Below are 41,971 nucleotides of genomic sequence, written 5' to 3'. Positions count from 1 at the left end.
ACACGGCCGTGAAACGCCCCAGCGCCAATGGTACTCCGTCTCAAGACGCGGGAGAGTAGGTCGCTGCCAGGTCTGCAAAACGCAACAAATATCTTCTCAAGCAAACTCTTCGGCCCAGCCGATACAAAGGGCCGCTCAAAGCGGCCTTTTTGCATTGCGTAACATGAAAACATAAGGCAAACGCAACGTGCGTCCCTTAAAGGAGACAAATCGCCTTCGGCAATTTGCTCCGGCAATATACATCACAGCTTCCCTGTGATGCAGTCGCGATAAATCCAATAGGGATTTACGCTGGTCGCGATAAATCCCATAGGGATTTACGCTGGTCGCGATAAATCCCATAGGGATTTACGCTGGTAACGCGGGGTGGAGCAGCCCGGTAGCTCGTCAGGCTCATAACCTGAAGGCCGCAGGTTCAAATCCTGCCCCCGCAACCATCTTCACAAAAACCCCGTAGCTTAAGCTGCGGGGTTTTCCTTTTGCGAAATACCTCAAATAACATCCAAACCTATATAAGTTCGCATCGTTCACAATTGGCGCTCTTTTTTCTGCGACTCATTCAGCCTTTCTGCGTTGCGATAGCCCCTGATTTGACCATGATGCGTAAACCGTCCAGCTCATAAGAAAGCCAACGTGACCGCCGATCCCTTGCAGATTCTCAAGACCGTCTATGGCTACGATACGTTTCGTGGACAGCAGGCCGAAATCATCCGGCATGTGATGGCAGGCAACAATGCATTTGTATTGATGCCAACAGGGGGCGGGAAGTCGCTTTGTTACCAGATTCCGGCGCTCGCCCGTCAGGGAATGGGGCTGGTTGTTTCGCCCCTGATCGCGCTGATGGTCGATCAGGTCGCCGCCTTGCGTCAGGCAGGTGTGCGCGCAGAAGCTCTCAACTCCGATCTTTCCCCAGAAGAGCGGCGGGCACTCTGGCAGGATATGCGGGCTGGCAAGGTCGATATTCTCTATGCTGCGCCGGAGACCCTTCTTAAGCCGGATGTTCTGAATGCGCTTCAACCTATCAGCCTGTCGCTGATCGCGATCGACGAAGCCCATTGTCTATCGCAGTGGGGGCACGATTTCCGTCCCCCGTACCGCCAGCTAGACACGTTGATCGAGCGCTTTCCGGATACGCCACGCATGGCGCTGACGGCGACTGCGGACGAGCCAACCCGCGCCGAAATTCTGGGTCATCTCGGGATCAACGGAAGCGACGCCTTCATAGCCGGATTCGATCGGCCAAATATCCGCTATGCGATCATGGAAAAGGATAATCCACGTACACAGCTGAAGCGCTTCCTGACGGGTCGCGAGGACGAAAGCGGCATCGTCTATTGCCTTTCCAAACGCAAGGTCGATGAGACGGCAGCCTGGCTGCGCGAGGAGGGGCGTGATGCGCTGCCCTATCACGCCGGCATGGACAAGGCCGCCCGCGAGGCGAACCAGACCCACTTCCAGCATGGTGAAGCGGTCATCATGGTTGCAACCGTGGCTTTCGGTATGGGCATCGACAAACCGGATGTGCGCTTCGTCGTGCATATCGATCTGCCCAGCAGCATCGAAGCCTATTATCAGGAAACCGGCCGTGCCGGCCGTGATGGTCTGCCGTCCGACGTGCTTATGCTTTACGGTTATGAAGACATCGCATTGCGCAACCGCTTTATCGAAGAGTCGGATGCGGGCGACCAGCGCAAAAACATGGAGCGCCGGAAGCTCGATGCGTTGCTTGGCCTCGCGGAAACCGCCGGTTGCCGTCGGCGGGTGCTTTTGTCTTATTTCGGCGACCATTGCGAGCCCTGCGGCAATTGCGACACCTGTGCGGAACCGCCGGACCTGTTTGATGGTGCCATTGCCGCGCAAAAGTTGCTGTCCTGCATTTACCGCACGGGAGAACGTTTCGGCCAGGCCTATGTCATCCGCGTATTGCTGGGCATGGAAGATGAACGGATATCGAGCTTTGGTCACGATCGGATCACGACCTACGGCATCGGCAAAGAGCACGACAATCGCACCTGGCGGGCCATCCTGCGCCAGATGGTTGCGCTGCGCCTGATCGAGGTTGATCTGGCCGGTCACGGGGGATTGTCCATTTCCGAAGAAGGGAGGCGGTTCCTGCGCGAAAAGCCGTCCCTGATGTTGAGGATACCGTCCGCTCCCCGTTCGGCGCGACAACAGGCGACTCGCAAGCCCGCCGCCACTGTTTTACCGGAGGCCGATCGCAGCCTCTTTGAGGCGCTGCGTGCGAAGCGCATGGAAATTGCCCGCGCACAGAACGTTCCGCCCTATGTGATTTTTCACGACAAGACACTCATTGAGCTTGCGGCAGCAAGACCGGCTTCTGTGGGAGAAATGGCGCGGATACCCGGAGTGGGAGACACAAAGCTGGAACGATACGGCCCTGCTTTTCTGGCGGCTATCATGGAACATGCCGCCAGCGAGTGACCATTTGAATCCGGCAAAGAGTCCCGCCAGGAAATTTCGGCAGGGCCTGAAACCTCAACCTGTCGTGTCCTTGAACAGAACATTCTGGTCGATGAGATAACGGGAAAACAGGGGCAGGCTCGCTCCCCCGATAGCCCGGGCCTGGCTGCCGACTGCTCCCTCAATGATTTCCGGCAGCGTAACACCCTGAAGATCGTGATGTTTGAGGGCAAGACGGGTGGCGGAGACTATTCTTGCTCTGACCCAATCCGGAAAACCGCCGTCGATGATGACGCTGGAAAAATCGATGATGGAGGCTGCAGCGATGACGGCTTGCGCAAGGGCCGCGGCCGTTTTTCCAATCCAGTTTTCCAGCGGCTCTCCGAAATCGATCCATTCATCCGGCGAGAACCACAGGGGACGTGGATCGATGCCGCGTTCGCGCAACATGTTTTCCAGAACGAAGATGGAGGCGATTTTCAGAAGCTGGACCGTGTTGCCGTCCTGCCCCTGGACCGGCAAGGGGCCGATTGCACCGGCGGTGCCCGTCTTTCCGGAAAACAGTGCGGAGTTTAAAACGACACCGCCACCGATGAAGGATCCGATGAAGATATAGAGAAAATCGGGGTAGTTCTGGCCTGCACCAAAAACCAGTTCTGCACCGCAGGCACTGGTCGCATCGTTCTGCAGGAAAACCGGATAGCTGACGCCATCCGCAATTTCGGAACGGATATCGACGTCGCGCCAGCGCTCCATCTCATTCTGCGGCGCGCCCACCTCCTGCGCCCAGTTCCACAATTCGAACGGCGCGGCAATGCCGACACCGGCAATTTTTTGCCGTTCGGCCGGAGAGAGCTTGGATTCGAGTTCCGTGATACCCTCGATGACGAATGGCAAAATCCATTCCGGCATAGGATAGGGGTAAGTTCTGCGGAGCTTCAGCTTGATCCGGCCGACGAAATCCATCAGCACCAGATCGACGCTGCGACGGCCGATTTTTACGCCAAACGAGAAGACGGCATCGGGATTGAGGCGCATCGGCGTCGAAGGCTGCCCGACTTTGCCGCGCAGTCTTTCGCCACGAATAAGAAGACCGTCACTTTCGAGCGAGCGCATGATGACCGAGACAGTCTGCGCCGAGAGACCGCAAAGCCTGGATATTTCGGCTTTCGACAAGCCGCCGTGGCGGCGAACCAGCGACAGCACAAGCCGCTCGTTATAAGCACGCACCCCAATCTGGTTGGCGCCGCCGCTCATATCCATGTTGGTGGACGGCGCGGGCGGCGCCGTCTCGACAGATTGTCTCATAGTTTCATCCTCCCGCCCGCCATATCCGCCGCGACCGATACATGCAGGCTTTATGGCAATCTTGCTATCGCAACGTTAAACGACGCGGCGATATTCCTCCCTGCCGCTTGTTAGAATGCCATACGGAATTAATAATTCAATCGGATTTATTTATTGACAGCCGTTTCCTTTGGTGGTTCCATCTGTGTCAACGGTCGCTGTTCTCGGAGGAGACGAGATCGTCGGGTAACCGTCACGGTACTCAAACATTCAATGGGAGGATTACAATGAAGACGACTGTTTCCGCTCTTCTGGGCGCGCTTGCGCTCGGCGTTTCTTTCGCGTCCGTCGCGTCCGCCGCCGATACTTCGGTTTGTCTTATTACCAAAACCGACACCAATCCCTTTTTCGTCAAGATGAAGGAAGGCGCTACCGCCAAGGCTAAAGAACTTGGCGTGACGCTGAAGTCCTATGCCGGCAAGATCGATGGCGATTCCGAAAGCCAGGTGGCCGCGATCGAGACATGCATTGCCGATGGCTCCAAGGGTATCCTGATTACCGCATCGGACACCAAGGGCATCGTTCCGGCCGTGCAGAAGGCGCGCGATGCCGGTCTTCTGGTCATCGCCCTCGATACACCTCTCGAACCCGTTGATGCCGCTGACTCCACTTTCGCTACCGACAATCTTCTGGCCGGCGAGCTGATCGGCAAATGGGCTGCCGGCACCCTCGGCGACAAGGCCAAGGACGCGAAAATCGCCTTCCTCAACCTCACGCCTTCCCAGCCAACCGTTGATGTTTTGCGCAACCAGGGCTTCATGAAGGGCTTCGGCATCGACGTGAAGGACATCAACAAGATTGGTGATGAAGACGACAAGCGTATCGTTGGTCATGATGTTACCAACGGTAACGAAGAAGGCGGCCGCTCTGCGATGGAAAATCTGCTGCAGAAGGATCCGACCATCAACGTCGTTCACACCATCAACGAACCTGCAGCTGCCGGTGCTTACGAAGCGCTGAAAGCCGTCGGACGCGAAAAGGATGTTCTGATCGTTTCCGTCGATGGCGGTTGCCCTGGTGTCAAGAACGTTGCGGAAGGCGTGATCGGCGCGACGTCTCAGCAATACCCGCTGCTGATGGCGGCACTCGGCGTGGAAGCCGTCAAGAAGTTTGCCGACACCGGTGAAAAGCCGAAGCCGACGGCAGGCAAGAACTTCTTCGACACCGGCGTAACGCTGGTAACCGACAAGCCGGTCAAGGGTCTCGATTCGATCGACACCAAGGAAGGCCTGAAGAAGTGCTGGGGCTGATACTACACCGTTGAAATCGGCGGGGGGCAATTTGCCCCCGCCCTTGAACCGGAATGGTTAAAAAGAACGATCTGGGTGATCGGACAGGAACAAACGAGCGCGCCCGGCGTCCGTGGACGTAACTGAGGCACGCTTCTCAACAGTTTGAATCTACGCATTGTCCCCTCTGGAAAATAATCCCGGGTTCGGGGCTGATGCGATGGAGCGATCGGGAGGAAAATCCATGAGCGATCAGCCAGTGCGGGCTCAACCGCATAATGAATTTGAAAAAGCGCTGTCGGGAAGTTCGACCCAGGTCGCTGCTTTCGATACGCACAACAAGAGTTTGCTTGAAAAATTCCAGCACTTTCTGCATTCCAGCCCGGCGGCCGTACCGCTGATCGTTCTGGTGTTGTCGCTGGCTGTCTTCGGCATGACCCTGGGCGGCAAGTTTTTCTCGGCCTTTTCGCTGACCCTTATCCTTCAGCAGGTGGCAATCGTCGGCATCGTCGGCGCGGCACAGTCGCTGGTCATTCTGACTGCGGGTATCGATCTTTCGGTCGGTGCGATCATGGTCCTGTCCTCCGTCGTCATGGGACAGTTTACGTTCCGCTATGGTTTGCCTGCCGAACTCTCGATTATCTGCGGTCTCGCAGTCGGCGCATTTTGTGGCTTTATCAATGGCGTGCTGGTTTCGCGCATGCGGCTGCCGCCCTTCATCGTTACACTGGGCATGTGGCAGATCGTGTTGGCCACCAATTTCCTCTATTCGGCCAACGAAACGATCCGCTCACAGGATATCGTCCAACAGGCGCCCATTCTCCAGTTTTTCGGCAACAATATCCGCATCGGCAGCGCCGTCTTCACCTATGGCGTCATTGCGATGGTTCTGCTGGTTGCCCTGCTCTGGTATGTGCTGAACCGCACCGCCTGGGGTCGACATCTCTATGCAGTGGGTGATGATCCTGACGCAGCCGAACTTGCCGGCGTTAACGTCAAGCGCATGCTGACGACCGTCTACACACTTTCCGGGCTTATCTGCGCCTTCGCGGGCTGGGCTCTCATCGGCCGCATCGGCTCGGTATCGCCGACCGCCGGTCAGTTCGCCAACATCGAATCCATCACCGCAGTGGTCATCGGCGGCATATCGCTGTTTGGCGGACGCGGCTCGATCATGGGCATGATCTTCGGCGCGCTGATCGTCGGTGTCTTCTCTCTCGGCCTGCGACTTATCGGAACAGACCCACAATGGACCTATCTGTTGATCGGCGTCCTTATCATCTTGGCTGTCGCAATCGACCAGTGGATCAGAAAGGTAGCAGGCTGATGGCAAAAGAACCTATCCTCACAGCACGCAATCTCGTTAAACGCTACGGTCGTGTGACTGCGCTCGACAATGCCGATTTTGACCTTTATCCGGGCGAAATCCTCGCCGTCATCGGTGATAACGGTGCTGGAAAATCCTCTCTCATCAAGGCGATTTCCGGTGCGGTGACACCTGATGAAGGGGAGATCAGGCTGGAAGGCAAGCCGGTACAGTTCCGCTCGCCGATCGAGGCGCGCAAGGCTGGTATCGAAACCGTTTATCAGAACCTTGCGCTGTCTCCCGCATTGTCCATAGCCGACAATATGTTTCTCGGCCGTGAAATCCGCAAACCCGGTATTCAGGGAAGCCTGTTCAGGGCACTGGACCGTCCGGCGATGGAAAAGTTTGCCCGTGAGAAACTCTCTGAACTCGGCCTGATGACGATCCAGAACATCAATCAGGCGGTGGAAACCCTCTCCGGCGGCCAGCGCCAGGGTGTTGCGGTGGCGCGTGCAGCCGCCTTCGGCTCCAAGGTCGTCATCCTTGACGAACCGACGGCGGCGCTCGGCGTCAAGGAAAGCCGCCGCGTTCTCGAGCTTATTCTGGATGTGCGCGCGCGAGGGCTACCGATCGTTCTCATCTCGCACAACATGCCGCATGTTTTCGAGGTTGCTGACCGGATTCATATTCATCGGCTGGGCAAGCGTTTGTGCGTCATCAATCCGAAGGACTATACCATGTCCGACGCCGTCGCCTTCATGACGGGCGCCAAGGAAGCGCCAAAGGAAACGCTGGCCGCATGACGTTGAAGCTTGAAACGATCGTCGAAGACGTTCTTCGGCGGGCAGAGGATAAATCTCGTTTTATCATTGCCATTGCCGGTCCCCCTGGGGCCGGCAAATCCACGCTGGCGGATGCCCTGTGCGGTGCCCTCGTGGCGCGCGGCGAGGCTGCGGCTGTCCTGCCCATGGACGGCTTCCATATGGATAACGGTATTCTCGAAGAACGGGGGCTCTTGCCGCGAAAAGGCGCACCGGAGACCTTCGACGTGCGCGGCTTTCTTGATATCGTCTCCGCAGTTCGTCAGGGCGGGCAGGAAGTTCTTGTCCCGGTTTTTGACCGCTCCCGCGAAATAGCCATTGCCTCCGCTCGCGCCATGGCGCCAGAAACACGCTTCATCCTTGCCGAAGGCAACTATCTGCTGTTGAACGAGGCGCCGTGGACGAAGCTTTCCGGCAGCTTCGATCTTACCGTCTTCGTAGGCCCATCCGTTGCGGTGCTCGAGGAACGCTTGCGGGATAGATGGCAGGGCTATGGTCTCGATGCGACCGAGATTCACGCCAAACTGTTCGAAAATGATCTTCCCAACGGAAAGCGGGTGATTGAGAACTCCCGCCCCGCCGATATTCGCATCGATATCTGGGAATAACCCGCCGCTTCCGTCCGTAGGCGGCATCGAGCATTCACCGTTAAGCCTTTGTTGACCATGTGTTGAATCTTTTTGATCCACAGGGTGGGGCTTTCGCATGTCTAATTATTGACGAAAAAAATTCCTCATATACTATATGTGGTGTTCAAGGTTCTTTCGATTCGCAAGCGTCGGGAGCTAAGACGGGAATTCGGTGCGCAACACCATTATGGTGAAGCAATGCCGAAACTGCCCCCGCAACTGTAAGCGGTGAGCGTCGTTCCGATTTGAGCCACTGGCGCTAAAAGCTCCGGGAAGGTGGGAATGGATGTTTTGACCCGCAAGTCAGGAGACCTGCCTTGAGCGAAAACGTCCACCGGCGGGGTGTCCGGAAGGAAGGTGTATGACGCAAATGAATTGCGTGCGCCCTTTTCTGCCCCCTCCAGAACAAGCTTCGGGGTGAAGTCATGCCAGTGCATTTTTATAAGTTTCTACGCTCGTCGGCGTAGACAGCGATCTTGCGCCGACTGAGCCGCGCGCCTCGCCAGAATGACAGAACCATCGCCACCCGCTTGCGATTGCAGGCGGGCAATGTTGAGCCGTGCGTAAAAGCGGCTTCGAAAGAGGAAACAATGACCGTCACCGTTTACAGCAAACCCGCCTGCGTCCAGTGCACTGCCACCTATCGTGCGCTTGACCGCATCGGTGTCAGCTACGAGATCGTCGATATCTCCGAAGATGCGGATGCCCTCGATCGCGTTCGCGGCCTTGGTTACATGCAGGTTCCCGTGGTCGTTGCCGGCGAGCGCCATTGGGCGGGTTTCCGTCCGGACATGATTGGCTCGATCAGCTGAGGAGGCGATGCGATGGGGCTGATCGTCTATTATTCCAGCCGGTCTGAGAACACTCATCGCTTCCTTCAGAAACTGGGGCGACGATTGCTTCGCCTGCCGCTCGGCGCCGAGGAAGACGTTCCTCACGTGTCGGAGCCCTATGTTCTCGTCACCCCCACCTATGGGGGCGGCGGCATGAAAGGAGCGGTACCGAAACCGGTTATCCGGTTTTTGAACGAGCCCTCAAACCGAAATCTCATTCGCGGCGTCATCGCGGCGGGAAATACGAATTTTGGCGCAGCTTTCGCATCCGCCGGAGATATCGTGTCGCGTAAATGCGCGGTGCCGTTTCTCTACCGCTTCGAGCTTCTCGGCACGGAGGAAGATGTCGCCAACGTCAATCATGGATTGGAACGATTTTGGACACGCTGACCTCGAGCGCGGTGCGCAACACGGATGCCAAACAACAAGTAACCGCCGCGCAGAAACACCTGGACGCGGGACTGGACTATCACGCGCTGAACGCGATGCTGAACCTCTACGATGAAAATGGGAAGATCCAGCTCGACAAGGACCGCCTTGCGGCACGGCAATATTTCCTTCAGCACGTCAACCAGAACACGGTGTTTTTCCATAATCTCAGGGAAAAGCTCGATTATCTCGTGACCGAGGGATATTACGAACAGGAGGTGCTGGACCAGTATTCCTTCAATTTCGTCCGTGACCTCTACGACGAGGCCTATGCCAGAAAGTTCCGTTTTCCGACATTTCTCGGCGCCTTCAAATATTATACGTCCTATACGCTGAAGACCTTCGACGGAAAGCGTTACCTGGAGCGTTATGAGGACCGCGTCTGTATGGTGGCGCTGGCTCTGGCGCGTGGCGACGAGCAGCTTGCCCGCGATCTGATGGATGAAATCATTTCCGGCCGCTTCCAGCCGGCAACCCCGACCTTTCTCAACGCGGGCAAGAAAAGCCGCGGTGAACTGGTTTCTTGTTTTCTGCTGCGTGTGGAAGACAATATGGAAAGCATCGGCCGGTCCATCAATTCAGCATTGCAGCTTTCCAAGCGTGGCGGTGGCGTAGCACTGTCCCTGACCAATATTCGCGAAGCCGGCGCGCCGATCAAACAGATCGAAAACCAGTCCTCCGGCGTCATTCCTGTCATGAAGCTGCTGGAAGATTCGTTCTCCTACGCCAACCAGCTTGGCGCGCGCCAGGGCGCTGGCGCGGTCTATCTGCATGCCCATCACCCCGACATCATGCGTTTCCTCGATACCAAGCGCGAAAACGCCGACGAAAAAATCCGGATCAAAACCCTTTCGCTCGGCGTGGTGATCCCTGATATCACCTTCGAACTCGCGAGAAACAACGAGGATATGTACCTGTTCTCGCCGTATGATGTTGAGCGGGTCTATGGCGTGCCGTTCACCGAGATTTCCGTCAGCGAAAAATATCAGGAAATGGTCGCCGACAGTCGCATCCGCAAGAAGAAGATCAAGGCACGCGAGTTCTTCCAAGTCATCGCAGAAATTCAGTTCGAAAGCGGTTATCCATATATCATGTTCGAGGATACGGTTAACCGCGCCAATCCGATCGCCGGCCGTATCAGCATGAGCAATCTCTGCTCGGAAATCCTACAGGTCAGCGAGGCGAGCGAGTTCAACGACGATCTCTCTTACAGCCATATGGGCAAGGATATTTCCTGCAATCTCGGCTCGCTCAACATTGCTTCAGCAATGGATTCGGCTGATTTCGGCAAGACGATCGAAACCTCCATCCGGGCGCTGACGGCCGTTTCGGACATGAGCCACATCTCGTCTGTCCCTTCCGTGGAAAAGGGCAATGATGCGAGCCACGCCATCGGGCTTGGTCAGATGAACCTGCATGGCTATCTGGCGCGCGAGCGCATCTTCTACGGCTCCGAAGAGGGCATCGATTTCACCAATATCTATTTCTACACGGTGACCTATCACGCCATCCGCGCCAGCAATCGCCTTGCCACTGAAAGGGGCCAGAGCTTCAAGGGCTTTGAAAACTCCAAATATGCCTCGGGCGACTACTTCGATAAATATACCGACCGGGAATGGCTGCCCGCGACGGAAAAGGTCCGCGACCTTTTTGAGAAAGCCGGCATTTCCATTCCGACACAGGAGGACTGGAAAGCGTTGAAGCAGGCCGTCATGGAGACCGGCCTCTATAACCAGAACCTTCAGGCCGTGCCGCCCACAGGCTCGATCTCCTATATCAACCACTCGACCTCCTCGATCCATCCCATCGTCTCGAAGATTGAAATTCGCAAGGAAGGCAAGATCGGCCGTGTTTATTATCCGGCTTCCTACCTTTCGAACGACAATCTCGAATATTATCAGGATGCCTACGAAATCGGTCCGGAAAAGATCATAGATACCTATGCGGCGGCCACCCAGCATGTCGATCAGGGCCTGTCGCTGACATTGTTCTTCCGCGATACGGCAACGACGCGCGATATCAACCGGGCGCAGATCTACGCCTGGAAAAAAGGCATCAAGACCATCTACTACATCCGTTTGCGCCAGATGGCGCTGGAAGGCACGCAGGTTCAGGGCTGCGTATCCTGCACGCTCTGAATTGAGGGACAAGACAATGAATATTGCCGTAAAACCCGCGTCCCGTATTCGCGCGGTCAACTGGAACCGCATCGAGGATGACAAGGATCTCGAAGTCTGGAATCGCCTGACATCGAATTTCTGGCTACCGGAAAAGGTGCCGCTCTCCAACGATATCCCGTCCTGGGGAACGCTGAAGCCGGAAGAGCAGACCCTGACGATCCGCGTCTTCACCGGGCTGACATTGCTGGACACGATCCAGAACGGCGTCGGTTCCGTGCGCCTGATGGCGGATTCGGCGACGCCGCACGAGGAGGCGGTGCTTTCCAACATCTCCTTCATGGAGGCGGTCCACGCCCGCTCCTATTCCTCGATCTTCTCGACGCTCTGCTCCACGCCTGACGTCGATGACGCCTATCGCTGGTCGGAGGAGAACGAATTCCTGCAACGCAAATCCGCGCTCATCATGCGCGAATATGATAGCGGAAATCCGTTGAAAATGAAGGTCGCCAGCGTGTTTCTGGAGAGCTTCCTGTTCTATTCCGGCTTCTACCTGCCAATGTTCTGGTCAAGTCGCGCCAAGCTTACCAACACGGCCGATTTGATCCGTCTCATCATTCGCGATGAGGCCGTGCATGGCTATTACATCGGCTACAAGTTCCAGCGCGCGCTCGAACGTCTGGGCGAAGCGGAAAAACAGGAGATCAAGGATTTCGCCTTCGATCTTTTGCTTGAGCTTTACGACAACGAAGCCAAATATACCCAAGACCTCTATGACGGCGTTGGCCTGACGGAAGACGTCAAGCAGTTCCTGCATTACAACGCCAACAAGGCCTTGATGAATCTGGGTTACGAGGCGCTGTTTCCACCCGAGGCTTGCCGGGTCAATCCTGCGATCCTCTCGGCGCTGTCTCCCAATGCCGACGAGAACCACGACTTCTTCTCCGGCTCCGGCTCTTCCTATGTCATCGGCAAGGCGGTCGCCACAGAAGACGAAGACTGGGATTTCTGAACCGGTTGTCGCCAAGAACCCGCAAAAGTTATTGCGGGTTCACGACCTGGCTCGCAAGCCGGAAGGGGCTGGATACCGTTGCCCCGATAGCATCGAACACAAAGGCACCCGCGCGGCCTATGCCGTTTTCGCCGTTGCCGTTCCGGCTCGCCTCCAGTTGTGGCACCAGCGACGCGAGTGCCGCATAGCGGTCGTGGTTGAGCGGATCCGATGCCTTGAGCTTGGAGATGTCAACGAACTGAACGCCCTCTTTCAGGGCGGCTTCCTGCACTTGAGGATCGGTCACATCCAGCGCGCCGATGCGGGTGACATCGGCCCCCAGGATGGAGGAAGCCTTCAGGGCGCGGTCGTCCTTGGAGACGAGAATGGTGAGCGGCGGATTGAGCCTTCCCACCACCTCGATCTGCTTGCGGAAAACATCGGCGTCGATATCCGGCGCGGCCAGCACTACCTGTAGTTTGGAGAGCACATCGTTCCTGCCTTCGAAGCGCAATTGTCGCAGCGCTTCCATGACCAGCCAGCCGCCCATGCTGTGACCGAACACGACAATGCTTTTTTTCGGTTTCTGCTTGGTAAGGTCGGTCAGCACCATGGCCAGCGCGTCTCGCGAATAGGTCGCTGATTCCTTGTCGGCCACGTAACCGGTGACGCTCGCCTGTGACGGCCAGGAAAAGACCAGCGGCACACCATCCATATTGGCATCGGCTGCCATTTGTGCCGCACGGAACAAGGCTTCCTGATAGCTGTAATTATAGCCATGCACGAAAAGCGCAATCTGCTTGCCGGAGCGGGTGACGTCGCTAAGATCGGAATTGAAGCGCGTTTTCGTCAGCATATCGGCTTTGGTGACGACAAAATCCTTGCTCGGGTTCGGCTTACCTTTGGACCATTCGATATTTCCGCTTTTATGGCTGGGAGGAATGGAAATGTCGAAGCGCGCATAATTCAGCTCAGCCGCCCGCCCAGCGCTAAAGCCCTTTTTGGCCTCGTTGTTTTTCTCCCGCGTGCTCGCCACATAGGCTGTCACGATTTTCGTATCGGTGGTCTTGGTGTTTATGGCCTGCAACACATCCGCCCCCGGTCTGCCCGCGCAGGATGAAAGAAGGCTGAAAGCGAGGAGGAGCGAAAAAATCAGGCGCATGGATGGGGTTACCGATAATGAGGGACCACGCATAAATAACCGGCCGCTCAAAAAGTTGCTACTGGAGACTGGATTGCGGTGTGGTGGCATTATGTTCAATGCGGACGACGCATTCCCCACCTTGCTATCCAGCTATGTTCGTTTTAGGCCGTACAGATGACGAATAAGGTGTCGCTTTTACGGCTGAAACTCACGGACTTCCGCAACTATGCGGCGGCGTCGCTTGCGCTGGATGACCGCCACGTGGTGCTGACGGGTGACAACGGTTCCGGCAAGACCAATCTCCTGGAGGCCGTTTCGTTTCTTTCGCCCGGAAGGGGCCTGCGCCGCGCCACCCTGTCCGATGTGACGCGAGTGGGGGCGGAGGCCGCCGGTTTTTCGATTTTTGCGGATGTCGACGGCATGGACGGCGAGGTCGCTATCGGAACCGGGATCGAGGGTGACGGCGAGGTAGTGTCGCGCCGCCTGAGGCTGAACGGGACATCGGTGAAGTCTGTCGATGAATTGACGGATCATCTGCGGGTGCTGTGGCTGACGCCTGCCATGGATGGGCTTTTTACCGGTTCATCCTCGGATCGCCGGCGTTTTCTCGATCGGTTAGTGCTCTCGCTCGATCCCGCGCATGGACGGCGGGCAAGCGACTTCGAAAAGGCCATGCGCGGCCGCAACCGTCTGCTTTCGGAAGGCCGTTTCGATCCGGTCTGGCTGGACGGTATCGAGAAGCAGATGGCGGAACTCGGCATTTCCATGGCGCTCGCGCGCTATGAAATGTTGGGTCTTTTGAAGAGCCTCATCGAAGGCCGTTCCGGCAATGCTGCCTTCCCCTCTGCAGCGCTGGCGCTCTCGGGTTTCATGGACGACACGCTCAACCGGCCGGCTGTCGATCTGGAAGACGAGTATAGGCTTATGCTGCGCGAAGGCCGGTATCGAGACGCGGCGGCAGGCCGCACGCTTGATGGACCGCACCGTGTCGATCTGTTCGTGCGCCATGCGGAAAAGAACATGGAGGCAGAGCGTTGCTCGACCGGAGAACAGAAGGCGCTGCTGGTGGGATTGGTGCTTGCGCATGCCCAGCTCACCGCCAATATGACCGGCCATGCGCCGGTTCTGCTGCTCGACGAAATTGCCGCGCATCTGGATGAGGGCAGGCGGGCGGCTCTGTTCGATCTCATTCACGCGCTCGGTGGTCAGAGTTTCATGACCGGAACGGATGCGGCAATGTTCTCCGCCCTTGGCAACAGGGCGCAATTCTTCAATGTTTCCCACGGGGGCATCACGGCATGACAGCGAAAAAATGGAGTGCGACATGGACCCGCTGAGCCCGGACGAAATCGAACGCTACAAGCGCCATATTCTCTTGCCGGAAATCGGCGGTTCCGGGCAGCAGCGTCTGAAGGCCGCGCGGGTGCTGGTAATCGGGGCTGGTGGCCTCGGCGCGCCTGTCCTTCATTATCTTGCTGCAGCCGGTGTTGGCACGCTTGGCCTGATCGATGACGACGTGGTCTCCCTTTCCAATCTCCAGCGGCAGGTGATTCACGATACCGGCACGATCGGTGAGCTGAAAACGGCAAGCGCCCGCGCAGCCATCGCCCGGCTCAACCCGCATGTGCGTACCCTTGTTTTTGAGGAGCGTTTTTCGCAGATCTGGGCGCACACCCATCTGCCATCCTTCGATCTCCTTATCGACGGTTCTGATAATTTCGACACACGTTATGCCGCTGCCGATGCCGCAGAAGCTGCGAAAAGGCCGCTGGTAACGGGCGCTGTCGGCCGTTTCGATGGTTCGGTAACGGTGCTGAAACCCTATGAGGCGGGTGCCGATGGTAATCTGCTGCCGGGGTATCGCGATCTGTTTCCCGAGCCACCGCCGCAGGGGCTTATTCCGAATTGCGCGGAAACGGGCATCGTCGGCGCTTTGACCGGCGTGATCGGCACGATCATGGCCATGGAGGCCATCAAGGTGATCACCGCAGCCGGCGAGCCATTGGTCGGCCGCCTGCTTCTCTATGACGCCCTGTCGGCCCGCTTCGAAACCGTGCGTTACAAGCGCCGCCCTGCTGGAAAAAAACATGACTGAGATCACAAGGATTGGCGAAGAATTCGAGCGCTGGCAGGAGCTGCTTGCGCTTATCATGTTGTCCTTCGCCTATATGGACGGCGTCATCGACCCACCATCGTCCGCTCACCGTTTGACGCTCGAAAATCTCGCGGAGAAGGCGAGGGCGGAGACCGCTTTCGTGGCGCTGGATGGTGATGAGATTGTTGGCTGCCTGTTTTGCCGGCAGGAACCACCGGCCTGCCTTTACGTCGGCAAGCTGTGCGTCTCTCTGAAAGCGCAGGGCAAAGGCATCGGCAAAATGCTTCTGGAACGGGCCGAAGCATTGGCCCGCGAATTGGCGTTACCGGCGCTGCGGCTGGAAACGCGCATCGAGCTTGTCGGCAACCATGCGAAATTCGCCGCCTGGGGTTTCATCAAAACCGCTGAAAACGCCCATCCGGGTTATGACCGCACGACTTCGATTGAAATGACTAAATTCCTCGGCTGAGACGGCTCAATTTTTGATCCGCTTAAAGGCCTGCTTCTCCGTCCCATGTCACGAGCAGACACGGCTTGTCTGAACCGGTTCAGTTCCGCCCCGGCAGCACCCGGTTCGGCGGTCGATGTCCGTCGAAAAGCGTGCGGATGTTGATGATGACCTTGTCACCCATCTCGATCCGGCCCTCAATCGTTGCCGAGCCCATATGGGGAAGCAGCACGACCTTGCCTTCTCTCGCGAGCTTGATGAGCTTGGGATTGATTGCCGGCTCGTTCTCGTAGACATCGAGACCGGCTCCGGCGATCTTTCCGTCGCGCAGGCACTGGATCATTGCCGCCTCATCGATGATATCGCCGCGCGCCGTGTTGACGATGTAGCTTGTCGGCTGCATCAGAGCGAGCCGTCGTGCCGAGATCAGGTGATAGGTCGCAGGTGTGGAGGGGCAATTGACGGAAACAATATCCACCCGCGCCAGCATCTGGTCGAGGCTGTCCCAATAGGTTGCCTCAAGCTCCGCTTCCGTCGCCGGGTTGACGCGTTTGCGGTTGTGATAGTGTATGGAGAGGCCGAAAGCCTTGGCGCGCCGCGCAACTGCCGTACCGATGCGGCCCATGCCGACAATGCCGATGCGTTTGCCGGAAATGCGCCGTCCCAGCATCCAGGTCGGCGACCAGCCCAGCCATTCGTCGGCGCCATTGGCAAGTACGCGCGTGCCTTCGATCAGGCGGCGCGGCACGGCCAGTACCAGCGCCATGGTGATATCGGCGCTGTCTTCGGTCAGCACGTTGGGCGTGTTGGTCACTGTGATGCCCTTTCGGGCGGCCGCGTCCACATCCACATGGTCTATGCCGTTGGAGAAGCTGGCGATCAGCTTCAGTTGCGGCCCTGCTTTCTCGATCATGGCGGCGGTGATGCGGTCCGTGACGGTCGGCACCAGAACGTCGACCCGCTGCATGGCGGCCACAAGCTCTTCCTCGCGGCGCTGCGTATCGTCGATATTCAGTTCGGCATCGAAGAGTTCCCGCATTCTGGTTTCGACGACGTCAGGCAATTTGCGGGTGATATAGACTGTCGGTCTCTTCTTGTGGGTCATCGTTTGCCGCTGCCTTGTTCAGAAGTCATTAACCAGAAAGAGCGATAATTTCTTTCAATCAGGGCGTTTCTACCAGACCCACCGGCGAAGACAAATAAAACTCGCCGAAGCTTGAGGCGTGTGGAAACGAGCCTCCTCGAATTTAATCCGGTTTGCAGAAGGCAGGAAACGGAAATGGGCATGCGCAGTGTGGTTTCTATGGTTTGCATTGCATTGTCTCTGGGCCTCTTTGGTGTGGCGAACGAGGCCATGGCGCAAGGCGCTGCCAAAGGCGCAAGCGGCCTGCCTTTGCCGCGTTTTGTCAGCCTGAAATCCAAGCGCGTCAACATGCGCATCGGACCCAGCACGGATTATGCCGTTTCCTGGATGTATATGAAATCGGGAATGCCGGTTGAAATCATTCAGGAATATGAGAACTGGCGGCGCATCCGCGATGCCGATGGCACGGAAGGCTGGGTTAACCAGGCGCTGCTCTCCGGCGAGCGCACGGCCGTCGCCGCGCCGTGGATGCGCGGCAAGGGCAAGGATGTCTACGTGAACATGCGCCGCGACGCACAGTCGGGCGCCTCCGTCATCGCCCGGCTGGAGCCGGGTGTCGTCTTCAGGATCGGTGAATGCAACGGCGACTGGTGCCGCGCCGAGGCCGGTCAGGCCTCAGGCTGGGTGTCGCAGGGTGAAATCTGGGGTGCTTATCCCGGCGAGGCCTTTAAATAAGGCCGTTTTTCTCGCCCAGCGCCTTGAGGGATGACATCGGACGCGGCCCGACCTGCTGAATGACGGCTGCAGCAGCAAGGCAGCCGAGTTTGCCGCAGTCTTCCAGAGACCGATCCTGCGTGTAACCGAAAAGGAAGCCGGCGGCGAAAAGATCGCCGGCACCCGTTGTGTCGACCACGTCATACACCGGATAGGCTTCTACCTTCACGCGTTCCGTGCCGCGCAGGATAACGGCGCCTTCTTCGCTCATCGTCACCGCTGCGATCTTGCAATCGGCAGCGATTTTCGTCAGCGCCAGCTCGAAATCGTCGGTTTCATAGAGCGAGAGAGCTTCCTGCTTGTTGGCGAAAACGATGTCCACGGTGCCGGAACGCATCAGGTCGAGAAATTCTTCGCGGTATCGGCCTACGCAGAAACTGTCTGAAAGCGTCATGGAGACTTCACGGCCGTTCTCATGCGCAATGCGGGCGCAATCGCGAATGGCATCCTTGGCGCGCGGCGGATCCCACAGGTAACCTTCGAAATAGGTGACCTTCGTGTTCGCCACGACGTCTTCTTCTACATCTTCCGGACCGAGATCGACGCAGGCGCCGAGATAGGTGTTCATAGAGCGCTCACCGTCTTCCGTGACGAAGATCATCGAGCGGGCAGTCGGCGGAAACGTGCCTTCCGGCTTCGTTTCGAAATAGACGCCCTGCGCGCGGATATCGTGCTGGAAGATTTCGCCGAGCTGATCTTCGGCCACCTTGCCGAAATAAGCCGCCCTGCCACCGAAATTCGCCACGCCCGCCGCCGTGTTGCCCGCACTTCCGCCGGAGGCCTCGAGCGCGGGTCCCATCAGCGAATAGAGCAGTTCGGCCCGCTCCGCGTCGATGAGGTTCATCGCGCCCTTGGTGATGGCGTTATCATTGAGGAAGCGATCATCACAACGGGAAATGATGTCGACGATGGCATTGCCGACAGTCAGTACGTCGAATTTCGTCATAGGCCCTATCCGGTTTGCAGGGTGCACATTTTTGAATGGTCTTAAACAATTCTGGCGGCAAGAAAAGCCCAAAGGGAAAATATGCGGTTCTCCACCAGAGACAGAAACGCGTCATGTGCCTGTAATGTGGTTAAGCTATCACTCCGATCAGAGCAAACGGTGCGTGAATACGTACCAGAATAGAAGACATGACGTCTTCTGGCTCACCCGTTATCCCCGTCACGGATGTACTGACGGCGTATAACGGATATGACAAAAGGCGGGGGAAACCCCGCTTTTTCTTTTGGTCCACCTTTGCGGCGACCCTTTTTAAATGCCGCAAGCGGGTTTTCATTAGACGGTGCTCGACAAGCCGACCGCAGCGCCGTTTGATCCAGTGACCGGTTTTGAGGGGCTTTCTGCAAAAATACCTGACGGAGCTACGTCGCGTATTGAATGAAACATCGGGGTGCAGCGTTTTCGCGATTCCATTCCCTTGGAAAAGGCTCTAAAGCGGAGTATCTCCCGCAAAAGCCGCGAAAGCTCTCCCTCCATGTCTGCCGTTGCCGCGAACGTCGCTCCGATTTTCATTCTTATCCTGATCGGCTGGCTAACCGTCAAGGCCGGCTTGTTCAGAGCTGATGCCGGTGAGATTCTCAGCGATTTCGTGTTCAAGATCGCCGTGCCGACGTTGATCTTCCGCACCCTTGCGGAGGCGAATTTTCATGGCGCGTCGCCCTTCCGGCTGTGGCTGACCTATTTCGCCGGCGTGGCCGTAACCTGGACGGTTGGGCATATCGTCACGCGGTACATCTTCAAGCAGGATAGTCGCATCGCCGTCATAGCCGGTATATCCTCGGCCTTTGCCAACAATATCTTCATCGGCCTGCCGCTCGTCGGGCGGTCCATCGGGGATGAGGGGCTGGTCGCCCTCTCCATTCTGCTGGCCATCCATCTGCCGGTCATGATGATTGCCGGTACCATCCTGATGGAGAACGCCACTCATAAGGCGGTGGGCGGCGAAAAGCGCAGCATGGCTTCTGTCTTCAGGCAGGTCGGCCGCAACCTCATCACAAATCCGCTGGTGATCGGACTTTTCATCGGGCTTTCGACCAATGTTTCAGGCGTGACGCTCACGCCCATCCTCAAGACCGTGGTTGACCAGATCGCGTCCATGGCGGGACCGGCAGCGCTCATCTCGCTCGGTATGGCGCTGACGAAATACACCATTCGCGGTAATCTGGGGATTGCCGTCACCATGACGGTTTTCAAACTGCTGCTTCTGCCCGCCTGCGTGTGGGCCATGGGCCATGCTCTCGGCCTCAGCCGGGAATGGACAGCTGCCCTCGTGCTCACCTCGTCGGTGCCGACAGGGGTGAATGCATGGCTGATCGCCAACCGCTTCGGCATCGGCCACAGCGTTGCGGCCTCCACAATCAGCATTTCCACGGCGACCGGTGTTCTTTCCGTGTCGCTGTGGGCATGGCTTTTGAGCTGATGATGCTCGAATTGCTTACTTCTGGGCGCTCAGGATCTTGAAGCGCGCGTTGCGGCATACCTCGGCGCTGGTGCGGAATTCCGCCGCCAGCACCGGCTCATAGGGCATGCCGCGATTGGCGACCATCAGCAGCTTTCCACCGTTGCGAAGCGCGCCGGCAGCCGTCTTGATAAAGGCCTGACCGAGAGCGGGTTCTGCCGCCTGTCCTGCCGCGTGGAAAGGCGGGTTCATGATGATGAGGTCGTATTTTTCTTTCGGCGGCTCGTTTGCAAGGTCCTGCCAGAAGAAGCGCGCCGTCAGTCGCGGATTGTTTTCAAGAAGATTGGTTTTGGCGAATTCGAGCGCGTTCCAGTCCGCTTCGAAAAGATCGATACGCGCCGTGCGCGGCGATTTTTCCGCCAGCATGACCGAGAGATAACCCCAGCCTGCGCCGAAATCGGCGGCGTTGCCGTCGAAGTCGGTCGGCAGGCGCGACGCGAGCAGCTCCGAGCCATCGTCCACGCGGTCATGCGAGAACATGCCGGGCATGGCGGTGAAACGGCCAGCAACCGTAACGGAATGTTGCGCGAGTTTCGACACGGCAGATGCAACGTCTTCCGGCCGTTTGAACCAGAGGGCGACGCCGTGGTACTTCGGCGTCGATTCCGCCTCGATGCCAAGCTTTGCCAGCGTCTTGCGCAGCGTCAGGATGCCGTCTTCCTTCGATCCCGCCGCCACGATCAACCCACCCGCCTTGACGCGAGAGAGCGCTTCAGCGACGCGGTTTTCGTTTTCGCCGCGATGTTTGCCGCAAAGCAGCAACGCCGCATCGTAGTCCTCGCCGGAAATATCCGGCGTGACCTCTGCGTTCTGCGCCTGAAGAGCCCGGTAAAGCGGTCGAAAATTCTGAACCGAGACGATGTCAGCGTTAAAACCGTCTAGCCGCGGGCCGGCTTCCGCTCCCAGAAACAGAACGCGCTCGCCCTCTTTCGGCAAGTCGAGCATCTCTGCGGCAAAGGGATGGAAAAGGGTTTTAACAGCATCACGGCTCATTGGAGCGTCCTCAAGATGGAATAGAAAAAAGGCGCGGGCAAAACCCGCGCCTCGATAGGGTCTGGCGAGGCTGCCTTACTCGGCAGCGGCTTCGCCATCTTCCTTCTTCTTGTCTGCGGCAACTTCCTTGCCGGTTGCCTGGTCGACAACCTTCATGGACAGGCGAACCTTGCCACGCTCGTCGAAGCCCATCAGCTTGACCCAGACCTTGTCGCCTTCCTTGACGACGTCGGAGGTCTTGGCGACACGCTCGGAAGCGAGCTGCGAGATGTGAACGAGGCCGTCGCGGGCGCCGAAGAAGTTGACGAAAGCGCCGAAGTCAGCGGTCTTGACGACCGTACCTTCGTAGATCTGGCCGACTTCCGGTTCTGCAACGATCGAATGGATCCACTTGCGGGCCGCTTCGATTTCCTTGCCGGAAGCAGAAGCGATCTTGACGGTGCCGTCGTCTTCGATGTTGATCTTGGCGCCGGTCTTTTCGACGATTTCGCGGATGACCTTGCCGCCCGAACCGATGACTTCACGGATCTTGTCGACCGGAATGTTCATCACTTCGATGCGCGGTGCGAATTCGCCAAGCTGGCCGCGGCTCTCGGTGATGGCATTCGCCATCTCGCCGAGGATGTGCTTGCGGCCACCCTGTGCCTGCTCCAGAGCGATCTTCATGATCTCTTCGGTGATACCGGCGATCTTGATGTCCATCTGCAGCGAGGTGATGCCGTCGGCAGTACCTGCAACCTTGAAGTCCATATCGCCGAGGTGATCTTCGTCACCCAGGATGTCGGAGAGAACCGCAAAGCGCTCGCCTTCGAGGATAAGGCCCATGGCGATACCGGCAACTGGCTTGGCCAGCGGTACGCCAGCGTCCATCAGTGCAAGCGAGGTGCCGCAAACCGTTGCCATCGACGAAGAGCCGTTGGACTCGGTGATTTCGGATACGACGCGCAGCGTGTAGGGGAACTGTTCCGCAGTCGGCAGCATCGGACGGATAGCGCGCCATGCGAGCTTGCCGTGACCGATTTCGCGACGGCCCGGGGAGCCCATACGGCCCGTTTCACCGACCGAGTAGGGCGGGAAGTTGTAATGCAGAAGGAAACGTTCCTTGTACATGCCGGTCAGGCTGTCGACATACTGTTCGTCTTCGCCGGTGCCGAGCGTCGCAACAACGATCGCCTGGGTTTCACCACGGGTGAACAGCGCCGAGCCGTGCGTACGCGGCAGGATGCCAACTTCCGAAACGATCGGACGAACGGTCGAGAGGTCGCGGCCATCGATGCGGCTCTTGGTGTCGAGAACGTTCCAGCGAACGATCTTCGCCTGAAGGTGCTTGAAGACAGCGCCGATTTCTTCAGGGCTATACTTCGCTTCGCCTTCTTCCGGCAGGAAGTGAGCCTTGACCTTCGCCTTTACGGCGTCGACGGCGGCGTAACGGGCAGCCTTTTCGGTGATCTTGTAGGCGGTGCGCAGTTCGGTTTCGGCAAGGCCGAGCATTTCGTTTTCGAGTGCGGAGAAATCTTCCGGTTCGAATTCGCGCGGTTCCTTGGCGGCAACTTCAGCGAGCTTGATGATCGCGTCGATAACCGGCTGGAAGCCGCGATGGCCGAACATGACGGCGCCGAGCATGACGTCTTCGTTGAGTTCCTTGGCTTCCGACTCCACCATCAGGACGGCGTCCTGCGTGCCGGCAACAACCAGATCCAGAACCGATTCATCCATCTCATCAAGATGCGGGTTCAGAACATATTCGCCGTTGATGTAACCAACGCGCGCGCCGCCGACCGGGCCCATGAAAGGAATGCCAGACAGTGTGAGCGCAGCGGATGCGGCAACCATCGACAGAACGTCCGGGTCATTTTCGAGGTCGTGCTGAATGACCGTTACGACAACCTGCGTGTCGTTCTTGTAGCCTTCAGGAAACAGCGGGCGGATCGGACGGTCGATCAGGCGGGAAACCAGCGTTTCCTTTTCCGACGGACGGCCTTCGCGCTTGAAATAGCCGCCGGGGATCTTGCCGGCTGCGTAGGTCTTTTCCTGGTAGTTCACGGTGAGCGGGAAGAAGTCCTGTCCAGGCTTCGGAGACTTTGCGGAAACCACCGTCGCAAGAACCATCGTCTCGCCGTAGGTTGCGATGACGGCGCCGTCAGCCTGACGGGCAACCTTGCCTGTCTCGAGCTTCAGCGGGCGGCCAGCCCATTCGATTTCCACGGAGTGTTTATTGAACATATCTTGTCCTTGTTTGTGTATGCCCGCCTTGCGAGGGGGCAACGAACGACGCAATCACGGGCAAGACAGCCGGAGGCTTTCAAGGTGCAAGCATCCGGCAATCCTGCCCCATGACAGGTCTGCGGTTGAAAAGGCTGCACCGGCCCATCCGGGGCTGCCTTATCGTCCGGGGGCCACATCTATGGCGAACGCCCGGAAATTGAAGATGACCTTCAAAAGGCCAGATATAAAAACCGGCGGGTATCGTTGCGAAACCCGCCGGATAAGGTTTTAGCGGCGAATGCCGAGAGCACCGATCAGCTTGCTGTAACGGGCTTCGTCCTTCTTCTTCAGATAGTCGAGAAGCGAACGGCGGCTCGAAACCAGCGTCAGAAGGCCACGACGGGAGTGGTTGTCCTTCTTGTGGTCCTTGAAGTGACCGGTCAGGTTGTTGATCCGCTCGGTCAGAATAGCGACCTGAACTTCCGGAGAACCGGTGTCGCCTTCGTTCGTTGCATATTCCTTGATGAGGGCGGCTTTGCGCTCTGCAGTAATCGACATCGGACGATCCTTTCTATTTTAAGGAAAAATGGGACGCCTAGAGCCGGGATGTCGTCCAGCTCTGGCCATTCGGCAGCATAGGCAAAGCCCAAGCTGGCGCTGCCTATAAACTATTCCGGGTACAATTGAAAGAGGCGATTGACGGCGCCCCTCAAGGCTCGTCTCAACCGAAAACGCGCTTCGGCCGGAATTCGCCCTCGCCGATCTCTCCGATGGCAATGAGCTTGCCATGCGCAGTGGCATAGGCCTCCGGGTGATTGGCCGGCGCATCACGCCCGCGCAGCAGGATCGGATTGCCCATCTTCAGCCGGTGTGCCTGATCATCATTGATGATGAGGTGGGGAAGGGATGAAAGCGCTTCCGCCGTGTCGATCAGAAAAGCATCGAGCGCTTCAAGCCGCTCGTCGCGGTCTTCGATGGCTTCGAGCGCCGTCAAGGTTTCGAGCGGTACCATCATGTCCTCGCCGAATGGCGCGACCATGGTACGGCGCAATTGCGAAATATGACCGAAACAGCCGAGATCCCGGCCCATGTCGCGCGCAAGCGCCCGCACATAGGTACCCTTGCCGCATTCCACTTCGAAATGAGCGGTGTCAGCGTCGGGGCAGGCGAGCAGCGTCAGACGGTGAATTTCCACCTCGCGCGCGGGAATCTCCACCGTTTCGCCTTCACGCGCCAGATCATAGGCCCGCTCACCGGCAATCTTGATGGCGGAAAACTGCGGCGGCGTCTGCATGATCACGCCGGTATAATTGGGCAGAATATCGCGGATCGCCTGTTCGTCCGGGCGCTGGTCGGAGGAGTTGACAACCTCGCCTTCCAGATCGTCGGTTGCGCGTTCTTCACCCCAGGTGACGGTAAACTCGTAGATTTTCCGGCCGTCCATGACGTAAGGAACGGTCTTGGTGGCGTCACCGAGGGCAATCGGCAGCATGCCGGACGCCAAGGGGTCGAGTGTTCCGGCGTGACCTGCCTTCTGGGCGTTGAACAGCCATTTGATCTTGGAAACGGCTTCGGTTGAGCCGAAATCGAGCGGCTTGTCGAGAATGAGCCAGCCCGAAATCGGGCGGCCCTTGGGTTTGCGGTTCTGCTGTTTGCGTGGTTTGGACATGCTTCAGTTCTGTTCGTCGTCTTTTTCGTTCGAAGGTCCCAGATCGCGCTGCACCTCCGGTGACCGCAGGAGTGCGTCGATCTTCTGGTAGTTGTCGAAACTCGTATCGTCGCGGAAACGCAGTTCCGGCATGTACTTCATCTGCCGCAGCTGCGGGCCGAGGCGGCCGCGCATGAACTTGGCATGGCGGTTGAGCGCCGTGATGATGTCGGTATGATCCGCAACGCCAAGCGGCGTCACGTAAGCGGTCGCGATCTTGAGATCGGGAGACATGCGCACTTCCGAGATGGAAATGACGGTGCCTTCGATCAGATCGTCGCGGACTTCGCCGCGCTGGAGAATTTGGGTCAGTGCGGCGCGCACCTGTTCGCCAACACGCAGCATGCGTTGCGAAGGGGCCGATGATGTAGCTTTTGCCATAAGTAATGCCTCAAACGGAGCGAGCGCCGGTGAAGCCGGCGCCCGACAGAAAAGTCCTGTTTTGCGGCGAGACGCTTAGAGCGTTCTCGTGATGTGTTCGACGCGGAAGCACTCGATGGTGTCGCCGGCGCGAATGTCTTCGTAATTCTCGAAGGCCATACCGCACTCCTGACCAACAGGCACTTCGTTGACTTCGTCCTTGAAGCGCTTGAGGGTCTTGAGCTTGCCTTCGTGGATAACGACGTTGTCGCGCACCAGACGCACACCCGCACCACGTTCCACCTTGCCCTCGACGACGCGGCAACCCGCGACCTTACCGACCTTGGTGATGTTGAACACCTCGAGAATTTCGGCATTGCCGAGGAAGGTCTCGCGACGTTCCGGCGAAAGCAGACCCGACATCGCCGCCTTCACGTCATCCACCAGATCGTAGATGATGTTGTAGTAGCGGATTTCGATACCGGCGCGTTCGGACGCCGTACGTGCCTGTGCGTTGGCGCGAACGTTGAAGCCGATGATCGCGGCGTTCGATGCCTCGGCAAGCGAGATATCCGATTCCGTGATGGCACCAGCACCAGAGTGAACGACACGAGCGCGGACTTCGTCTGTGCCGAGCTTGTCGAGCGAAGCGATAATGGCTTCGACCGAACCTTGCACGTCCGCCTTGATGACCAGCGGGAATTCCTTCAATCCCGAAGTCTGCAACTGGCTCATCATCTGTTCCAGCGAGCCGCGCTGACCGGTCTGGCGGGCGACAGCCTTGTCGCGAGCCAGACGCTGGCGGTATTCGGAGATCTCGCGAGCACGACCTTCGTTTTCGACAACCGCAAAACGGTCACCGGCCGACGGCGTACCGGAAAGGCCGAGGATTTCGACCGGCATGGCCGGACCGGCTTCCTTGACATGGTCGCCCTTGTCGTTGACGAGCGCGCGCACACGGCCCCACTGATCGCCGGCAACGATGATCTGGCCGGGCTTCAGTGTACCCTTCTGCACGAGAACGGTCGCGACGGCACCACGTCCACGGTCCAGCTCGGCTTCGATGACCGTGCCTTCCGCAGTGCGGCTTGGATCCGCCTTGAGATCGAGGATTTCCGCCTGAAGCAGGATCGCTTCGAGCAGCTTGTCGAGGTTGAGCTTGTTCTTGGCCGACACTTCGACATCAAGAACTTCACCACCCATCGATTCCACGAACACTTCGTGCTGCAGCAGCTGCTGGCGAACCTTTTCAGGGTTTGCCTCGTGCTTGTCGATCTTGTTGATCGCAACGACGATCGGAACACCGGCCGCCTTCGCATGGTTGATCGACTCGATCGTCTGCGGCATCACGCTGTCGTCGGCTGCAACAACCAGCACGGCGATGTCGGTTGCCTGCGCACCACGGGCACGCATTGCCGTAAAGGCGGCGTGGCCGGGGGTGTCGATGAAGGTGATCTTCTGACCGTTCTTTTCGACCTGATAGGCGCCGATATGCTGGGTGATGCCACCGGCCTCGCCAGCAACAACATTCGCCTGACGGATAGCGTCGAGCAGCGAGGTCTTGCCGTGGTCGACGTGGCCCATGATGGTCACGACCGGCGGACGGGAAACCATCTCGCCTTCATCGTCAGCCTTGTTGAAGAGACCCTCTTCAACGTCGGATTCGGAAACGCGCTTGACCGTATGGCCGAATTCGACCGCGATCAGTTCCGCCAGATCGGCGTCGATCACGTCGCCCGGCTTCAGCATCTGGCCTTCCTTCATCAGGAACTTGATGACGTCAACGGCGCGCTCGGACATGCGCTGCGACAGTTCCTGAATGGTGATGGTTTCCGGCAGGATGACTTCGCGCAGAACCTTTTCGCGGGTTTCCTGCATCTGGCTGCGACGGAATTTCTCCTGGCGGCGGCGCATGGATGCCATCGAGCGGCCACGCGGCGTACCATCTTCTTCCAGATTGGCGGCGGTCACGGTCAGCTTGCCACGACGGCGCTCTTCTTCGGTCTTCAGGCGGGCTGCAGGCTTGGCCGGAACCGGAGCCACGACCTTGCCACGAGCCGGAAGGCTGCTGCCACGACGGACTGCACCGCGATCGTCCTCGTCGTCACCACCGGTGCGGCGTCCGCGGGGAGCGGCGGCATCGGGCGTGGCGGGAGTGGAACGGGGAGCAACAGGCTGGGGACGGGCGTCAGCGCGTGGCGCCGGCGCAGCGGTCGCAGCCGGCTTTTCGCCGGACAGATCGGATTTCGCTTCCGTAACAGGCTGGCTCGCAGCGATCTTTGCCGCAGCAGCCTCTTCGGCAGCGCGGTTTTCGGCTTCGATTTTTTCAGCGGCGATGCGTTGTTCTTCTTCCACCTTGCGGCGAGCTTCGTCTTCGGCGCGCTGCTTGGCTTCGATAACATCGCGAGCCTGCGCTTCTATCAGCGCACGGCGGCGGGCTTCCATCTCGCCTGCGGACAGGTCGTGCAGAACGTTGCCGCGCGGACGGTCAGGCTGACGCTGCTGCGGTGCGGACGAGCCGGGGCGCTGCTGCGAATGGGAAGAACCCGGACGCTGCTGTTGGTTGCTCGGCTGTTGAATGCGTTGCTGTGGGGCCTGCGGACGCGGTGCCGAAGGGGCAGGCGCTGCCGGCTTCGGCGCCGGAGCTGCCGCCACGACAGGCTGAACCGGCTTCTCGTCTTCGGGACGCAGGGGGCGGCGCTTGCGTGTTTCCACGACAACCGCGTTGGTGCGACCTCGACCCATGTCCTGCCGCACGGTGCCCTGATTCATCCCGCCCGGTTTCAGGGTAAGAGTCTTCTTGGCCGGCGCATTGAGTGTCTTGTCGTCGTTGTTGTCGGTCATTCCGTTCCCGTTCCTACGGACGAGAACCGGATGACATCCATCAGGTCTCGTCGTTCAATTGCTGCATCGGAACGCGGCGGCCGTTCATGTTTGGCAACCGCGTCATTGTACTGTCCGGGCAGCGTCGCGTTCCGCCTCAGGCTGACCGCCAAGGCGGTACTGCTTAAGCATCTTTGCGCGCTTCACTACACCCTCACCCGCCTGCCCCGCAAGCGCGCAAGCATGGATAAAAGCATTCTGGCCCATCAACTCGTCCATTTCGGCTTCGCTAAAGAGCCGGAAGGACGGAATTTCATTGCCGGCATCGCTGCCGAGCTCCCAGGCCTTGCGGGCCTGGTCCAGTTTTCGCACGCCGTCTGCCGCGGCATCGGTTGCGTGGAACACGGCAATCGCATTCCCCGAACGGACGGCGGCATCGACTTTCGTCGCGCCGCTGATGAACTGACCCGCCTTGCGCGCCATGTTCATCATTCCGGCAAGCTGCTGCGACATCAGCCGGTCGAGAAGAGCGAGAAGCTCCGGCCCGGCCTTGACGTCGCGTTTGAGTGCCCGTGCGAAGATCTTCTTCGCGATGGCTTTCTCTATCAGGGCGCGCTCCGGCTTTACCCAGCATCCGCGCCCCGGCAATTGGCGTTTCAGGTCCGGAACGACGTTGCCGTCCGGCCCTGCGACGAAGCGGATCAACTCGTCTGGAGATCCGCTCTGCCTTGTCACAATGCACATACGTCCATTGACGTTGCCTTCCAGCCGCCCGTCCTCATCGGTTTCGGGCAGCTCGTCCGGCTCATGCACCTGCGATGTCATTCCTGTTCGGCGGTATCCGCCTCCTCAGTAGCTTCCGCATCGACTTCTTCTTCGGAAGCCAGATCCTCAGCCGTGATCCAGCCTGCCAGAAGACGGGCCTGCACAACCATGTTCTCAGCTTCGACGCGCGATACGTCGAGCTTAGAGAAGATGCCTTCGAACTTCTTCGTCTCGCCGTCCTTGCGTTCGCTCCAGCCGACCAGATCGTCTGCGGCGCAACCGGCAAAGTCCTCGATGGTCTTGATACCGTCTTCACCAAGAGCGACCATCATCTGCGAGGTCAGGCCTTCGATCTGGCGCAGCTCGTCGGCAACGCCGAGTTCCTTGCGCTTGGCGTCCATTTCGGCTTCCAGGCGTTCCAGATATTCGCGGGCGCGGGTCTGGATTTCATCGGCGGTGTCATCATCGAAGCCGTCGATCGAGGAAATTTCGCCAAGATCGACATAGGCAAGTTCTTCAACCTGCGCGAAGCCTTCGGAAGCCAGAACCTGACCAACCATCTCGTCAACGTCGAGGGCGTCCATGAAGAGTGCCGTGCGCTCGTTGAATTCCTTCTGGCGACGCTCGGATTCTTCCTGCTCGGTCATGATGTCGATATCCCAGCCGGTCAGCTGCGATGCCAGACGTACGTTCTGGCCGCGGCGGCCGATGGCGAGCGAAAGCTGCTCGTCGGGAACCACAACTTCGATGCGTTCGGATTCTTCGTCCAGGACGACCTTGGCCACTTCAGCGGGCTGCAGGGCGTTGACGATGAAGGATGCCGGCTCCTGGCTCCACGGAATGATGTCGATCTTTTCGCCCTGCAATTCGCCGACAACGGCCTGAACGCGCGAACCGCGCATACCGACGCAGGCGCCGACCGGATCGATCGACGAGTCGTTCGAGATGACGGCGATCTTGGCGCGCGAACCAGGGTCACGGGCAACCGACTTGATCTGGATGATGCCGTCGTAGATTTCAGGAACTTCCATGGTGAACAGCTTCACCATGAACTGCGGATGTGTACGCGACAGGAAAATCTGCGGGCCACGCTGCTCGCGGCGAACGTCGTAGACGTAAGCGCGTACACGGTCGCCATAACGCATGTTTTCCCGCGGAATCATCTCGTCGCGACGGATGATGCCTTCGCCACGGCCCAGATCGACGATGACATTGCCGTATTCGACGCGCTTGACGGTGCCGTTGACGATTTCGCCGATGCGATCCTTGAACTCGTCATACTGACGGTCGCGTTCTGCTTCGCGCACCTTCTGAACGATGACCTGCTTGGCGGACTGTGCGGCGATACGGCCGAAATCCATCGGCGGCAGCGGATCGGCGATGAAATCGCCGAGCTTGGCGTCCGGGTTGCGGTCGCGGGCAAGTTCGAGCGGAATCTGGGTCGAATAGTCTTCGGCCGTCTCTACCACTTCCAGAAGACGCTGCAGGCGGATTTCGCCGGTCTTGGAGTTGATGTCGGCGCGAATGTTGGTTTCCGAACCATAGCGCGAGCGGGCGGCTTTCTGGATAGCGTCGGCCATTGCGGCAAGCACGATTTCGCGGTCGATGACCTTTTCGCGCGCCACAGCATCGGCGATCTGCAGAAGCTCAAGCCGGTTAGCACTCACTGCCATTTTTTTGTCTCCGTAAGTCGCATAATTGCGGGGATCACCCGTTTTCCGGGCTTTTACGTTGGAATTAGTCTTCGTCTGCTTCGTTTTCGTCGTTCTGGTTTGCGGCGGCGGCCTTTGCCGCCTTGTCTGCCCGCAGCGCATCACGAATAAGGTCGTCCGTCAGAATGAGCTTCGCGTCGGAAAGCGCGCTGAACGGAATGGTGACTGTCGGTTCGTCGCCATAGGCGATCTGGTCGCGTTCCAGCTTGAAGCCGTCCGCATCCACCTCGACGATCTTGCCGCGAAACCGCTTGCGGTTTTCGACCAGAATGGAGGTTTCGGCCTTCACCAGATGGCCCTGCCAACGGGTGAAATCCGACTTGCGAACCATCGGCCGGTCGATGCCGGGCGAGGAAACTTCGAGATGATACGCCTTATCGACCGGATCTTCCACATCAAGAACCGGTGAAATCGCCATTGACACGGCTTCGCAGCCCTCGACGGTCATGGTGCCGTCTTCCCGCTCGGCCATCACCTGCAGGGTCATGCCGTTCTGGTTGGAGAGCCGCACGCGCACCAGAAGATATCCCATACCCGTCAAAACAGGCTCGATGATTTCGGCGATGCGCTGGTCGATTCCCGTTTCGGTTATCAGTCGCGGTTCATGTACGGTGTCTGCCATCTGGCCTTCCGGTCTTTAGATTTTCACCGGGCGCTCAGCCCGTGGTTTCCGGTTCGCCTAACGAAAAAGAGCGGAGCCTTGCGGCCCCACTCTTCATCAAGCGATCAAGAATTTCAAAGGTCATATAGACCCATTAGGGCAGGATTGCAAGGTTTTCGCGGGCAGGGCGCGTCAGCCACGGCTGCGGCCACATTTTCACCGTCACCGTGTCGGAAAGGGTGGCATGATTTCCGGCACTGTCTATAGTTGCCGTTTGACAAATCGCAGTTGCATCAAGTGGACTGATCGTGCCTGACCGTAAATCGCCACTCGCGCCTTTAAGGCATTTGACTTACAGACGAATCTGGATCGCGAGCCTTGCCTCGAATTTCGGCGGTCTGATCCAGGCGGTTGGCGCCGCGTGGATGATGACCTCGCTGTCGAGTTCCGAAAACATGATCGCGCTGGTGCAGGCCTCCACCTCGCTGCCGATCATGATGTTTTCGCTGATTTCAGGCGCACTGGCCGATAGTTTCGACCGCCGCCGCATCATGATTTCCGCTCAGATCCTGATGCTGACGGCTTCCGTGCTGCTGACGGTTTTTGCCTGGTCCGGCTGGCTCACTCCGTGGTTGCTGCTCTTCTTCACCTTCATGATCGGCTGTGGCACGGCGCTCAACAATCCGTCCTGGCAGGCGTCCGTCGGCGAAATGGTGCCGCGTGAGGATCTGCCCGCTGCCGTGACACTGAACAGCGTGGGCTTCAACATCACCCGCAGCGTCGGTCCTGCCATCGGCGGCATCATCGTCGCTGCCGCTGGTGCCGCGGCTGCGTTTTTCGTGAACGCGCTCAGCTATTTTGCCCTCATCTACGCGCTGGTTCGCTGGCAGCCGCCCAAATATGCCTCGACCTTGCCGCGCGAGCAGCTTCTTGCCGCCATATCGGCCGGGATGCGTTATGTGGCGATGTCGCCGAATATAGGCAAGGTTCTGGTGCGTGGCTTTCTCTTCGGCCTTTCCGCCAGCGCCATCCTGGCGCTGATGCCGATCGTTGCCCGCGATCTGGTCGAGGGTGGTCCGCTGACCTACGGCGTCATGCTCGGTGCGTTCGGCGTCGGCGCTATCGGCGGCGCGCTCGTCAGCGCCAGACTTCGCGAGGTTCTATCCAGCGAATGGATCGTGCGCGTCGCCTTTTTGGGCTTCGCCTTCAGTTCCGGCGTGACGGCGGTCAGCACGAACGCGATCGTAACCTCGCTTGTTTTGACTATTGCCGGTGCCTGCTGGGTTCTGGCGCTTTCCCTGTTCAATACCATCGTCCAGCTTTCTGCCCCGCGCTGGGTGGTGGGCCGGGCGCTGTCGCTTTACCAGACGCTGACCTTCGGCGGCATCGCCGTCGGCAGTTGGCTGTGGGGCGAGCTGGCGGAAGATTACGGTATTTCCTATTCGCTTCTCGGTTCGTGCGTGCTGATGCTGCTGGGCGTCGTCGTCGGCCTCAAACTCGCCATGCCCGCTTTTGCTTCACTCAATCTCGATCCGCTCAACCGTTTCGTCGAACCGCCGCTAAGGCTCGATATCAAGCCGCGCAGCGGGCCGATTGCCATTCTTATAGACTATGAAATTCATGACGAGGATCTCGGCGAATTCCTGCCTTTGATGGCCGAGCGTCGCCGCATCCGTCTGCGCGATGGCGCGCGCAACTGGAACCTGATGCGTGATCTGGAAAATCCAGATATCTGGACGGAAAGCTACCATGTACTGACATGGGTGGAATATGTCCGCCACAACCACCGCCGCACCCAGGCGGATGCGGAAGCCTGGGACCGGCTGCTGGCCCTTCATCGCGGCAAGACACGGCCCCGCGTGCACCGGATGATCGAGCGGCAGACCATTCCGCCGACAGATGACATCTTCCACAAGCCACATACGGACCAGCATTGAGAGACGATAGGGCTAAGTAGTGGCGATGTCATGCTCGGGACAAGCCCGCACATGACGGAGGAGAGGTTTTCACACGTCGCCAGTAAGCTGCTATTTCAGCTTGGCTTTCAGCGTAGCATCGGGAAAGCAGGTCGGTGACAGACCGTTTTTCGCCTGCCAGTCGCCCAGTGACCGGCGTGTCTTGAAGCCGGCCAACCCGTCCGCCTTGCCGACATCATAGCCCTTGGCGACCAGTGCCTTCTGCATGGCAAGAACGTCGGAGCGCAACATCGATCCGACATTGCCCCATTCGCCCTTGAACGGCCCCGCCCCATGGGAGATGCGGTCGGCGAGATTGCCGATGAACAGCGCGTAGAGATCGGAATTATTGTATTCCTTGATGACGTAGAAATTCGGCGTCACCACGAATTCCGGCCCGTGCCGCCCGGCTGGCACAAGCATCATGCCGTCGGCGGAGAGGTCATTGGATGGAAAGGCCTTTCCGGAAATGCGGGTGATCCCCATCTTCGCCCACGCACTCACCGGCCGGGCAAGATCCGGGCCTTCCTGGGCGCAGGAGACGTTGCCGGGTATAGACACTTCAAAGCCCCAGTCGCGATCCCTTTGCCAGCCGCGCTGCGAAAGATAGTTCGCTATGGATGCCAATGCGTCCGGCACGGAGTTCCAGATATCGCGGTGGCCGTCGCCATCGAAATCAACGGCATATTTGAGATAGCTCGACGGCATGAATTGCGGCTGACCGAGCGCGCCTGCCCAGGACCCCATCATGCGCGAGGCCGCAATATCGCCGCTTTCGACGATCTTCAGCGCATCGATCAGCTCGGTGCGGAACATCTCCTTGCGGGTCGACATATACGCTTTTGTCGCCAGCACATCGACAACCGAATGCGGCAGTTTCGCACGGCCGAAACCGGATTCGCGGCCCCAGATCGCCACGACGACATCGCCGGGCACGCCGTATTTGGCTTCGATCCGGCGAAGGGTGGCGGCATGCGTCGCGGCCAGAGAGCGGCCGGTGGCGGCAAGCCCCTGCAATCGTTTTTCGGAGAAATAAGCGCCGGGCGATGAAAATTCGGCCTGGCTCTGGCTCTGTTCCTTCGGCGGCTTCTGGCCGGGGATGACGAGATCAGGCAGACTCCAGTTGATGGAAAGGCCGCTCAGCGCAGCCTCCAGCGTCTTTTGCGAAATTCCCGCCTTGCGCGCTTCCGGCCAGATTTCCTTTTTCAGCCACGCATTGAAATCGGCATCGTACCGGGCAGCAGCGGCACCTGTCGGCGCGGATTGCGCCAGAGCGTCCGTTGCTGAAAAAACGGAAAGAATGGCGGCCAATGCCTTGAGGCTTTTCCAGGAAATGTGGAGGCCGGTTTTCCGTCTGGAAATGCGCCAAAACAAAGAATCAAATCGGTTTCGCATTCGGTCTCCTCTTCGAGTGACGGACAGGGAAAGAAGGCGTCAGATCGTTGTGCGAGCGCGCAGCGCCGCCGTCAATGTGCCCTCATCGAGATAGTCCAGCTCGCCGCCAACAGGCACGCCATGCGCAAGCCGGGTGATCTTGATGCCGAGATCGGCCAGGCGGTCGGTGATGTAATGGGCTGTTGCCTGTCCCTCCACCGTCGCATTGACGGCGATGATGAGCTCGCGAATACCGCCGGCGCTGACGCGATCGATCAGTCCCTTAATGTTCAGATCTTCCGGCCCGACGCCATCGAGCGGCGACAGCGTGCCACCAAGCACATGATAGGCGGTATTCATTGCGCCTGCTCGCTCCAGCGCCCACAGATCCGACACGTCTTCCACCACGATGATGACCGACTGGTCGCGTCTATCATCGGCGCAGACCGTGCAGGGATCGATGGTATCGACATTGCCGCAGCACGAGCAGATCTTCACCTTGTCATAGGCTTCACCCATCGCGTGGCCCAGCGGTCCAAGAAGCTGTTCCTTCTTCTTGATGAGATGCAGCGCCGCCCGCCGCGCCGAGCGAGGCCCAAGCCCCGGCACTTTTGCAAGCAGCTGGATCAGTTTTTCGATTTCGGGACCTGTGACTCGTTTTGCCATGAGCGCTTTCTACTGCATAAATCGGGAAACGGGAATCATGAAGCGCGAAGGGCAGTCCATGAAAATACGGGCAGTGTGCCGGGGCGAGGCGAAGGCCTTGCCGGGAAAGACGGCGAAGACGGGTATTTTCAAACATGCCATGCAGGGCGCGGTGATGGTGGATGCGCAAGGCATCGTCAGCGACGCTGTCTGCAATCGTAAACATCACGGCGGGCCGGATCAGGCGATCTACGCCATGGGCTCCGCGGATCTCGATTTCTGGTCGCGTACGCTGGGTTTTGTGGTTGAGCCCGGATTTTTCGGGGAAAATCTGGTTCTGGAAGGTGTCGATAGTGCAAAACTGCATGTCGGCGACAGGTTTTCAGCCGAGGAAGTGGTGCTGGAAGTGACCGCCGCCCGCATTCCCTGCGCCACCCTGTCAACCCGGCTCGGCGATCCCGGCTTCGCGCCGCGTTTTCGGCAGGCGGGTCAGCCGGGCTTTTATTGCCGGGTTCTGAAAGGTGGAATGCTCAGCGCCGGTGAAGGCATTGCTTTCGAACCCTATCAGGGAACGAAACTGCCCATACCGGTCATTCTCCAGCGCTTCCGCCCCATGCAGCTTACCAGGGACGAACGTGCCGTATATCTCGGCACCCCGCTTGCGAGCCGGTTCCGCGCCATGCTGGAAGTCTGAATTCGTAAGAATATCAGAACGGCAGCTTCATGCCGGGCGGGATCGGCAGGCCAGCCGTGATTTCCTTGGTCTTTTCAGCGGTGATGGCCTCGGCGCGCTCCTTGGCGTCATTGTGGGCGGCGACGATCAGGTCTTCGAGAATTTCGACGTCGTCTTCCTTGAAGAGAGACGGATCGATCTTCAGGCCCAGCAGGCTGCCCTTGCCATTCAGCTTCACGGTGACGAGACCGCCGCCGGACTTGCCTTCGACTTCAAGCGCGGCGATATCCGCCTGCATCTTTTCCATCTTGGCCTGCATTTCCTTGACCTTGCCCATCATGCCCATGATGTCGCGCATGTGCCAAACTCCTGTTTTTGTTATGTATTAAAATTCGATATCGTCGCCGGGAAGGATGTCGCCCTCGCTCGATTCGGCAACCGAAGGCGGCGGGGCGATCTCGTCCGGCTCGTCCTGCTGGGTGACGCGAATGCGCACGTCGGTGATTTTAGCACCTGGAAACTGTTGAAGAATGGCTGCCACGTCAGGGTCCTGCCTCGCATCCACGAGGCGGGCGTCGCGCGCACTACCCTCGGCTTCAACCAGCGTCGGCTGACCCTGTTCCTTGCTAAGGCTGACGATCCAGTGGATACCGGTCCACTCTTTCAGCTTCACGCCAAGCTCGCCGGGGAGCGATCCGGGTGCGCCATCGCCGAGGCGCATGTCGAGCCGGCCCGGCTCCAGCCGCACCAGCCGCACGAAGTTGCGAACCTTCGCCCGCATGACGGGATCGCGATTTTTCTGGCACAGGTCGGCAATGTCCTGAAGAGAGTTGACGGGAACCTTCGGCTCCGGCCGTTCTTCGGTTTTTGGTGCCGCGACCTGCATTTCCTGCGGGCGGCTGTCAGGCACGGCGCGCAGCATGGTCGAAGGCTGCGAGCTTGCCGGCCTCTGGGCAGGAAGCTCCACAGGTCTTCCTGCGGCCACTGTCTGTCCTGAGGAATAGGCGCGCGCACCTCCGCCATTGCCGCCACCCGAAGGCGCGCCATTGGAATAGCCGCCATCGCTGTTGGAAAGTTCGAGCAGGCGCCGCGCCGCGTCTTCCGGTGCCGGAAGATTGGCGGCATGGGAAAGGCGGATCAACACCATTTCGGCCGCACCCGCAGGACGTGAGGCATTTTCAGTTTCCGGAATACCCTTGAGCAGCATCTGCCAGATACGCGACAGCGCAGTCACGGCGATTGTCTCGGCAAATTCCGCGCCACGCACGCGTTCGATCTCGGACAGCGAGGGATCTTCCGCCGCATCCGGCACATATTTCATGCGGGTGACGAGGTGAGTGAAATCGGCAAGGTCGTTCAGCACGACGACGGGGTTGGCGCCTGCCTCGTATTGACCGTTGAATTCCGAAAGTGCCGCCGCGACATCACCTTTGATGATGTGCTGGAAAAGATCGACGATGCGCGCCCGGTCGGCAAGACCCAGCATGCCGCGCACCGCCTCGGCTTCCACGCGTCCGCCGCCATGGGCGATCGCCTGATCGAGCAGGGAAAGACCGTCACGGGCGGAACCCTCAGCCGCGCGGGCAATCATTGAGAGCGCCTGCGGTTCGGCCTCGAAACCTTCCTTGCCGGCAATGGCAGTGAACAGGCCGACGAGATCGGCGGCGCTGATGCGGCGCAGGTCGAAGCGCTGGCACCGCGACAGCACGGTGATCGGAACCTTGCGGATTTCAGTGGTTGCGAAGATGAATTTCACATGCTCCGGCGGCTCTTCCAACGTCTTCAGAAGACCGTTGAAGGCCTGCGTCGAGAGCATGTGCACTTCGTCGATGATATAGACTTTATAGCGCGCCGAAACCGGGCGGTAACGCACCTGCTCGATGATCTCGCGAATGTCGTCAATACCGGTATGGGAGGCGGCGTCCATCTCGATCACGTCGACATGACGGCCTTCCATGATCGCCTGACAATGTTCGCCGGGGATACGCAGGTCGATGGTCGGTTTGTCGATGGTGTCGGTCTTGTAGTTCAGCGCACGGGCAAGAATACGCGCGGTGGTCGTCTTGCCCACACCGCGAACGCCGGTCAGCATATAGGCCTGCGCGATGCGGCCGGTCTCGAACGCATTCGTCAGCGTGCGGACCATCGGCTCCTGGCCGACCATCAGATCGGAAAAATCCTTCGGACGATATTTGCGTGCCAGTACCCGGTAGCCGGTCCCGCCCTGGGATTCGCTTGATGTGGTGGGTAAGGTGTCGCTCATCGCCTCGCCAGTTTATTTTGCCAGTTTGTCCTAGAGCGCCGTGCGTCCCATTGGACGCATCAGGCACGCTCTATTCCTCTAAAGTCTGCACATCATGCCGATACGCAGGGGCCGCTTTCAGGCTGAACCGGCCCGGCGAAAGCTGAGCGGAATTTAAAAAGGGTGGGAGGCTGGCACGGCGACCCGTGCCTGGCTCGTTAGGGCTGCTTCCTTCCGGACCTGACCCGGTTGGCGAGTGGCTCGTCCACCACCAACCTCCCGGGGCCACATATCGGCAATATCGAAAGCAAATGCAAGCCAAGCCTTCAAAAAACTGCTATCACAATGAAAACAAACATGGAGGACGCCTTGGAGACATTCCGGCTGGACGACAGGCTGGCGCGCGACAGTGCGCTTGTAATGCGTTTGGGACTATGCGAGCTGCGTTTGCAGAACGACAGCCGCTGGCCCTGGCTGGTGCTGGTGCCACAGAGAGGCGGCGCCAGCGAGCTGTTCGATCTTACTCCGCTCGATCAGGCCGTGCTGACGTTCGAGACCAATCTCGTCGCCTCCGCGCTGAAGGACGTTACCGGGGCCACCAAGATCAATGTCGGCGCGCTGGGCAATATCGTCCGGCAACTTCACGTCCATATTATCGCCCGCAACGAAGGCGACACCTGCTGGCCCGGCCCAATCTGGGGTCACGGGACGCCAGTGCCCTATGGCCCGGGCGAAAAGGAATCCTTGATGAAAAAAATATCCGGCGCGCTCTGATGATCTCAATGACTATTTTCGAAACTACTGCTCCCCATCCCGAAGCAAGCCTGCTGACAGCCTTTTCCAAGAACGCCCTCAACCGATTCGCCGAGAAGCGGACGGAAGACTGCGTTGCCGATGCGCTGAAAGTCGATGGCACCCATATTTTTGCCTTCTCCGGCAACCGGCTTGTCCTGAAACATGACGAGCAGGTCATAGATCCCCTGTTTTCCGCCTATGAGCTGGCGGAATTGCAGCCGGATTTCGACAATGCCGTTCTGCTTGGATACCGCGAAACCGGCGAACCGAGAATTGCGGTGCCGGTGGCCGTCACGGAAGACACGCTCGCGAGCCACTACAAGCTGGCCGATGCCCGCACCCTTTATCGCGATCATCTTCTCGATGAGGAATTGTTGAGCGAGGTTGCCCAGGCTGTCAGCCTTACGCACTGGAATGCCGACAACCGCTTCTGCGGACGGTGCGGCGGCACGATGGAATTGCGTATCGGCGGCTACAAGCGCATATGCGCCGCCTGCAATCACACTATTTTTCCCCGAACCGATCCCGTTGTCATCATGATGACGATCGATATCGAGCGCGATCTTTGCCTGCTCGGACGCGGCGCGCATTTTGCGCCGGGCATGTATTCCTGCCTCGCCGGTTTCGTGGAGCCGGGCGAAACGATCGAGCAGGCCGTGCGCCGCGAGACGCATGAAGAATCCGGCGTCGAAATCGGCCGCGTGCGCTATCACGCTTCCCAGCCCTGGCCGATGCCGCACACGCTGATGATCGGCTGTTATGCCGAGGCTCTCTCGTTCGATATTTCCCGCGATGAGATCGAGCTGGAGGATTGCCGCTGGTTCACGCGGGCGGAGGTTGCCACGATGCTGGAGGCTGCTGCGGGCGAGGGCTTTTCCGCGCCTCCGGGCGGTGCCATCGCGCACCGGCTGATGCGCGACTGGGTGGAATGGACGAAATGAAGATTTGCGGCAGGCTCAGCTCTGGTTGAGCTTGCCGCGCATCGCATGACCCTTGTAGACGCCGAGAATTCGGACCTTCTCGGAAAAGAAGCGCAGCTCGTCCAGCGCGTGCCGCACCGGCTCGTCATCCGGATGGCCTTCGATATCGGCATAGAACTGGGTTGCCACGAACCTTCCGCCGAGCTGGTAGCTTTCCAGCTTCGTCATGTTGATGCCATTCGTCGCGAAACCGCCCATTGCCTTATAAAGTGCCGCCGGAATGTTGCGGACATTGAACACGAAGGTCGTGACGATGGTTTCATCCGGTGCTTCGCCTTGGGACTGGCGTTTGGCCCAGTTCTCATCGCGCGAAAGAATTACGAAACGCGTGATGTTGTTTTCTGAATCCTCGACATTTTCAGCCATGATATCAAGGCCGTAGAGACCGGCGGCAAGACGCGGTGCAAGCGCTGCCATGCTTCGATCACCCTTTTCAGAAACCAGTCTCGCCGCTCCGGCCGTATCGCCAGCAACGACGGGCTTCCAGCCGTTGGAACGGATGATCTTGCGGCACTGGCCAAGCGCGTGGATGTGGCTGTGAACGGTGCGGATCTCGTCTTTCTTCACGCCCGGTATAACCATCAGCTGGAAGCGGATCGGCATGAAATATTCACCGATGATGTGAAGGCGTGATTCCGGCAGCAGATGATGGATATCGGCAACGCGACCAGCCAGCGTGTTCTCGATCGGGATCATGCCGAGATCGGCTTCGCCGTTTTCGACGGCGTTGAAAGCATCCTCGAATGTCGGGCACGGCAAAGGCTCCATATCCGGGAACATGTCGCGGCATGCCATGTCGGAATTCGCGCCAAATTCGCCCTGAAAGGCAATGCGGTTTGTGCTCAAGGTCATGGAATTATCCATCAGAGGGTTCGGTTTGCGAGAATAGTGCGGGCTTTTTCGAGATCGTGCGGCGTATCAACGCCAAGCGGCACGGAGTGAACGATTTCGGCATCAATACGCATGCCCGCTTCCAGCGCGCGCAATTGTTCCAGTCTTTCGCGCTTCTCGAGTGGCGAAGGCTGAAGCCTCACGAACGTTTCAAGGGCGGCGCGGCGATAGGTATAAAGGCCGATGTGATGATAAAGCGGTCCGTCGCCATAGGGCGCAGTCGCGCGGGTAAAATAAAGCGCGCGCAATCGCGTCTCGGAAAGCGGGCTGCCAACCACTTTCACCACGTTCGGATTGGTCTTTTCTTCCTCGTCGGTGATCTCCACCGTGAGTGTGGCAATGTCGACGGCGGCATTTTCCAACGGGCGCAACGAGGCGCGGATCGTTTCCGCTTCGATGGTCGGAAGGTCGCCCTGAACATTGATGACATATTCGGCGTTGCCATAGGGGTCGGCCTTCTGCAGCGCCTCGAAAATGCGGTCCGAACCGGATTGGTGATCATCGCGCGTCATCATTACGTCGAAACCGGCATTTTTTACGGCTGAAAATACCTGTTCGTCATCGACTGCAACGACGATGCGCGTCGCGCCAGCTTCACGCGCCCTGAGTGCAACCTGCACAATCATCGGTTTGCCGCCAATATCCGCGAGAGGCTTGCCCGGAAGCCGTGTCGATGCCATCCGCGCCGGTATAAGGACGACAGCTTTCTCGAAATCCCGATTCTTCATCCGACACCCTTCAAATCCCAACCGAAAAGTGTCAAAACGTCACGGAGTGGGGAATATTATTCAAGTTGCGCAGGCTGTGCAAAAGCCATAGCTTTTGAATAATTTCAAGATGCCCGGTTATATGGAGCGGATGCGAGGGAGCGCATATAGATGAATTCTTATGTAAATATGGGCGTTGGGGCGTTGCTGGGCACGGTTTTCGTTCTGATGTCGGTGTCAATTGCGTCTGAGGGCATTTTTCATGCGCCCACCCCGGAAAAGGAAGGTTACGCCATCGTCGCGGAAGCGAGCGGCGGTGAGGCTGCAGGCGAACCCGCAGCAGCAGCAACCCCGATCGCGAAATTGCTCGCCAGCGCGGATGCTGCCAAGGGTGAGGCGGTCTTCAAGAAGT

38 protein-coding genes, 1 tRNA gene, 1 other RNA gene and 1 riboswitch (1 of these 41 running past the window's edge) are annotated in these 41,971 nt (G+C 58.7%); of the genes, 20 read left to right on the top strand and 20 right to left on the bottom strand.

Annotated features, from left to right (window positions below):
• Window positions 1-360: 360 nt before the first annotated feature.
• Together ACQZ45_RS08855 and recQ are read left to right on the top strand one after the other, a co-directional pair.
• Window positions 361-437, top strand: a tRNA-Met gene (locus tag ACQZ45_RS08855).
• 196 nt (window positions 438-633) lie between these two features.
• Window positions 634-2,442, top strand: a complete 1,809-nt coding sequence (recQ, locus tag ACQZ45_RS08850) for a DNA helicase RecQ (RefSeq protein WP_003514238.1) — start codon at window positions 634-636, stop codon at window positions 2,440-2,442.
• Window positions 2,443-2,496: 54 nt separating this feature from the next.
• Here the strand turns inward: recQ and ACQZ45_RS08845 are convergent, their stop codons facing one another.
• Window positions 2,497-3,729 (bottom strand): ROK family transcriptional regulator, encoded by a 1,233-nt coding sequence (locus ACQZ45_RS08845; protein ID WP_003514239.1) that lies wholly within the window; start codon window positions 3,727-3,729, stop codon window positions 2,497-2,499.
• A 266-nt stretch (window positions 3,730-3,995) separates the two neighbouring features.
• Here ACQZ45_RS08845 and ACQZ45_RS08840 point away from each other — a divergent pair, with 266 nt between their 5' ends.
• The 8 genes from ACQZ45_RS08840 (at window position 3,996) to nrdF (ending at window position 12,144) form a co-directional block, all read left to right on the top strand.
• Entirely contained in the window at window positions 3,996-5,018 is a 1,023-nt protein-coding gene (locus tag ACQZ45_RS08840) for a sugar ABC transporter substrate-binding protein (RefSeq protein WP_003514241.1), read from the top strand.
• A 223-nt stretch (window positions 5,019-5,241) separates the two neighbouring features.
• Window positions 5,242-6,324, top strand: coding sequence for an ABC transporter permease (locus ACQZ45_RS08835; protein ID WP_113291290.1), 1,083 nt, complete (start codon window positions 5,242-5,244; stop codon window positions 6,322-6,324).
• On the top strand, window positions 6,324-7,106 hold the full coding sequence (locus ACQZ45_RS08830; RefSeq protein WP_013635211.1) for an ATP-binding cassette domain-containing protein: 783 nt from the start codon (window positions 6,324-6,326) through the stop codon (window positions 7,104-7,106). Before ACQZ45_RS08835 ends, ACQZ45_RS08830 begins: the two co-directional genes overlap by 1 nt.
• Window positions 7,103-7,732, top strand: coding sequence for a nucleoside triphosphate hydrolase (locus ACQZ45_RS08825; RefSeq protein ID WP_113291289.1), 630 nt, complete (start codon window positions 7,103-7,105; stop codon window positions 7,730-7,732). The genes ACQZ45_RS08830 and ACQZ45_RS08825 overlap by 4 nt, the downstream gene beginning before the upstream one ends.
• Window positions 7,733-7,863: 131 nt before the next feature.
• A riboswitch (cobalamin riboswitch) is annotated at window positions 7,864-8,087 on the top strand.
• Window positions 8,088-8,343: 256 nt separating this feature from the next.
• Entirely contained in the window at window positions 8,344-8,565 is a 222-nt protein-coding gene (gene nrdH / locus ACQZ45_RS08820; protein ID WP_013635213.1) for a glutaredoxin-like protein NrdH, read from the top strand.
• A 12-nt stretch (window positions 8,566-8,577) separates the two neighbouring features.
• Window positions 8,578-8,976, top strand: a complete 399-nt coding sequence (gene nrdI / locus ACQZ45_RS08815) for a class Ib ribonucleoside-diphosphate reductase assembly flavoprotein NrdI (protein WP_003514252.1) — start codon at window positions 8,578-8,580, stop codon at window positions 8,974-8,976.
• Window positions 8,964-11,153, top strand: coding sequence for a class 1b ribonucleoside-diphosphate reductase subunit alpha (gene nrdE, locus ACQZ45_RS08810; protein ID WP_075807520.1), 2,190 nt, complete (start codon window positions 8,964-8,966; stop codon window positions 11,151-11,153). Before nrdI ends, nrdE begins: the two co-directional genes overlap by 13 nt.
• 16 nt (window positions 11,154-11,169) lie before the next feature.
• Window positions 11,170-12,144, top strand: a complete 975-nt coding sequence (nrdF, locus tag ACQZ45_RS08805) for a class 1b ribonucleoside-diphosphate reductase subunit beta (protein WP_003514262.1) — start codon at window positions 11,170-11,172, stop codon at window positions 12,142-12,144.
• A gap of 28 nt (window positions 12,145-12,172) precedes the next feature.
• Here nrdF and ACQZ45_RS08800 read toward each other — a convergent pair whose 3' ends face one another.
• A complete protein-coding gene (locus tag ACQZ45_RS08800; protein WP_113291288.1) occupies window positions 12,173-13,285 on the bottom strand; it encodes an alpha/beta hydrolase in 1,113 nt (370 codons plus the stop codon).
• A 156-nt stretch (window positions 13,286-13,441) separates the two neighbouring features.
• On the opposite strand from ACQZ45_RS08800, the gene recF reads away from it, so the two are divergent.
• The 3 genes from recF to ACQZ45_RS08785 are packed head-to-tail and all read left to right on the top strand — an operon-like array spanning window position 13,442 to window position 15,831.
• A complete protein-coding gene (gene recF, locus ACQZ45_RS08795) occupies window positions 13,442-14,569 on the top strand; it encodes a DNA replication/repair protein RecF (RefSeq protein ID WP_025592007.1) in 1,128 nt (375 codons plus the stop codon).
• A 22-nt stretch (window positions 14,570-14,591) separates the two neighbouring features.
• The gene (locus ACQZ45_RS08790) at window positions 14,592-15,362 is read left to right on the top strand and encodes a molybdopterin-synthase adenylyltransferase MoeB (protein ID WP_003514265.1); all 771 of its coding nucleotides are present in this window, start codon (window positions 14,592-14,594) and stop codon (window positions 15,360-15,362) included.
• The gene (locus ACQZ45_RS08785) at window positions 15,355-15,831 is read left to right on the top strand and encodes a GNAT family N-acetyltransferase (RefSeq protein ID WP_113291287.1); all 477 of its coding nucleotides are present in this window, start codon (window positions 15,355-15,357) and stop codon (window positions 15,829-15,831) included. The genes ACQZ45_RS08790 and ACQZ45_RS08785 overlap by 8 nt, the downstream gene beginning before the upstream one ends.
• A 79-nt stretch (window positions 15,832-15,910) precedes the next feature.
• Here ACQZ45_RS08785 and ACQZ45_RS08780 read toward each other — a convergent pair whose 3' ends face one another.
• Window positions 15,911-16,915, bottom strand: a complete 1,005-nt coding sequence (locus ACQZ45_RS08780; RefSeq protein ID WP_003514267.1) for a 2-hydroxyacid dehydrogenase — start codon at window positions 16,913-16,915, stop codon at window positions 15,911-15,913.
• A gap of 180 nt (window positions 16,916-17,095) precedes the next feature.
• On the opposite strand from ACQZ45_RS08780, the gene ACQZ45_RS08775 reads away from it, so the two are divergent.
• Complete coding sequence (locus ACQZ45_RS08775; protein ID WP_003514268.1) at window positions 17,096-17,629, top strand: SH3 domain-containing protein; 534 nt, start codon at window positions 17,096-17,098, stop codon at window positions 17,627-17,629.
• On the opposite strand, the gene ACQZ45_RS08770 is transcribed toward ACQZ45_RS08775, so the two are convergent.
• A complete protein-coding gene (locus ACQZ45_RS08770) occupies window positions 17,622-18,614 on the bottom strand; it encodes an adenosine kinase (RefSeq protein WP_003514270.1) in 993 nt (330 codons plus the stop codon). The two genes, ACQZ45_RS08775 and ACQZ45_RS08770, sit on opposite strands and share 8 nt — an antisense overlap.
• Before the next feature lie 532 nt (window positions 18,615-19,146).
• Here ACQZ45_RS08770 and ACQZ45_RS08765 point away from each other — a divergent pair.
• Window positions 19,147-20,091 carry an AEC family transporter gene (locus ACQZ45_RS08765; RefSeq protein WP_013635221.1) on the top strand — a complete coding sequence of 315 codons (945 nt, stop codon included), beginning with the start codon at window positions 19,147-19,149 and terminating at the stop codon, window positions 20,089-20,091.
• 15 nt (window positions 20,092-20,106) lie between these two features.
• Here ACQZ45_RS08765 and ACQZ45_RS08760 read toward each other — a convergent pair whose 3' ends face one another.
• The 9 genes from ACQZ45_RS08760 to rimP form a co-directional block, all read right to left on the bottom strand.
• The gene (locus ACQZ45_RS08760; RefSeq protein WP_003514275.1) at window positions 20,107-21,123 is read right to left on the bottom strand and encodes a class I SAM-dependent methyltransferase; all 1,017 of its coding nucleotides are present in this window, start codon (window positions 21,121-21,123) and stop codon (window positions 20,107-20,109) included.
• A gap of 75 nt (window positions 21,124-21,198) precedes the next feature.
• A complete protein-coding gene (gene pnp / locus ACQZ45_RS08755) occupies window positions 21,199-23,346 on the bottom strand; it encodes a polyribonucleotide nucleotidyltransferase (RefSeq protein ID WP_003514278.1) in 2,148 nt (715 codons plus the stop codon).
• Between the two features lie 270 nt (window positions 23,347-23,616).
• Window positions 23,617-23,886 (bottom strand): 30S ribosomal protein S15, encoded by a 270-nt coding sequence (gene rpsO, locus ACQZ45_RS08750; RefSeq protein ID WP_003514294.1) that lies wholly within the window; start codon window positions 23,884-23,886, stop codon window positions 23,617-23,619.
• Window positions 23,887-24,049: 163 nt separating this feature from the next.
• Window positions 24,050-24,997, bottom strand: coding sequence for a tRNA pseudouridine(55) synthase TruB (gene truB / locus ACQZ45_RS08745; protein ID WP_003514295.1), 948 nt, complete (start codon window positions 24,995-24,997; stop codon window positions 24,050-24,052).
• 3 nt (window positions 24,998-25,000) lie between these two features.
• A complete protein-coding gene (gene rbfA / locus ACQZ45_RS08740; RefSeq protein WP_003507167.1) occupies window positions 25,001-25,417 on the bottom strand; it encodes a 30S ribosome-binding factor RbfA in 417 nt (138 codons plus the stop codon).
• Window positions 25,418-25,492: 75 nt separating this feature from the next.
• Window positions 25,493-28,240 (bottom strand): translation initiation factor IF-2, encoded by a 2,748-nt coding sequence (gene infB, locus ACQZ45_RS08735; protein WP_065688455.1) that lies wholly within the window; start codon window positions 28,238-28,240, stop codon window positions 25,493-25,495.
• Window positions 28,241-28,342: 102 nt separating this feature from the next.
• Entirely contained in the window at window positions 28,343-29,044 is a 702-nt protein-coding gene (locus tag ACQZ45_RS08730; protein ID WP_003514297.1) for an RNA-binding protein, read from the bottom strand.
• Window positions 29,041-30,657, bottom strand: a complete 1,617-nt coding sequence (gene nusA / locus ACQZ45_RS08725) for a transcription termination factor NusA (protein ID WP_003514298.1) — start codon at window positions 30,655-30,657, stop codon at window positions 29,041-29,043. Before nusA ends, ACQZ45_RS08730 begins: the two co-directional genes overlap by 4 nt.
• 64 nt (window positions 30,658-30,721) lie before the next feature.
• Window positions 30,722-31,318: a ribosome maturation factor RimP gene (rimP, locus tag ACQZ45_RS08720; protein ID WP_003514299.1), complete on the bottom strand. Its 597-nt coding sequence runs from the start codon at window positions 31,316-31,318 to the stop codon at window positions 30,722-30,724.
• 287 nt (window positions 31,319-31,605) lie between these two features.
• Here rimP and ACQZ45_RS08715 point away from each other — a divergent pair, with 287 nt between their 5' ends.
• The gene (locus ACQZ45_RS08715; protein ID WP_076843882.1) at window positions 31,606-33,234 is read left to right on the top strand and encodes an MFS transporter; all 1,629 of its coding nucleotides are present in this window, start codon (window positions 31,606-31,608) and stop codon (window positions 33,232-33,234) included.
• A gap of 90 nt (window positions 33,235-33,324) precedes the next feature.
• Here ACQZ45_RS08715 and ACQZ45_RS08710 read toward each other — a convergent pair whose 3' ends face one another.
• Window positions 33,325-34,563 carry a lytic murein transglycosylase gene (locus tag ACQZ45_RS08710; RefSeq protein WP_370647620.1) on the bottom strand — a complete coding sequence of 413 codons (1,239 nt, stop codon included), beginning with the start codon at window positions 34,561-34,563 and terminating at the stop codon, window positions 33,325-33,327.
• Window positions 34,564-34,686: 123 nt separating this feature from the next.
• A complete protein-coding gene (recR, locus tag ACQZ45_RS08705) occupies window positions 34,687-35,292 on the bottom strand; it encodes a recombination mediator RecR (RefSeq protein WP_003514308.1) in 606 nt (201 codons plus the stop codon).
• Window positions 35,293-35,329: 37 nt separating this feature from the next.
• Between recR and ACQZ45_RS08700 the strand changes: the two genes are divergently transcribed.
• Window positions 35,330-35,965, top strand: a complete 636-nt coding sequence (locus ACQZ45_RS08700) for an MOSC domain-containing protein (protein ID WP_162736142.1) — start codon at window positions 35,330-35,332, stop codon at window positions 35,963-35,965.
• A gap of 13 nt (window positions 35,966-35,978) precedes the next feature.
• Here ACQZ45_RS08700 and ACQZ45_RS08695 read toward each other — a convergent pair whose 3' ends face one another.
• From ACQZ45_RS08695 to ffs, 3 genes are all read right to left on the bottom strand, one after another.
• Window positions 35,979-36,302 (bottom strand): YbaB/EbfC family nucleoid-associated protein, encoded by a 324-nt coding sequence (locus ACQZ45_RS08695; RefSeq protein WP_003514318.1) that lies wholly within the window; start codon window positions 36,300-36,302, stop codon window positions 35,979-35,981.
• 27 nt (window positions 36,303-36,329) lie between these two features.
• The gene (locus tag ACQZ45_RS08690; RefSeq protein ID WP_013635229.1) at window positions 36,330-38,207 is read right to left on the bottom strand and encodes a DNA polymerase III subunit gamma/tau; all 1,878 of its coding nucleotides are present in this window, start codon (window positions 38,205-38,207) and stop codon (window positions 36,330-36,332) included.
• A gap of 162 nt (window positions 38,208-38,369) precedes the next feature.
• Window positions 38,370-38,466, bottom strand: an RNA gene (gene ffs, locus ACQZ45_RS08685) — signal recognition particle sRNA small type.
• Between the two features lie 65 nt (window positions 38,467-38,531).
• Between ffs and ACQZ45_RS08680 the strand changes: the two genes are divergently transcribed.
• The gene (locus tag ACQZ45_RS08680) at window positions 38,532-38,960 is read left to right on the top strand and encodes an HIT domain-containing protein (protein ID WP_161986907.1); all 429 of its coding nucleotides are present in this window, start codon (window positions 38,532-38,534) and stop codon (window positions 38,958-38,960) included.
• Complete coding sequence (gene nudC / locus ACQZ45_RS08675; protein WP_003514323.1) at window positions 38,960-39,922, top strand: NAD(+) diphosphatase; 963 nt, start codon at window positions 38,960-38,962, stop codon at window positions 39,920-39,922. Before ACQZ45_RS08680 ends, nudC begins: the two co-directional genes overlap by 1 nt.
• Window positions 39,923-39,937: 15 nt before the next feature.
• Here nudC and ACQZ45_RS08670 read toward each other — a convergent pair whose 3' ends face one another.
• Window positions 39,938-40,813 carry a prephenate dehydratase gene (locus ACQZ45_RS08670; RefSeq protein WP_025592029.1) on the bottom strand — a complete coding sequence of 292 codons (876 nt, stop codon included), beginning with the start codon at window positions 40,811-40,813 and terminating at the stop codon, window positions 39,938-39,940.
• A gap of 11 nt (window positions 40,814-40,824) precedes the next feature.
• Window positions 40,825-41,580: a 3-deoxy-manno-octulosonate cytidylyltransferase gene (locus ACQZ45_RS08665; RefSeq protein ID WP_065661519.1), complete on the bottom strand. Its 756-nt coding sequence runs from the start codon at window positions 41,578-41,580 to the stop codon at window positions 40,825-40,827.
• Between the two features lie 150 nt (window positions 41,581-41,730).
• On the opposite strand from ACQZ45_RS08665, the gene ACQZ45_RS08660 reads away from it, so the two are divergent.
• Window positions 41,731-41,971 carry the 5' portion of a c-type cytochrome gene (locus ACQZ45_RS08660; RefSeq protein ID WP_003514328.1) on the top strand. Its footprint extends 332 nt past the window's final position, so the window shows 241 of its 573 coding nt (coding positions 1-241); its start codon is at window positions 41,731-41,733; its stop codon lies beyond the right edge, outside the window.

The sequence above is a fragment of the Agrobacterium sp. 16-2014-1-2a genome (assembly GCF_053522705.1).
This window is presented reverse-complemented; position numbering and strand designations above follow the sequence as displayed.

Excerpts from the sequence above, each read along its gene's own strand:
- ACQZ45_RS08765 (WP_013635221.1), top strand. The coding sequence starts at position 19,147 with ATGTCTGCCGTTGCCGCGAACGTCGCTCCGATTTTCATTCTTATCCTG.
- ACQZ45_RS08680 (WP_161986907.1), top strand. The coding sequence starts at position 38,532 with ATGAAAACAAACATGGAGGACGCCTTGGAGACATTCCGGCTGGACGAC.
- truB (WP_003514295.1), bottom strand. The coding sequence starts at position 24,997 with ATGTCCAAACCACGCAAACAGCAGAACCGCAAACCCAAGGGCCGCCCG.
- nusA (WP_003514298.1), bottom strand. The coding sequence starts at position 30,657 with ATGGCAGTGAGTGCTAACCGGCTTGAGCTTCTGCAGATCGCCGATGCT.
- nudC (WP_003514323.1), top strand. The coding sequence starts at position 38,960 with ATGATCTCAATGACTATTTTCGAAACTACTGCTCCCCATCCCGAAGCA.
- ACQZ45_RS08825 (WP_113291289.1), top strand. The coding sequence starts at position 7,103 with ATGACGTTGAAGCTTGAAACGATCGTCGAAGACGTTCTTCGGCGGGCA.
- infB (WP_065688455.1), bottom strand. The coding sequence starts at position 28,240 with ATGACCGACAACAACGACGACAAGACACTCAATGCGCCGGCCAAGAAG.
- ACQZ45_RS08665 (WP_065661519.1), bottom strand. The coding sequence starts at position 41,580 with ATGAAGAATCGGGATTTCGAGAAAGCTGTCGTCCTTATACCGGCGCGG.
- recF (WP_025592007.1), top strand. The coding sequence starts at position 13,442 with ATGACGAATAAGGTGTCGCTTTTACGGCTGAAACTCACGGACTTCCGC.
- rimP (WP_003514299.1), bottom strand. The coding sequence starts at position 31,318 with ATGGCAGACACCGTACATGAACCGCGACTGATAACCGAAACGGGAATC.
- pnp (WP_003514278.1), bottom strand. The coding sequence starts at position 23,346 with ATGTTCAATAAACACTCCGTGGAAATCGAATGGGCTGGCCGCCCGCTG.
- ACQZ45_RS08840 (WP_003514241.1), top strand. The coding sequence starts at position 3,996 with ATGAAGACGACTGTTTCCGCTCTTCTGGGCGCGCTTGCGCTCGGCGTT.
- ACQZ45_RS08835 (WP_113291290.1), top strand. The coding sequence starts at position 5,242 with ATGAGCGATCAGCCAGTGCGGGCTCAACCGCATAATGAATTTGAAAAA.
- nrdF (WP_003514262.1), top strand. The coding sequence starts at position 11,170 with ATGAATATTGCCGTAAAACCCGCGTCCCGTATTCGCGCGGTCAACTGG.
- nrdI (WP_003514252.1), top strand. The coding sequence starts at position 8,578 with ATGGGGCTGATCGTCTATTATTCCAGCCGGTCTGAGAACACTCATCGC.
- recR (WP_003514308.1), bottom strand. The coding sequence starts at position 35,292 with ATGGCAAAACGAGTCACAGGTCCCGAAATCGAAAAACTGATCCAGCTG.
- rbfA (WP_003507167.1), bottom strand. The coding sequence starts at position 25,417 with ATGGCAAAAGCTACATCATCGGCCCCTTCGCAACGCATGCTGCGTGTT.
- ACQZ45_RS08845 (WP_003514239.1), bottom strand. The coding sequence starts at position 3,729 with ATGAGACAATCTGTCGAGACGGCGCCGCCCGCGCCGTCCACCAACATG.
- ACQZ45_RS08775 (WP_003514268.1), top strand. The coding sequence starts at position 17,096 with ATGCGCAGTGTGGTTTCTATGGTTTGCATTGCATTGTCTCTGGGCCTC.
- ACQZ45_RS08785 (WP_113291287.1), top strand. The coding sequence starts at position 15,355 with ATGACTGAGATCACAAGGATTGGCGAAGAATTCGAGCGCTGGCAGGAG.
- ACQZ45_RS08800 (WP_113291288.1), bottom strand. The coding sequence starts at position 13,285 with ATGCGCCTGATTTTTTCGCTCCTCCTCGCTTTCAGCCTTCTTTCATCC.
- ACQZ45_RS08700 (WP_162736142.1), top strand. The coding sequence starts at position 35,330 with ATGAAGCGCGAAGGGCAGTCCATGAAAATACGGGCAGTGTGCCGGGGC.
- ACQZ45_RS08690 (WP_013635229.1), bottom strand. The coding sequence starts at position 38,207 with ATGAGCGACACCTTACCCACCACATCAAGCGAATCCCAGGGCGGGACC.
- ACQZ45_RS08760 (WP_003514275.1), bottom strand. The coding sequence starts at position 21,123 with ATGAGCCGTGATGCTGTTAAAACCCTTTTCCATCCCTTTGCCGCAGAG.
- ACQZ45_RS08770 (WP_003514270.1), bottom strand. The coding sequence starts at position 18,614 with ATGACGAAATTCGACGTACTGACTGTCGGCAATGCCATCGTCGACATC.
- ACQZ45_RS08780 (WP_003514267.1), bottom strand. The coding sequence starts at position 16,915 with ATGACCCACAAGAAGAGACCGACAGTCTATATCACCCGCAAATTGCCT.
- ACQZ45_RS08830 (WP_013635211.1), top strand. The coding sequence starts at position 6,324 with ATGGCAAAAGAACCTATCCTCACAGCACGCAATCTCGTTAAACGCTAC.
- ACQZ45_RS08730 (WP_003514297.1), bottom strand. The coding sequence starts at position 29,044 with ATGACATCGCAGGTGCATGAGCCGGACGAGCTGCCCGAAACCGATGAG.
- ACQZ45_RS08670 (WP_025592029.1), bottom strand. The coding sequence starts at position 40,813 with ATGACCTTGAGCACAAACCGCATTGCCTTTCAGGGCGAATTTGGCGCG.
- ACQZ45_RS08790 (WP_003514265.1), top strand. The coding sequence starts at position 14,592 with ATGGACCCGCTGAGCCCGGACGAAATCGAACGCTACAAGCGCCATATT.
- rpsO (WP_003514294.1), bottom strand. The coding sequence starts at position 23,886 with ATGTCGATTACTGCAGAGCGCAAAGCCGCCCTCATCAAGGAATATGCA.
- ACQZ45_RS08695 (WP_003514318.1), bottom strand. The coding sequence starts at position 36,302 with ATGCGCGACATCATGGGCATGATGGGCAAGGTCAAGGAAATGCAGGCC.
- nrdH (WP_013635213.1), top strand. The coding sequence starts at position 8,344 with ATGACCGTCACCGTTTACAGCAAACCCGCCTGCGTCCAGTGCACTGCC.